Origin of the sequence: Terrabacter lapilli (assembly GCF_039531305.1) — a bacterium.
Taxonomy (GTDB): domain Bacteria; phylum Actinomycetota; class Actinomycetes; order Actinomycetales; family Dermatophilaceae; genus Terrabacter; species Terrabacter lapilli.
This window is the reverse complement of sequence record NZ_BAAAPU010000008.1, coordinates 92,217-140,314: the sequence shown is the minus strand read 5'-3', so window position 1 is coordinate 140,314 and position 48,098 is coordinate 92,217. Positions and strand designations below refer to the sequence as shown.

At 72.5% G+C, this 48,098-nt stretch carries 46 protein-coding genes and 1 pseudogene; 23 read left to right on the top strand and 24 right to left on the bottom strand.

What is annotated here, in order from left to right:
- Window positions 1–129: 129 nt before the first annotated feature.
- Both ABD241_RS14340 and icmF read right to left on the bottom strand, forming a co-directional pair.
- Window positions 130–894 carry a helical backbone metal receptor gene (locus tag ABD241_RS14340; protein ID WP_344063927.1) on the bottom strand — a complete coding sequence of 255 codons (765 nt, stop codon included), beginning with the start codon at window positions 892–894 and terminating at the stop codon, window positions 130–132.
- Window positions 895–976: 82 nt separating this feature from the next.
- Window positions 977–4,246 carry a fused isobutyryl-CoA mutase/GTPase IcmF gene (gene icmF, locus ABD241_RS14335; RefSeq protein WP_344063925.1) on the bottom strand — a complete coding sequence of 1,090 codons (3,270 nt, stop codon included), beginning with the start codon at window positions 4,244–4,246 and terminating at the stop codon, window positions 977–979.
- A 61-nt stretch (window positions 4,247–4,307) separates the two neighbouring features.
- Between icmF and ABD241_RS14330 the strand changes: the two genes are divergently transcribed.
- Together ABD241_RS14330 and ABD241_RS14325 are read left to right on the top strand one after the other, a co-directional pair.
- Window positions 4,308–4,874, top strand: a complete 567-nt coding sequence (locus ABD241_RS14330; protein WP_344063922.1) for a MarR family winged helix-turn-helix transcriptional regulator — start codon at window positions 4,308–4,310, stop codon at window positions 4,872–4,874.
- 60 nt (window positions 4,875–4,934) lie between these two features.
- On the top strand, window positions 4,935–6,206 hold the full coding sequence (locus ABD241_RS14325) for an AGE family epimerase/isomerase (protein WP_344063919.1): 1,272 nt from the start codon (window positions 4,935–4,937) through the stop codon (window positions 6,204–6,206).
- Here ABD241_RS14325 and ABD241_RS14320 read toward each other — a convergent pair.
- The 4 genes from ABD241_RS14320 to ABD241_RS14305 all read right to left on the bottom strand — a co-directional run bounded on the left by ABD241_RS14320 (window position 6,196) and on the right by ABD241_RS14305 (window position 8,625).
- Window positions 6,196–7,443, bottom strand: coding sequence for a D-arabinono-1,4-lactone oxidase (locus ABD241_RS14320; protein WP_344063916.1), 1,248 nt, complete (start codon window positions 7,441–7,443; stop codon window positions 6,196–6,198). The two genes, ABD241_RS14325 and ABD241_RS14320, sit on opposite strands and share 11 nt — an antisense overlap.
- Before the next feature lie 69 nt (window positions 7,444–7,512).
- Complete coding sequence (locus tag ABD241_RS14315) at window positions 7,513–7,836, bottom strand: hypothetical protein (protein ID WP_344063913.1); 324 nt, start codon at window positions 7,834–7,836, stop codon at window positions 7,513–7,515.
- Between the two features lie 167 nt (window positions 7,837–8,003).
- Window positions 8,004–8,327, bottom strand: coding sequence for a hypothetical protein (locus ABD241_RS14310; RefSeq protein ID WP_344063910.1), 324 nt, complete (start codon window positions 8,325–8,327; stop codon window positions 8,004–8,006).
- A 106-nt stretch (window positions 8,328–8,433) separates the two neighbouring features.
- Complete coding sequence (locus ABD241_RS14305; protein ID WP_344063907.1) at window positions 8,434–8,625, bottom strand: hypothetical protein; 192 nt, start codon at window positions 8,623–8,625, stop codon at window positions 8,434–8,436.
- Between the two features lie 76 nt (window positions 8,626–8,701).
- Here ABD241_RS14305 and ABD241_RS14300 point away from each other — a divergent pair, with 76 nt between their 5' ends.
- The 4 genes from ABD241_RS14300 (at window position 8,702) to ABD241_RS14285 (ending at window position 14,886) form a co-directional block, all read left to right on the top strand.
- Window positions 8,702–9,235, top strand: coding sequence for a MarR family winged helix-turn-helix transcriptional regulator (locus tag ABD241_RS14300; RefSeq protein WP_344063904.1), 534 nt, complete (start codon window positions 8,702–8,704; stop codon window positions 9,233–9,235).
- 119 nt (window positions 9,236–9,354) lie between these two features.
- Window positions 9,355–12,750, top strand: coding sequence for a bifunctional lysylphosphatidylglycerol synthetase/lysine--tRNA ligase LysX (gene lysX / locus ABD241_RS14295; protein WP_344063901.1), 3,396 nt, complete (start codon window positions 9,355–9,357; stop codon window positions 12,748–12,750).
- Window positions 12,741–13,856, top strand: a complete 1,116-nt coding sequence (locus tag ABD241_RS14290) for an alpha/beta hydrolase (RefSeq protein WP_344063898.1) — start codon at window positions 12,741–12,743, stop codon at window positions 13,854–13,856. Before lysX ends, ABD241_RS14290 begins: the two co-directional genes overlap by 10 nt.
- 109 nt (window positions 13,857–13,965) lie before the next feature.
- A complete protein-coding gene (locus tag ABD241_RS14285) occupies window positions 13,966–14,886 on the top strand; it encodes an SGNH/GDSL hydrolase family protein (RefSeq protein WP_344063894.1) in 921 nt (306 codons plus the stop codon).
- A gap of 13 nt (window positions 14,887–14,899) precedes the next feature.
- On the opposite strand, the gene ABD241_RS14280 is transcribed toward ABD241_RS14285, so the two are convergent.
- On the bottom strand, window positions 14,900–15,514 hold the full coding sequence (locus tag ABD241_RS14280; RefSeq protein ID WP_425580786.1) for a flavodoxin family protein: 615 nt from the start codon (window positions 15,512–15,514) through the stop codon (window positions 14,900–14,902).
- A gap of 194 nt (window positions 15,515–15,708) precedes the next feature.
- Between ABD241_RS14280 and ABD241_RS14275 the strand changes: the two genes are divergently transcribed.
- On the top strand, window positions 15,709–17,391 hold the full coding sequence (locus ABD241_RS14275; protein ID WP_344063891.1) for an alpha-amylase family protein: 1,683 nt from the start codon (window positions 15,709–15,711) through the stop codon (window positions 17,389–17,391).
- 20 nt (window positions 17,392–17,411) lie between these two features.
- On the opposite strand, the gene ABD241_RS14270 is transcribed toward ABD241_RS14275, so the two are convergent.
- Window positions 17,412–17,816, bottom strand: coding sequence for a VOC family protein (locus ABD241_RS14270; protein WP_344063888.1), 405 nt, complete (start codon window positions 17,814–17,816; stop codon window positions 17,412–17,414).
- Window positions 17,813–18,881, bottom strand: a pseudogene (locus ABD241_RS14265) (SDR family NAD(P)-dependent oxidoreductase). Before ABD241_RS14265 ends, ABD241_RS14270 begins: the two are co-directional and overlap by 4 nt.
- Before the next feature lie 50 nt (window positions 18,882–18,931).
- Between ABD241_RS14265 and ABD241_RS14260 the strand changes: the two are divergent.
- Entirely contained in the window at window positions 18,932–20,113 is a 1,182-nt protein-coding gene (locus tag ABD241_RS14260) for a zinc-dependent alcohol dehydrogenase (RefSeq protein ID WP_344063885.1), read from the top strand.
- Window positions 20,114–20,176: 63 nt separating this feature from the next.
- Window positions 20,177–20,548 carry a hypothetical protein gene (locus ABD241_RS14255; RefSeq protein WP_344063882.1) on the top strand — a complete coding sequence of 124 codons (372 nt, stop codon included), beginning with the start codon at window positions 20,177–20,179 and terminating at the stop codon, window positions 20,546–20,548.
- A 28-nt stretch (window positions 20,549–20,576) separates the two neighbouring features.
- Here ABD241_RS14255 and ABD241_RS14250 read toward each other — a convergent pair whose 3' ends face one another.
- From ABD241_RS14250 to ABD241_RS14240, 3 genes are all read right to left on the bottom strand, one after another.
- Complete coding sequence (locus ABD241_RS14250) at window positions 20,577–21,248, bottom strand: UdgX family uracil-DNA binding protein (RefSeq protein WP_344063879.1); 672 nt, start codon at window positions 21,246–21,248, stop codon at window positions 20,577–20,579.
- 3 nt (window positions 21,249–21,251) lie between these two features.
- Complete coding sequence (locus tag ABD241_RS14245; protein WP_344063877.1) at window positions 21,252–21,953, bottom strand: DUF6766 family protein; 702 nt, start codon at window positions 21,951–21,953, stop codon at window positions 21,252–21,254.
- Window positions 21,954–22,034: 81 nt separating this feature from the next.
- Window positions 22,035–22,439 carry a hypothetical protein gene (locus tag ABD241_RS14240; RefSeq protein WP_344063875.1) on the bottom strand — a complete coding sequence of 135 codons (405 nt, stop codon included), beginning with the start codon at window positions 22,437–22,439 and terminating at the stop codon, window positions 22,035–22,037.
- A gap of 165 nt (window positions 22,440–22,604) precedes the next feature.
- Here ABD241_RS14240 and ABD241_RS14235 point away from each other — a divergent pair, with 165 nt between their 5' ends.
- Both ABD241_RS14235 and ABD241_RS14230 read left to right on the top strand, forming a co-directional pair.
- Window positions 22,605–23,408 carry a sigma-70 family RNA polymerase sigma factor gene (locus tag ABD241_RS14235; RefSeq protein WP_344063873.1) on the top strand — a complete coding sequence of 268 codons (804 nt, stop codon included), beginning with the start codon at window positions 22,605–22,607 and terminating at the stop codon, window positions 23,406–23,408.
- Between the two features lie 138 nt (window positions 23,409–23,546).
- Entirely contained in the window at window positions 23,547–25,028 is a 1,482-nt protein-coding gene (locus ABD241_RS14230) for a cation:proton antiporter (RefSeq protein ID WP_344063871.1), read from the top strand.
- Between the two features lie 104 nt (window positions 25,029–25,132).
- Here the strand turns inward: ABD241_RS14230 and ABD241_RS14225 are convergent, their stop codons facing one another.
- Window positions 25,133–25,660, bottom strand: a complete 528-nt coding sequence (locus ABD241_RS14225; RefSeq protein WP_344063868.1) for a universal stress protein — start codon at window positions 25,658–25,660, stop codon at window positions 25,133–25,135.
- Window positions 25,661–25,840: 180 nt separating this feature from the next.
- Between ABD241_RS14225 and ABD241_RS14220 the strand changes: the two genes are divergently transcribed.
- From ABD241_RS14220 to ABD241_RS14195, 6 genes are all read left to right on the top strand, one after another.
- Window positions 25,841–26,494 carry a hypothetical protein gene (locus ABD241_RS14220; RefSeq protein ID WP_344063865.1) on the top strand — a complete coding sequence of 218 codons (654 nt, stop codon included), beginning with the start codon at window positions 25,841–25,843 and terminating at the stop codon, window positions 26,492–26,494.
- A 1-nt stretch (window position 26,495) separates the two neighbouring features.
- Window positions 26,496–26,999 (top strand): pyridoxamine 5'-phosphate oxidase family protein, encoded by a 504-nt coding sequence (locus tag ABD241_RS14215; protein WP_344063862.1) that lies wholly within the window; start codon window positions 26,496–26,498, stop codon window positions 26,997–26,999.
- Between the two features lie 135 nt (window positions 27,000–27,134).
- The gene (locus ABD241_RS14210; protein WP_344063859.1) at window positions 27,135–28,889 is read left to right on the top strand and encodes a sensor histidine kinase; all 1,755 of its coding nucleotides are present in this window, start codon (window positions 27,135–27,137) and stop codon (window positions 28,887–28,889) included.
- Window positions 28,886–29,578 carry a response regulator gene (locus ABD241_RS14205; RefSeq protein ID WP_344063856.1) on the top strand — a complete coding sequence of 231 codons (693 nt, stop codon included), beginning with the start codon at window positions 28,886–28,888 and terminating at the stop codon, window positions 29,576–29,578. The genes ABD241_RS14210 and ABD241_RS14205 overlap by 4 nt, the downstream gene beginning before the upstream one ends.
- A 325-nt stretch (window positions 29,579–29,903) precedes the next feature.
- Window positions 29,904–30,182: an ANTAR domain-containing protein gene (locus ABD241_RS14200; protein WP_344063852.1), complete on the top strand. Its 279-nt coding sequence runs from the start codon at window positions 29,904–29,906 to the stop codon at window positions 30,180–30,182.
- Window positions 30,183–30,196: 14 nt separating this feature from the next.
- Window positions 30,197–31,321 (top strand): ArsO family NAD(P)H-dependent flavin-containing monooxygenase, encoded by a 1,125-nt coding sequence (locus tag ABD241_RS14195; protein WP_344063850.1) that lies wholly within the window; start codon window positions 30,197–30,199, stop codon window positions 31,319–31,321.
- A gap of 39 nt (window positions 31,322–31,360) precedes the next feature.
- Here the strand turns inward: ABD241_RS14195 and ABD241_RS14190 are convergent, their stop codons facing one another.
- Window positions 31,361–32,200 (bottom strand): aldo/keto reductase, encoded by an 840-nt coding sequence (locus tag ABD241_RS14190; RefSeq protein WP_344063847.1) that lies wholly within the window; start codon window positions 32,198–32,200, stop codon window positions 31,361–31,363.
- A gap of 183 nt (window positions 32,201–32,383) precedes the next feature.
- Here ABD241_RS14190 and ABD241_RS14185 point away from each other — a divergent pair, with 183 nt between their 5' ends.
- The 3 genes from ABD241_RS14185 (at window position 32,384) to ABD241_RS14175 (ending at window position 34,204) form a co-directional block, all read left to right on the top strand.
- Window positions 32,384–33,352: an aldo/keto reductase gene (locus ABD241_RS14185; RefSeq protein ID WP_344063844.1), complete on the top strand. Its 969-nt coding sequence runs from the start codon at window positions 32,384–32,386 to the stop codon at window positions 33,350–33,352.
- Window positions 33,353–33,479: 127 nt separating this feature from the next.
- Window positions 33,480–33,848 (top strand): YidH family protein, encoded by a 369-nt coding sequence (locus tag ABD241_RS14180; protein ID WP_344063841.1) that lies wholly within the window; start codon window positions 33,480–33,482, stop codon window positions 33,846–33,848.
- Window positions 33,845–34,204, top strand: coding sequence for a DUF202 domain-containing protein (locus ABD241_RS14175; protein ID WP_344063839.1), 360 nt, complete (start codon window positions 33,845–33,847; stop codon window positions 34,202–34,204). The genes ABD241_RS14180 and ABD241_RS14175 overlap by 4 nt, the downstream gene beginning before the upstream one ends.
- Window positions 34,205–34,261: 57 nt before the next feature.
- Here ABD241_RS14175 and ABD241_RS14170 read toward each other — a convergent pair whose 3' ends face one another.
- A complete protein-coding gene (locus ABD241_RS14170) occupies window positions 34,262–36,466 on the bottom strand; it encodes an MMPL family transporter (protein WP_344063836.1) in 2,205 nt (734 codons plus the stop codon).
- Window positions 36,467–36,654: 188 nt separating this feature from the next.
- Here ABD241_RS14170 and ABD241_RS14165 point away from each other — a divergent pair, with 188 nt between their 5' ends.
- Complete coding sequence (locus ABD241_RS14165) at window positions 36,655–37,215, top strand: TetR/AcrR family transcriptional regulator (protein ID WP_344063833.1); 561 nt, start codon at window positions 36,655–36,657, stop codon at window positions 37,213–37,215.
- Between the two features lie 77 nt (window positions 37,216–37,292).
- On the opposite strand, the gene ABD241_RS14160 is transcribed toward ABD241_RS14165, so the two are convergent.
- The 6 genes from ABD241_RS14160 to ABD241_RS14135 form a co-directional block, all read right to left on the bottom strand.
- Window positions 37,293–39,269 carry an alpha/beta-hydrolase family protein gene (locus tag ABD241_RS14160; RefSeq protein ID WP_344063830.1) on the bottom strand — a complete coding sequence of 659 codons (1,977 nt, stop codon included), beginning with the start codon at window positions 39,267–39,269 and terminating at the stop codon, window positions 37,293–37,295.
- A gap of 177 nt (window positions 39,270–39,446) precedes the next feature.
- On the bottom strand, window positions 39,447–40,520 hold the full coding sequence (locus tag ABD241_RS14155) for an ABC transporter ATP-binding protein (protein WP_344064205.1): 1,074 nt from the start codon (window positions 40,518–40,520) through the stop codon (window positions 39,447–39,449).
- Between the two features lie 125 nt (window positions 40,521–40,645).
- Window positions 40,646–42,265 (bottom strand): ABC transporter permease, encoded by a 1,620-nt coding sequence (locus ABD241_RS14150; protein ID WP_344063827.1) that lies wholly within the window; start codon window positions 42,263–42,265, stop codon window positions 40,646–40,648.
- A gap of 7 nt (window positions 42,266–42,272) precedes the next feature.
- Complete coding sequence (locus tag ABD241_RS14145; RefSeq protein WP_344063824.1) at window positions 42,273–43,310, bottom strand: iron ABC transporter substrate-binding protein; 1,038 nt, start codon at window positions 43,308–43,310, stop codon at window positions 42,273–42,275.
- Between the two features lie 88 nt (window positions 43,311–43,398).
- Window positions 43,399–44,403: a YihY/virulence factor BrkB family protein gene (locus tag ABD241_RS14140; RefSeq protein WP_344063821.1), complete on the bottom strand. Its 1,005-nt coding sequence runs from the start codon at window positions 44,401–44,403 to the stop codon at window positions 43,399–43,401.
- Between the two features lie 5 nt (window positions 44,404–44,408).
- Complete coding sequence (locus tag ABD241_RS14135) at window positions 44,409–44,804, bottom strand: three-helix bundle dimerization domain-containing protein (protein WP_344063818.1); 396 nt, start codon at window positions 44,802–44,804, stop codon at window positions 44,409–44,411.
- A gap of 435 nt (window positions 44,805–45,239) precedes the next feature.
- On the opposite strand from ABD241_RS14135, the gene ABD241_RS14130 reads away from it, so the two are divergent.
- Together ABD241_RS14130 and ABD241_RS14125 are read left to right on the top strand one after the other, a co-directional pair.
- Complete coding sequence (locus ABD241_RS14130) at window positions 45,240–45,620, top strand: cupin domain-containing protein (protein WP_344063816.1); 381 nt, start codon at window positions 45,240–45,242, stop codon at window positions 45,618–45,620.
- 50 nt (window positions 45,621–45,670) lie between these two features.
- A complete protein-coding gene (locus ABD241_RS14125; RefSeq protein WP_344063814.1) occupies window positions 45,671–46,123 on the top strand; it encodes a MarR family winged helix-turn-helix transcriptional regulator in 453 nt (150 codons plus the stop codon).
- A 19-nt stretch (window positions 46,124–46,142) separates the two neighbouring features.
- Here the strand turns inward: ABD241_RS14125 and ABD241_RS14120 are convergent, their stop codons facing one another.
- The 3 genes from ABD241_RS14120 to ABD241_RS14110 all read right to left on the bottom strand — a co-directional run.
- Complete coding sequence (locus tag ABD241_RS14120) at window positions 46,143–46,934, bottom strand: amino acid ABC transporter ATP-binding protein (RefSeq protein WP_344063812.1); 792 nt, start codon at window positions 46,932–46,934, stop codon at window positions 46,143–46,145.
- A complete protein-coding gene (locus ABD241_RS14115; protein ID WP_142181311.1) occupies window positions 46,934–47,713 on the bottom strand; it encodes an ABC transporter permease subunit in 780 nt (259 codons plus the stop codon). Before ABD241_RS14115 ends, ABD241_RS14120 begins: the two co-directional genes overlap by 1 nt.
- Window positions 47,714–47,765: 52 nt before the next feature.
- The coding region (locus tag ABD241_RS14110; protein WP_344063807.1) for a type 2 periplasmic-binding domain-containing protein at window positions 47,766–48,098 on the bottom strand (333 nt) is incomplete at its 5' end.

Here is a 48,098-nt window from a genome sequence, read left to right as displayed (position 1 = left end):
GGTCCACAACGTCGAGGGGCCAGCTTTGGCCGGGTCCACAACGTCGAGGGGCCAGCTTTGGCCGGGTCCACGACGTCGAGAGGCCGGCTCTGGCCGGGGCGGGATCGTCGAGAGGCCCGACGCTGCCCGTCAGCCGGTAACCGCGGCGGAGAGTGCTGCGCGGGCGCCGACGAGCGACGGGCCGTACCACGTGAGGAGCCGGCCGCTCACGAGCGCCGTGCGGGCGCGGGTGAAGGCCTCCGGGCCGTCCTCGGGGCCGAAGACGTAGGGCTCGTCGGGGAGCAGGACCACAACCCCGTCGCGGTCGAGGTCGGCCAGCTCGACGTGCGGGTAGCGCTCCGACGAGCCGGCCAGGACGTTGCGCCAGCCGAGCCGCGCCACGACGTCGCCGGTGAAGGTGTCACGCCCGACGGCCATCCACGGGTCACGCCAGATCGCCACGGCGACATGGATGCTTGGCTCCGGCACCGGGCCACCCCACTCCGCCCGCGCGGACTCCAGCCATCCCGGAGTACCCAGCCGGAGGACCTCGGCGAACAGCCGCTCGAGCGAGTCGAGAGCAGCGGGCACCGTCTCGATGTCGGTCACCCAGACGGGTATGCCGCCGGCTCGCAGACGCCTGACGTCGAGCTCGCGGTTCTCCTCCTTGTTCGCGACGACGAGGTCGGGCTCCAGCGCCCGGATCGCGGCGAGGTCGGGGTTCTTCGTGCCCCGAACCCGTTGCACCTCAAGGTCGCTCGGATGCGTGCACCAGTCCGTCGCCCCGACCAGCCGTTCCGGACACGTGTCCGCCAGCGCCTCGGTGATCGACGGCACCAGCGACACGACGCGGCGAGGGGCGCTCGGGAAGGACACGGCATGCGCCAGGTCGTCAGCGAGCGTTACGGGCGGCAAGACTTGGCCTCTCGAGTGCGCACAGGCGACAACATGTGGCCTTTCGACGGTTGAGAGGCGACAAGACGTGGCCTCTCGACGTTCAGACGTTGCGGCGGTACTGGCCGCCGACCTCGAAGAAGGCCTCGGTGACCTGCTGCAGCGAGCACACCCGCGCCGCCCGCATGAGCACGTCGAAGACGTTGCCGCCCTCGATCGCCACCGCCTTGAGCTCCTCGAGGGCCGCCTTGGCCTCGACCTCGTGGGCTGCCCTGAAGGCGCGCACCCGCGAGAGCTGGCTCTGCTTCTCCTCCTCGGTGCCGCGCGCGAGGACGACCTTGCGCGGCGTCTCGCCCTCGTGGGGGTTGCGGAAGGTGTTGACGCCGATGATCGGCAGGCTGCCGTCGTGCTTGCGGTGCTCGTAGAGCATCGACTCGTCCTGGATGCGACCGCGCTGGTAGCCGGTCTCCATGGCGCCGAGCACGCCGCCGCGCTCGGTGATGCGGTCGAACTCCTTGAGCACCGCGGCCTCGACGAGGTCGGTCAGCTCGTCGATGACGAAGGACCCCTGCAGCGGGTTCTCGTTCATCGCCAGGCCCCACTCGCGGTTGATGATGAGCTGGATCGCGAGGGCCCGACGCACCGACTCCTCCGACGGCGTCGTGACGGCCTCGTCGAAAGCGTTGGTGTGCAGGGAGTTCGCGTTGTCGTAGATCGCGATGAGCGCCTGCAGCGTGGTGCGGATGTCGTTGAAGTCCATCTCCTGCGCGTGCAGGCTCCGGCCCGACGTCTGCACGTGGTACTTCAGCTTCTGGGACCGCTCCCCCGCGCCGTACTTCTCCTTCATCGCGACCGCCCAGATGCGGCGGGCGACGCGACCGAGGACGGAGTACTCGGGGTCCATGCCGTTGCTGAAGAAGAAGGACAGGTTGGGCGCGAAGTCGTCGACCGCCATGCCGCGCGCGAGGTAGCTCTCGACGTAGGTGAAGCCGTTGGCGAGCGTGAACGCGAGCTGGCTGATGGGGTTGGCCCCGGCCTCGGCGATGTGGTAGCCGGAGATCGACACGGAGTAGAAGTTGCGCACCGAGTGCTCGATGAACCACTCCTGGATGTCGGCCATCATCTTCAGGCTGAACTCGGTGCTGAAGATGCACGTGTTCTGGCCCTGGTCCTCCTTGAGGATGTCGGCCTGCACCGTGCCCCGCACGTTGGCGAGGGCGTATGCCGTCAGCTCGGCCCGCTCGTCGTCGGTGGGCTCCCTGCCCTCCCGCGCCGTGAAGGCGTCGACCTGCTGGTCGATGGCGGTGTTGAGGAAGAAGGCGAGGATCGTCGGCGCGGGTCCGTTGATCGTCATCGACACCGACGTGGTCGGCGACACGAGGTCGAAACCGTCGTAGAGCGCCTTCATGTCGTCGAGCGTCGCGATGGAGACGCCGGAGGTGCCCACCTTGCCGTAGACGTCGGGCCGCGGGTCGGGGTCGCGGCCGTAGAGCGTGACCGAGTCGAAGGCCGTCGACAGGCGCGTGGCCGGCTGTCCCTCGGAGAGCAGCTTGAAGCGGCGGTTGGTGCGGAAGGGGTCGCCTTCGCCGGCGAACATGCGGGCCGGGTCCTCACCCTCGCGCTTGAACGGGAAGACCCCCGCCGTGAACGGGTAGTAGCCGGGGAGGTTCTCGCGGCGCAGGAAGCTGACGAGCTCACCGTGGTCGCGGTAGCGGGGCAGTGCCACCCGAGGGATCTTGTTGCCGGACAACGACTCTCGCGTGAGGACGTTGCGGATCTCCTTGTCGCGGATGCGCACGACCTGCTCGTCGCCGGAGTAGGACTCGACGACGGAGGGCCAGGTCGTGAGAGCCCGGGAGACCTCGGCCGGCAGGTCGGTCCGGGCCTCATCGAGCAGCGCCTCGACGGCGTCGACGGCGCTGCCGGCGCTCCCGACCTCGTCGGCTGCGGCGGCGGCCGCCAGCTCCTCGCGCACGGACTCGAGCCGTTGCACGCGACTGGCCGCGGCGGCATACCGCTCGGTGGCCTCGTGGTAGCCGCGGACGGTGTCGCTGATCTCGGAGAGGTAGCGAACGCGCGAGGCGGGGACGATGGTCGCGATGCGCGTCGACTGCTTGGTGGCGACGCGTGGCAGCACACCCTCCTCGACGGGCATCCCCTTGTCGGAGAGGAGCTTTCGCAGCTCCTGGTAGAGGGCGGTCACGCCGTCGTCGTTGAAGGTCGCGGCCGAGGTGCCGAAGACCGGCATGTCGCCGGGGCCCTTGCCGAAGGCCTCGCGGTTGCGCACCATCTGGCGCCCGACGTCGCGCAGGGCGTCCTCGGCGCCGCGGCGCTCGAACTTGTTGATCGCCACCACGTCGGCCCGGTCGAGCATGTCGATCTTCTCGAGCTGGCTGCTCGCGCCGAACTCGGGCGTCATGACGTAGAGGGACACGTCGGCGTAGTCGACGATCGCGGCGTCGCCCTGGCCGATCCCGGGTGTCTCGAGGATGACGAGGTCGTAGCCTGCCGCCCTGACGACGGAGAGCACGTCGTCGAGGTGCGTCGGGACCTGGGAGCCGCCGCGCGTGGCGAGGCTGCGGAAGTAGACGCGGTCACCGTCGAGCGAGCTCATCCGGATGCGGTCGCCGAGCAGGGCGCCGCCGCCGCGGCTGCGGGTCGGGTCGACGGCGAGCACGGCGACGCGCAGCTTGTCCTGCTGGTCGAGGCGCAGGCGGCGGATGAGCTCGTCGGTGAGGCTCGACTTGCCCGAGCCGCCGGTGCCGGTGATGCCGAGCACGGGCACCTGGCGACGGGAGGCAGCCTGGCGGATGCCGCCGAGGGTCGCCTCGTCGAGGTCGCCCTCCTGGGCGCCCGTGATGGCGCGGGCCACGGCCGTGCGGTCTCCGGCGAGGAGCGCCTCTAGCGAGGGCGCCCCGATGTCCCACGGGTCGAAGTCGCAGTCGGCGATGACGGTGTTGACCATCCCCGCGAGACCGAGCCGCTGGCCGTCCTCGGGGCTGAAGATCGTGACCCCGGACTCGCGCAGCCGCGCGATCTCCTCGGGGACGATGACCCCGCCGCCGCCACCGACGACGCGGATGTGCCCGGCGCCGTTCTCCCTGAGCAGCTGCACGAGGTACTCGAAGTACTCGACGTGCCCGCCCTGGTAGGAGCTGACGGCGACACCCTGCACGTCCTCCTCGATCGCCGCGTCGACGACCTCCTGGACCGAGCGGTTGTGCCCGAGGTGGATGACCTCCGCCCCCTGCGTCTGCATGATCCGCCGCATGATGTTGATCGACGCGTCATGGCCGTCGAAGAGGCTGCTGGCCGTGACGAGACGGACATGGTGGGAGGGCCGGTGGTGCTCGCGCTGCGCTGCGTCGGACATGCGAAAATACTAGGACTTCCGAATAATGGACGTCAACGCGTTGCGCTCGTAGGATGACCGCATGACTGCGGGAACGAGCGCCCCGGCCAACGACGCCGGCCCCATCGGCAGCCCTGCGGGGAGCGGCGTCGGCTCCGGGCTCGGCTTCGATCCCATCGCCCGCGCCCGCGAGCAGTGGAGGGAGCAGGGCTGGGACGCCGCTGCCGACGGCATGGCGGCCATCACCTCGCTCATGCGCGCCCACCAGATCGTGCTGGCCCGCGTCGAGGCGACGCTCAAGCCCCTCGGGGTGACCTTCGCGCGCTACGAGGTGCTCATGCTCCTGTGGTTCAGCAAGCGGGGGTCGTTGCCGATGAAGGTCATCGGCTCGCGCCTGCAGGTGCACCCCACGAGCGTCACCAACGCCGTCGACCGCCTGGAGGACGCCGGGCTCGTCACGCGCTCGACGCACCCGGAGGACCGCCGCGCGATGCTCGTGGCGCTCACGCCGGCAGGCCGGGAGCTGGCCGAGCGCGCCACCAAGGCCCTCAACAGCGAGGTGTTCGAGCAGCCCGACCTCGGCCGCACGGACGTGCGCTCCCTCGTCGACGTGCTGACGCGGCTGCGCCGCAGCGCCGGCGACTTCTGACCGGCCGGACAGGTCCTGCCCAGCCGCCCGCCAGGGGCGAGGAATCGGCACACTGGAGGCGTGGCCGACCCGATCTCCGTCCCCCAGCGACCGCTCGACGAGCGGCAGCACCTCGTGCAGCTCGCCCGTGGACGGCGCCAGCTCCGCGCTCTCGTCGGCCGGGCCCGGCGTCCCGAGGGCGGGTTCGGGTGGCTCTCCGACGACGGGCACCTGGTGTCCGGACGCGGTGTCGACCTGTGGGTCTCGGCGCGGATGACCCATGTCGCGGCACTCGGCGTGCTCGAGGGCGACGAGGCGTGCGTCCGCCTCGTCGACCACGGCATCGCCGCCCTGCTGCCCGGCGGCCTGCTCCACGACCCGGAGCAGGACGGGTGGTTCGCCTCGGTGCACCCCGACGGCACGCCGGACGTGGCCGACAAGCGCGCCTACGAGCACGCCTTCGTCATCCTCGCCGCCTCGAGCGCGGTGGCCGCCCACCGCCCGGACGCCGACACCCTCCTCGACGAGGCGCTTCAGGTCTTCGAGCAGGGCTTCTGGCGCGAGTCGGACGGCCTCGCCGCCGACGTGTGGGACCGCACCTGGACGACGCTGGAGGACTACCGGGGCGCCAACGCCAACATGCACTGCGTGGAGGCGCTGCTCGCCGCCTGGGACGTCACGCGGGACCCCCGCTGGCTCGGCCACGCGCTGCGCATCGTCGAGCGGCTGGTCCACGGCGTCGCCCGGGGGTGGGCCTACCGCCTGCCCGAGCACTTCACCGCGGACTGGCAGCCGCGGCCGGACTACAACCGCGACCGACCGGCCGACCCCTTCCGTCCCTTCGGCGTCACCCCCGGCCACCTGCTGGAGTGGGCTCGCCTGTGCCTGCACCTGCGCCACGCGCTCGGCGCCGAGGCGCCCGCCTGGTTGCTCGACGACGCCAGGTCCCTCTTCGACGTCGGCGCGCACGAGGGCTGGGACGTCGACGGCCACGAGGGCTTCGTCTACACCACGGACTTCGACGGTCGCCCCGTCGTGCGCGACCGGCTGCACTGGGTCGTGGCCGAGGCCCTCTGCGCCGCCCGCACGTTGCAGCTCGCCACCGGGGACCCGACGTATGCCGCGTGGTACGACCGCTGGTGGCAGCACGCCCGCGACCGCTTCGTCGACGAGGACGGCTCGTGGCGCCACGAGCTGGCACCGGACCTCTCGCCGTCGAGCACGGTGTGGTCGGGGCGCCCCGACGTCTACCACGCGTACCAGGCCTCGCTCGTCGGAGCGCTCGGACAGCTCACCTCGTTCGCCGGCGCCCTCCGGGAGGGCAAGCCTTCGGCGCCGGACGTCAGCCGATGACGCGCTGCAGGAAGGCGTTGTCGAAGACGCGGTCGGGGTCCACCCGGTCGCGCAGCGCGCGGAAGTCGCCCATCCGCGGGTAGAGGCGCTCCAGCCGGTCACGGGTCGCCACGAAGCACTTGCCCCAGTGCGGACGGGCGCCGAGCGGCAGGAGCGCTTCCTCGAGCGCCGGCAGGACGGCATACACCCGCTCTGGGTCGCGGACCCACGTGAAGTGGGCGCCGACGACGTCCTCGCCGTACGCGCTGCTGAGCCAGTGCTCGTCGGCCGCCACCGTGCGCAGCTCGCTCACCTGGAGCAGCGGCGCGAGACGGTCGCCCAGGCGCCTGAGGCGCTCGACGGCCTCGAGCGCGTGGCGCCGCGGGAGGAGGTACTCGCTCTGGAGCTCCTCGCCGCGGCTGGGGGTGAAGCCCATCCGGAAGTGCGGCAGGCGGTCGAGCCACGGGCCGGGCACGCCTCGCTGCGGGGTCACCGCTTCGACGTCACCACCCTCGAGCATGTGCACCGTCGTGGTGGCCTGCCCCGCCCCGCAGAGCTCGTCGGGCACCCGGCCGTCCCGGCTCTTGACCCAGAGCTGCTCGACGCGGTCGGCCCAGCGGGTGAAGAGGCTGACGCTGTGGGCGCTCGACAGCACCCCGTCCAGGTCGTGTGCGACGGCGTCCCAGGTGAGCCCGGTGTAGACGGCCTGGCGCACGTCGTACGTCGGCTCGACGTCCAGGGTCACCGAGGTGACGACGCCGAGCGCCCCCAGCGAGACCACGCTGCCGTGGAAGTCGGCGTCGCCGCGGCGCACCGTGCGCAGCTCGCCGTCGGCACCCACGACCTCGAGTGCGGCGACGGCCGTGGCCAGGGAACCGTTGCGGACCCCCGAACCGTGCGTGGCCGTCGCGACGGCACCGGCCACCGAGATGTGGGGCAGGGAGGCGAGGTTGCCCAACGCCCAGCCCTGCTCCTGCAGCCGCGCACCGACGTGGCCGTATGCCGCCCACCCGCTCACGCGTGCCGTGCAGGTCGCCGGGTCGACCTCTACCGCCGCAGGCAGGTCGGCGAGCGAGACGAGGACGCCGTCGTCGGTGTCGGTGATGTCGGTGAGATCGGTGAAGCTGTGCCGCGACCCGAGTGCGCGAACGCGGCTCGCAGCGGCGACGACCTCCTGGAGGTGCTCGACCGAGTGCACCCGCTCGATGCGGGCACGGTAGGTGTGGGTGCCCGCCCAGTTCGTCTCCGCGCCCGCCATGCTGCTCAGTCTGCCGGGCGCGGCGCGCCTGCCGGCCGGCCGGCCCAGGTAGAGCCAGGCGGACGACCCTCAGTGGCGCCGCAGGTGACGGGGCTCCTCGTGCAGCTCGGGGTGGAGGTCCTCGGGCAGCTCGGGCTCGGCGCCCTCACCCGGGCGCGCCACGCCCCATCCGTCGGCACAGATGGTGTCGACCGGCGGGTTGCCCACCAGGTGCGAGCGCTCGGCGCCCTCCGGGTGGTCACGACGCCGCTGCTCGGTGTCGGGGATGTGGGGGTTGAGCGACTCGTTGGAGTCGTTGCCGCGCCACCGGTGTCGCGGGGCCACCACGAGGAGCCCGACGCCGAAGATGCCCACCACCAGCAACATGACGACCAGTCCGATGCGATCACCCATGACGCCACCTCCAGGGGTCCGATCCCCCGTCACTGCCGAGAGTACTCCGGGGCGGGAGGAAGCGGACCAGGACGAGAAGACGCCGGATCAGGCCCGGTGGGCGTCGGCTGAGCCAGGTGGCTCAGGCGGTGGCTCCGGTCGTGCCGCAGGACGTGTCTCAGGTGGTGTCAGGTCGTGTCGGGAGAGTGGCCCACGTCGTTCGGCGGGGCGCGCAGCGGGTCGCGGGCGTCGGGCGTCCAGCCACCTGCTCCGGCGCCTGCCACGGCACTGCCCTCGCCCGTCGCGTCGAGGACGTCCATGGGCGGGTTGCCCACCAGCCGGTCGGGATCCGGGGGTGGGACGGGGCCACCGTCCTCCGCCTCGACCTGCGGGTTGAGGGTCTCGTGCTCCACGTCGTTCTTGGTGCGTCGCCGCGGGATCATCACCCACAGGATGCTGCAGAGCACGATCACGACGGCCAGCATGACGAAAAGCCCTACGCGGTCACCCATGTCTCTCCCTTCGTCGCTGTTCCCCCGGGACGTACCCACATCACCCCGGGCGACGCGCGGCGGGGACGAAGAGGTCGAGAAGATGTCGGCGGACGGCGACCGCGGCTCAGCTGCGGTCGGAGGGCGACGCGGCCCTGGCGCGTGCGACGCGTGCCGCCCGCTCCCGCTTCAGGCGCGCCTTCGGGTCGTTGCCCTCGCCCAGCTGTGCGGGCCCGAAGAGGGTCAACCCGACCATCCGGATGCGGTAGCCGATGCGGTAGCCGATGGACAGCCCGCTCTTGGTCCTCGAACTCGACACGAGGGCTCCTCCGTTTTGTTAGTGCACGAACTGTTAGTGTACATCCGTCGTGACGCCGACCATGAAGGAGGACGAGATGCCCAGGGACAGCGGCGCGAGCGAAACCCCCGTGGACGCCCCACTGCTCTCCCACGACGGCGCGTCCGCACGCGAGCAGGCTGCCGAGGCCCTGTCTCCCGACGACCTGCTCAAGCTCGACCAGCAGGTGTGCTTCGCCCTCGCCGTCGCGACCCGCAACGTCATCGCGCTCTACCGGCCGATCCTCGAGCCGCTGGGACTGACGCACCCCCAGTACCTCGTCATGCTCGCCCTGTGGGAGCGGTCGCCGCTCACGCTGACGGAGGTGGGGCGCCTGCTCAGCCTCGAGCCGGCCACCCTCTCCCCGCTGGTCAAGCGCCTGGAGACCGCCGGGCTGGTGCACCGTCAGCGCCACCCCGACGACGACCGCGCGCTCGCCATCACCCTCACCGACCGGGGCCGCCGGCTGCGAGAGCGCGCCCTCGAGGTGCCACCACAGGTCGTGGAACGTCTCGGCGTCCCCGTGTCGGACCTGCAGGCGCTGCACGCCGCGCTCACCCGGGTCATCACCGCGACCACACCTCGAGGCTGACCGCCTCGGCAGCCACCGTCGCCACTGCCCCACGGCTGGGAGAAGGCTGCGCGACGGCTGGGAGCACCCATGCAGCGAACCTGCAGCGAGCATCCAGCGGCAGGGTGGAACCTGTGAACATGGCCACCTCATCGTCGCGAGCGCCGGCGTCCCACCGGCCGGCGCGCCTGCTCACGGCGCTCTACGCCCTTGCCACGGTCACCGCCCTCGTCCTGACCCTCGTCAGCCGCCGTCAGCTGCACCCGCTCCTTCCCGAGGGGCTCTTCGGGCTGCTCAACATCCCGGTGGCTCCGACGTTCGTCTCGGTGGTCGTCCTCGCCCTCGCCACGCGGGGCCTGCTCGGGCGCAAGCGGGTGGGGCTGTGGTTCGTGGCGGCCTTCCAGGTCTTCGGCATCTACGTCGGGTTGATGGCCCTCGTCCCGTCGGCTCGCGTGCCGCTGACGTACATGTGGGAGAGTCGCGGCGGCCTCGGTCGAGAGCTCGACGTCATCTCGATGCTCGTCGCGGCGCTGGCCCTGTGGTGGCTCTGGCGCATCCGGGACGAGTTCACGGGTCGTCTGCAGCGCGGCTCCTGGGGCCTGTCGCTCGCCGCCCTGCTCGGCGGCTCCGCCGTCACCCTCGCCGTCGCCTGGTTGCTCAGCGGGGCGGTGGGCGCCCCGCGCTCGCAGGTCGACCCGCTCGTCGACACGGTCCTCGAGGTCTTCGGCGGCTTCAGCCCACGCGCCGCGCTGCTCGTTCCGCCGTGGGTGGTGGACGTCGTCGCCGTCTGCGCCGGCCTGACCATCCTGGCGGCCGTCACGCTCTTCCTCGCCTCCGCGCGCCCCCGCAGCCGTTGGTCCGCCGACCGCGAGGTGGCGCTGCGCGGGCTGCTGGCGCAGCACGGGTCCGACGACTCACTGGGCTACTTCGCCACCCGTCGCGACAAGGGCTCGCTCTTCTCGCCGGACGGCCGCGCGGCGATCACCTACCGCGTCCTAGCCGGCGTGTCGCTGGCTTCCGGCGACCCCGTCGGGCACCCGGACAGCTGGCAGCCGGCGATCGAGGCCTGGCGCTCGGAGGCACGCGAGTTCGGGTGGGTCCCGGCCGTCCTCGGCGCGAGCGAGCGCGGTGCGCGCGCTTACGCCGCAGCGAGCGGCATGCGGGTGCTCCTCCTGGGCGACGAGGCGATCCTCGACCCCCGACGGTTCGACCTGCGCCGCACCTCACTGACCCCCCTGCGCCGGGCCGTCGCACACGCGACCCGAGCGGGCGTCACCGTGCAGGTGCGCCGACAGCGAGAGCTGCGCCCCGAGGAGCTCGCCGAGATCACCGACAGGGCGGAGGCCTGGCGCGGCGACGAGACCGACCGTGGGTTCTCGATGGCGCTGAACCGAGCCGGCGACCCCGCCGACGGCGAGATCCTCCACGTGCTGGCCCACACGTCCGACGGCTCCCTCGTCGGGCTCCTGTCACTGGTCCCCTGGGGGCGCTCGGGCGTCTCCCTGGACGTCATGCGTCGCTCGCCCGAGGCGCCCAACGGCGTCACCGAGCTGATGGTGACCGAGCTGCTGACGCGCGCCCCCGAGCTGGGGCTCTCGCGCGTGTCGCTCAACTTCTGCATGTTCCGGGCGGTCTTCGAGGACGCCGAGCGGATCGGCTCCGGATCGTTGACGCGGGTGAGCGCCTCGGTGCTGGGGTTCTTCGACCGCTTCTGGCAGCTGGAGCGGCTGTACCGGTCCAACGAGAAGTACGAGCCCACGTGGCAGCCGCGCTTCCTCTGCTACGACGACGCCGTCTCCCTGCCGCAGGTCGCCGTCGCGGCCGGTGCGGCGGAGGGCTTCATCCCCTACCCCGCCCTCGGCCACGCCAAGGGGCACCTGGACGCCGAGCACCTGGCTCTCGCCGCGGAGGCGTCCACACCGGTCGTCGACGTGCAGGCCCTGGGCCCTCGCCGCACCGACCAGTTCCGCCACCGCGCGGCCACCCTCGACCGTATGCGTGAGGCGGGCCTCGAGGCCTACCCCGTGGGCGCTGCGAGCACGCCCACCACACCGATCGCGGACCTCCGGGTCCCCTCGGACGACGAGCCGACGGAGGCCGGCGCGGAGGCCGGCGCGGAGGCCGGCGCCCCGGGCGGACACGCGTCGGTCGTGGGCCGGGTGCGCGAGCTGCGCGACCACGGGGGCGTCCTCTTCGCGACCCTCGTGGACGGCCACGCGAAGGTGCAGGTGCTGCTCGACGCGGCCCGGCTGGGTCGACCGTGCCTCGACCGCTTCACGGCGTTCGTCGACATCGGCGACCTCGTGCGGGTCGAGGGCCCGATGGGCCGCTCCCGGTCCGGCACCCCGAGCCTGCTCGTGCACCAGTGGCGCATGGAGGCCAAGTCGCTGCACCCGGTTCCCTTCCGGGCCTTCGACGACCCGGCGGCTCGCGCCCGGAACCGCTCCACCGACCTGCTCGTGCACCCGGACGACGTGGAGCTGCTCCGGCGCCGGTCCGCGGTCGTGGCCTCGATCCGCCGGATCCTCACCGACGAGGGCTTCCTCGAGGTCGAGACCCCGATGCTGCACACCGTCCACGGGGGCGCGAGCGCGCGCCCCTTCCGCACCTTCAGCAACGCGTACGGCGTGGACCTCTCGCTGCGGATCGCGCCGGAGCTGCACCTCAAACGGCTGCTCGTGGCCGGACTCGGGCGGGTCTTCGAGCTCGGTCGCAACTTCCGCAACGAGGGCGCGGACTCCACGCACAACCCGGAGTTCACCTCCCTCGAGGTGTACCAGCCGCACGCGGACTACACCACGATGCGCCGCCTGACCGAGCGCCTGGTCCGCGAGGCCGCCCGGGCCGTGCACGGCCGTGAGGTCATGCCGCTGCCGACCGGAGTGGCGGGGCGGCCCCCGCAGCCCGGCACGGCGCAGGACGGCGCGGTCGAGCTCGTCGACATCAGTGGTGAGTGGCCGGTGGTGCCGGTGCTCGAGGCCGTCTCGGAGGCGGTGGGGCGCCCGGTGGACCTCGACACCGACATGGACGTGCTGCTCGAGCTCGCGTCGACGCACGGCATCGCGGTGCGGCCGGAGATGCGCGCCGGCGCCGTCATCGAGCAGCTCTACGCCGAGCTCGTCGAGCCGACGACGGTGCTGCCGACGTTCTACACCGACTTCCCGGTCGAGACCTCCCCCCTCACCCGCCAGCACCGCACGACCCCGGGGCTCGTCGAGCGCTGGGACCTCGTCGTGGCCGGGATGGAGCTCGGCACGGCATACAGCGAGCTGACCGACCCGATCGACCAGCGGGCGCGGCTCACCGAGCAGTCCCTGAAGGCGGCCGCCGGCGACCCGGAGGCGATGGAGGTCGACGAGGACTTCCTCCACGCGCTGGAGCTCGGCATGCCACCGAGCGGTGGCCTCGGCATCGGCGTGGACCGGCTCGTCATGCTGCTGACCAGCACCTCGATCCGGTCGGTGCTCACCTTCCCGTTCGTGCGCCCGGTGGCAGGCGCGCCCGCCCAGCGAGAGGCGAGCCCCGCATGGAGCTGACGGACACCGGCCTCGTCGTCCTGCTCGCGCTCCTGGCCGTCGCCGTCTTCGCCCTCATCGTGGCGGGCCTCCCCCGGCGCGGGCGACCGTCGGCGCGGATGGCCGTGCGCGCCGTCGAGGTGGTGGCCCTCAACGTGTTCGTCGTCGCCCTGGCGGGGGCGGCGCTCAACGACCAGTACCTCTTCTACTCGAGCTGGAGCGACCTCTTCGGCGCACGCGCGGACTCGGTCCGGGTGCACCAGGGCGGCACCACCCCGGACGCCGCATCGGCCCGGGTCGCCGGGCCGGGCCTGACGGGAGTCGGAGTCCCTGCCGTGATGCCGCCCCTGCCCCACCCGGGATCCCGGCTCCAGACGTACACCGTCGCCGCCCGTCGCACGAACGCCGGGGGCGAGGTCTGGGTCTACCTCCCTGCGGGCTACGACCCGCGCTCGAACCGGACCTACCCGGTGATCGTCGCGCTCGCCGCCTTCCCGAGCGGACCGCAGCGGCTCCAGCACCTCGATGTCCTCGGCACGGTCGACACCCTGACGGCCCAGCACCGGCTGGCACCCTCGATCGTGGTGGTTCCCCGCGTCGACACGCCGTCGAGCCTCGACACCGAGTGCCTCGACGCCGCGCCGGGCGGGCCCCAGACCGACACGTGGCTCTCCCACGACCTGCCCGCGTGGACCACCCGGCACTTCCACGTCCGGCCCACCCGGCTCGCCTGGGCCGCCCTCGGCTACTCCGACGGCGGCTGGTGTGCGGCGTCGGTCACGATGCGCCACCCGGACGTGTTCGGGGCGGCCATCGTCCTCATGGGCTACTTCCGGCCCGACTTCAGCGCCACGTACGATTCTCCGAGCAGTGCCGCGGAGCGTGCACGGGACCTCGTCGCCCTCGCGCGAACCGCACCGCCACCCGTCTCGATGTGGGTGCTCACCTCCCGGGAGGACTCGTTGTCGTACCCCTCCAGCGCCAAGCTGCTCAGCGTCGCGCGGCCCCCGCTCGACGTCACCGGGACGGTGCTGGCCCACGGCGCCCACGGTGACGAGGTGTCCGCCCGGTACGTCCTCGCCGCCCTCTCGTGGCTGGCGCAGACCCTGCCGGGCTTCCGTGGCTGAGGGCAGGGGGCGTAGGCCGCAGGGCCGGCAGCCGCAGGGCGGCGCCCGACCGGGAGCGCGCCGTGCGAACCGGCGGCCGGTGCCCGCGGGCGGGCCGCGCCCGAAGCACGTGCTCGCCGCCGTCCTCGGCCTCGTCGTCCTCGCGGCGCTGGGCATCAGCGGCGTGGTGCCCGGGCTCGGCCCTGCGACCGTGTCCGCCGGCGCCGGCACGACGGCGTCCACCGACGCCGCTTCGGGGCCGTCGAGGTCCCCGGCACCGCCGCCCGCGTCGTCAGGGCCCTCGAGCCCCGGCTCGACACGGTCGACGACGACGTCCGTGCCGTCCGGCCCCCTGACGCTCGTGGGTCTCGGTGACTCCGTGCCCTCGGCGGAGACCTGCAACTGCACGGGCTACGTCGAGCAGGTCGGCAGCCGGCTACAACAGCTGACCCATCGCCCGTGGACCGTCCACAACGACGCCCAAGGGGGATGGACCACGGCCGACGTCGAGAACGACGTCAACGCCTCGCCGACCCGCGACCACCTGGCCAGCGCCGACCTCGTCGTCATCGAGGTCGGTGCCAACGACTTCGACCTCGACCGGGTCGACGACCAGGGCTGCTTCCCGGCAGCCGGGTCCGCGTGCTGGGCCTCGACCGTGGCCGGGGTCCGGGACGGCCTGACCCGGATCATCGCGGCCATCCACCGGGTCGACCAGCGACCCGACCTGCGGATCGCACTGCTCGGCTACTGGAACGTGACCCGCGACGGCGCCGTGGGCCAGGCCCTCGGCGAAGCCTTCGTCAACGGCAGTGACTCGCTCACCCGGCTGGTGAACGACGCGGTGCAGCAGGTGGCCGGGTCCACCGGCGCCGTCTACGTCGACGCCTACAGCCCGCTCAAGGGCCCGGACGGCTCGCGCGACCCCACCGCCGACCTGCTCGACGACGGCGACCACCCCAACGCGATCGGGCACTCCCTGCTGGCCGGGGCCGTCCTGGACCAGCTCGGGTCCGCCGGAGCCCTGGCCGCTTGGCAGGCGTCCCCCTGACGGCCCCTCGCCCTCAGCCCTCCTCGGACGGAGGGTAGGGGCTGCCTGCGAGCAACCCCGCGAGGTGGGCGGCGTTGGCCGCAAGCGTACGCGTCGTGCTCGCCACGGTGTCGGGTGTCGAGTCGAGGTCCTTGTAGTCGGTGCCGTGCATGGCCTCGCCGTTCCAGTACGTCACCCCGCCGGCCGGGATCGTGAACCCGACGTCGTTCAGCGACTGGAAGAGGATCGCGCTGATGTGGTGGGCCCCGTCCTCGTTGCCCACGACCACGGCCACCGCCACCTTGCCGTAGGTCTGCAGCCGCCCCTCGTCGTCCTTCTCGGAGAGCTCGGCGTCGAGCCGCTCGAGGACGCGCTGGCACACGCTGCTGTGCTGGCCGACCCAGGTGGGCGTGGCCAGGACGAGGATGTCGCTGTCGATGACCTGCCGGCGGATGGAGGGCCAGGCGTCGCCGTCGCCCATGTCGAGCTCCACACCCGGGCGCACGTCGTGGTCGACGACCCGGACCATGGACCCGGACACCCCGTGCTCGGCCAGGGCGTCGAGCACCTGCTGGGCCAGCAGCTGCGTGCTCGACTCGGCCGGTGAGGGGCTGAGGGTGCAGTTGAGGGCGAGGGCGGTCAGGGGCACGGTTCCTCCAGGTCGTCGAGCGTCGCTTCCACGTCGGTCCGGCTGTCCATACCCGATGAGGGACGACCGACGGGTGGGTGTGCGGCAAGGGTCACCATTGACGCCGGTGTGCCGGTTGCGGTTGCGTGGCAGCGCATGAGCGCCATCGACCTGTCCTGCCCGGTCAGACACCAGGACCGGCTAGAGGTCTCGCCATGAGGATGAGCGACACTGGCGACGTCTGGTGGAAGAACGCCGTCGTCTACTGCGCCGACGTCCAGACCTTCCAGGACTCCGACGGGGACGGCATCGGTGACCTGCGCGGCATGACCGACCGGGTCGAGTACCTCGCCGACCTGGGGGTCACCTGCCTCTGGCTCATGCCCTTCTACCCGACCGCCCGCCAGGACGACGGCTACGACATCACGGACTTCTTCGGTGTGGACCCGCAGCTCGGCACGCTCGGCGACTTCGTCGAGCTCGTCCGCACCGCCCGGGCCCACGGCATCCGGGTCATCGTCGACTTCGTCATGAACCACACCTCCGACCAGCACCCGTGGTTCCGGTCGGCCCGGCGCAGCCGCGAGGACCCCTACCGCGACTACTACGTGTGGAGCCGCACCAGGCCGAGGTCCAGCAAGAAGGACGTCGTCTTCCCGGACGAGGAGGACAGCATCTGGCAGCGCGACGAGAAGACCGGCGACTACTACCTGCACCACTTCCTCAAGCACCAGCCCGACCTCAACGTCGCGAACCCCGCTGTGCAGGAGGAGATCGCGCGCACCCTCGGCTTCTGGCTGGAGCTGGGCGTCTCGGGGTTCCGGGTCGACGCCGTGCCCTTCCTCTTCGCCCGCGACGGGGTGCCGGGCGTGGACGACGACGAGGCGTTCAACCCCGACCGCTACCTCGGCGACGTCCGCTCGTTCGTCACCCGTCGCGTCGGCGACGCGGTGCTCCTCGGCGAGGTGAACCTGCCGTATCCCGAGCAGCGGCGCTTCTTCGGGGGCGACGACGGCGACGGCCTCAACATGCAGTTCGACTTCAACGCGATGCAGCGCTTCTACCTGTCGCTCGCACGCGGCGACGCCGGGCCGCTGGCCGAGGCGCTGCGCGAGCGGCCGTCCCTGGACGTGACCAGCCAGTGGGCGAACTTCGTGCGCAACCACGACGAGCTGACCCTCGACAAGCTGACGGACGAGGAGCGCCAGGAGGTCTTCGCGGCCTTCGGGCCCGACCCCGGGATGCAGCTCTACGGGCGTGGCCTACGACGCCGCCTGCCAACGATGGTCAGCGGCGACGAGCGGCGGGTGCGGCTCGCCTACTCCCTCGCCTTCTCGCTGCCCGGCACACCCGTGCTCTTCTACGGCGAGGAGATCGGCATGGGCGAGAACCTCGATGTCCCGGGACGGCTCGCCGTGCGCACTCCCATGCAGTGGACGGCGACCCCGAGCGGCGGATTCTCCTCCGCGCCACCTCGGCGACTGACACGGCCGGTGCCCGACGGGCTGTGGGGTCCGGAGCACGTCAACGTCGCGGCGCAGCGGCACGACCCCGGCTCCCTCTGGTGGTTCGTCAGGCACCTCGCGAGGCGCTACCGCCAGCTGCCGCAGAGCGGCTGGGGCACCGTCGAGGTCCTCGACCACCCGGTCGGCGCGGTCCTCGCGCACGTCAACCGGTGCGACGACTGGGCGATGCTCGCGGTGCACAACTTCGGCGAGGAGGGCGCCATCGTGCCGCTGGCCGTCGCCGACCTGCCCGAGGGCGCGCGGCTGGTCGACGTGCTGGCCGACCGGCCCGACGTGCTGCCGGGTCCAGACGGCGAGATCGAGCTGGCCCTCGACCCGTACGGTTTCCGCTGGCTCCTCGTCGTCCGGGAGGGTGAGACCCCGCCCCTCTGACTGCCCGTCCGGGTCGGCGCCTACCGCGAGGTGTCGAAGCCGATCCGGGGGTCGTCGACCGGGGCGCTCCCGTGGACGAGGCAGAACGGGTGGCCCACCGGGTCGAGGAAGACGCGGTAGCCGACCTCCGGTGACCCCGGCGCGCGCCGCGCACCGAGGGAGAGCGCCAGTGCCTCGACCGCGTCGACGTCGTCCACCCGGATGTCGAGGTGCATCTGCTGCGGCTGGTCGGGGTCCGGCCACGTGGGCGGCACCCACGGCTCCACGCGCTGGAACGCCAGCTCGCGCATACCCTCCTTCCGCCCGAGCACGACCCAGTCCGGGGCGTTCTCGAGGACCCGCAGGCGCAGCAGGCGCGCGTAGAAGGCCGCCAGGCCTCGGGGATCCGGGCAGTCGATGACGGGCTTCTCGAGCTCGGCCCTCACCTCGGCTCCGGACCGTCACCGGTCGCCTCGGCCGGGGGTCGCTGGCCCTGCAGTCGCCGCGCGGCACGGTCGCCGAGGGTGGCGAGCCGGTCGACGAGTGGCGAGGCCAGCCGGCGTCTCGCCTCGGCCCCCTCCACGGTGCGTGCTCCCTCGCGCGGAGGCGGCCCGGGCAGCAGCCGCGAGGCCAGGCCCATCAGCCGCGTGGTGGTCGTCGGCGCCAGCCCGCGGACCCGGATGCCCACCCAGGCCAGTGGCGTCAGCACCACCATCGTGCGACCGGCGAGCACCGCGTCGACGATGCGCCGGGCCGCGCGCTCGGCGTCGACGGACAGCAGCGGCAGCGAGGCCGCCGGAGCGAACCACGCGTACTCCGCCGGCGCGTCGCCGCCGAAGCGGGCATGCACGTGACCGCCGGTGCGCATCAGCCCGGGCACCACCGTCGTGGCAGTGACCCCCGTGCCGCTCAGGGCTGCGGCCAGCCCGTCGGAGAAGCCGACGGCCGCGAACTTCGCGGTGGCGTAGGGCAGCAGGTGCGGCGGGGACACCATGCCGCCGATCGAGGTGATGGTGCCGATCCGGCCGTGCCCGCGGCGACGCATGTGCGGCAGCGGTCAACGCCGCGTGGATGGGGCCCCACGCCATCGTGTCGATGGCGTCCTCGAAGTCGTGCAGCGCCAGCGACTCCGACGGGGCCGCCTGGATCACCCCGGCGACGGTCATGAGGACCTCGATGGGGCCGACGGTGTGCTCCACCTTGCCGACCAGCTCACCGACCTGGTGGCGGTCGCGGACGTCGCACGTCTCGATCGTGAGCGGGCCCAGGCCTTCGAGGGCTCCCCCGGCCTCGAGGAGCTCGTCCTCGTCCCGGGCCGCGAGGACCACGCGGTGCCCGCGTCGGAGCAGCTCCCCCGCGATGAGGAACCCGAGTCCGCGGGACCCACCGAGCACGAGCGCGACGGGACTGTCGGCGGCCGGGGCAGGGCCGTCGACCGCCGCCTCGGCCGCCGCCACGGACGACTCCGGGTCGTCGTGATCACGTGAGTCGGTGGCTTCGAGCGGGGCCATGCTGCCTCCTGCAGGTTTTTCGGCGGACAGGCGTGGGTACGAGCCCCGGCATGAAGGCTCTGACCTGGCACGGCATCGAGGACGTCCGTGTGACCGACGTACCCGACCCCGTCATCGCTCACACCACCGACGCCATCGTCCGCGTCACCTCCACCGCCATCTGCGGCTCCGACCTGCACCTCTACCGGGTGCTCGCTCCCTACCTGCAGCCGGGCGACGTGCTCGGCCACGAGTTCATGGGCGTCGTCGAGGAGGTCGGACCCGGAGTCGCGACCCTCGCAGTCGGCGACCGCGTCGTCGTGCCGTTCAACATCTCCTGCGGCCGGTGCTGGATGTGCCAGCGCGGCCTCTTCGCCCAGTGCGAGACGACCCAGAACACCGAGTCCGGCAAGGGGGCGAGCCTCTTCGGCTACACCAGCCTCTACGGGTCGGTGCCCGGCGGACAGGCCGAGTACGTCCGCGTGCCGCACGCGGACTTCGGTCCGATCGTCATCCCGGACGAGATGCCCGACGAGCGCTTCCTCTACCTCTCCGACATCCTCCCGACCGCCTGGCAGGCGGTCGAGTACGCCGACGTCAACGGCAACGACACCTTGGCCGTCCTGGGCCTCGGCCCGGTCGGGCAGCTCGCGGTGCGCTCGGCGCTGCACCGGGGCGTGGGGCGGGTCATCGGCGTCGACCTCGTGCCCGACCGCATCGAGCTGGCCCGCGCCCACGGCGCAGAGGTCATCGACGCCAGGGACACCGACGTGGCGCAGGCCCTGATCGACATGACCGACGGTCGTGGCCCCGACGCCGTCATCGACGCCGTCGGCATGGAGGCCCACGGAAACCCCGTGTCCGAGAAGGTGATCGGGGCAGCGAGCCGACTGCCGAAGCCGGTCGCCCGGGAGGCGATCGAGCGCTTCGGCATCGACCGCCTCGCCGCCCTGCACACCGCCGTCGCGGCCGTGCGCCGTGGCGGCACCCTCTCGATCAGCGGGGTCTACGGCGGCATGGCCGACCCCATGCCGATGATGGAGCTCTTCGACAAGGGCCTGACCATCCGCATGGGCCAGTGCCACGTGCGCCGGTGGAGCGACGAGCTGCTCGACATCGTCCGGGCCGACGACGACGTCCTCGGTCTCGAGGGCCTCGCCACCCACCACGCCCGGCTCGAGGAGGCCCCTGAGCTCTACCGCATCTTCCAGGAGAAGCAGGAGGAGTGCCTCAAGGTGGTCCTCAGGCCCTAGGAGGGGCGGCGCGCCCTGCACCCCGCCCCGCGGACACCACGACGACGACGAAGGAGACCACCCATGAGCGTCACGAGCTTCCAGGACCTCCCCCTCGCGGACCGCGACCGCCACTGGGACGGTGCGGCAGCGGAGAAGCGGGTCCGCACGTGGGCCGGTGCCACCGACGAGCCGAACGAGAGGTACCGCGACGCCCACGTCTGGTACGACGCGGACAACAAGACGAACTTCACGGCATACAAGCTCCTGGTCGCCGACGTGGTCGACGGGCACCTCGTGGCGGTGCCGCGCGGCGTCATGGCCGCCGCGGCCGTCATGCAGGGCTCGCGCGGCGGCGTCGACCTGCCCGACAAGGACCGCGACCGCGTGAAGAGCCACCTCGCGAAGTACTACGCGAAGATGGGCGAAGAGGCACCCTGGGAGCGCGACGACTGAGCGACCGCCGCGCCTCGGACACGCGTCCTCATGCCAGCAGCTGCCGCACCACGGCCAGGTCGGCCACGAGCGCGGCGAAGTCCGTGTCGCGCTGCCTCGACCTCAGCACCGCCGACGGGTGCGTGGTCGCCAGGAGCCACTGCGGCGGACGGGTGACCGCGAACCGGTCGGCCGGCCAGTCCAACCGGGCTCCTCGCGACGCGCCCACCCGGAAGGACGGGCCGAGCACGGCCTGGCCCGCCGTGGCCCCGAGCACGACGACGCCCACGGGGCTCACCGCCTCGAGCTCGCCCAGGAGCCACGGTTCGCAGGCGGCGACGTGCCACCGCGACGGCGACTTGTGGATCCGCTTGCCAGCCCCTCGCTCGTAACGGAAGTGCTTGACGACGTTGGTGCGGTAGGCCGGCACGTCAGCGAGCCCCGCGGCGGCGAGCGCGTCGTCGAGCAGCCGACCGGCAGGGCCGACGAAGGGCAGACCCTCGCGGTCCTCACGGTCGCCCGGCTGCTCACCGAGCAGCATGAGGCGCGCGCCTGCGGGCCCGTCCCCCATGACCGCCTGCGTGGCGTCCCGGTAGAGCTCGCACCCACGACACTCCTGGACCGCGGCCTTGAGGGCCGGCACCGTGGGGCGGGACGGCACCCAGGGCGCGGCACCCTCGTTCTCGGACGGCCCGCTGCTGGAGAAGCGCTCTCCACCCATGGGTCAGTCGTCCGAGGTCGTCACGTCGTGGGGCATGCCGACGGGCTTGGACTCGGGTGAGCCGCGCTCGCGCAGGTAGATCGCGAAGACGGCCATCGAGCCGATGGCGAGCATCTCCGACTGCCAGTTCTGCAGCGTGCGGGACCAGAAGTCCGGGCTCACGACGTAGTCGGCGAGGCCGACGGGATCGAGCCGGTCGCGCAGCCGCTGGTCGTTCTCGGCGACCCGGCCGGTGACGGCCTGGGCGAACCACGAGAGCAGGAAGACCACGGCCATGACGAGCACGAGAGAGTGCGAGTAGACGCTGCGCCGCCACCCCGAGCGCCTGGCCCAGGCGGGCGAGTCGCTGCGGGCGAACGGACCCACGAGCTGCTGCTCGTCGGACTGCCGCCCCTCCTCGCCGGCCTTCTTGGACTCGGACGAGCCCCGTTGGACGAGCCAGATGGTCAGGAGGATGTAGAGGGTGAACTGGAGGTACTCGGACTGCCAGTTCTCGAGGAGGTCGACGGCAAAGGAGGACGAGGTCACGTAGCGCAGGAACGAAAGCTGTTGCAGCCCATCGGTTCTCGCGGTCTCGTTGTACTCGGCCAGGCCCGAGACCGCCTGGCCGACGACGAAGGCCAGCAGCAGCAGGCCGAAGACGATCGTCAGGCTGTTGGTGCGCCAGAAGGAGCGCGCGCCGCCGGCGGGTCGGGTGGGCCTCATCGGCCGATCACCCCGACGGTGAAGGCCAGGGCGAAACCAGCCGCGATGACGAGGCAGTAGAGGACGAACATCGCCTTCACGTCAGCTCCCTTCGACGGCGCACCGGTAGGGCACCGCGTCGTCCGCGGACTCGCGTCTGCAGCCCGCGGCGGTCACGCGCCAGCCGGAGTCGAAGCGCGCGAGGAAGACCGCCTGGTCGGGCATCACGACCTGCGCCGAGTTGATCGCGACGGTCACGCTGCTGACCGTGCCGGCGCGGGGCGGCTGCGCGGCCTGCAGGCCCTTGGGACAGCTGCCTCCGTCGTCCTGCAGGTGCTGGGCGGTCTGCGGCGCGAGGAGGGCGCACGCGGCCGTCGGGTCGGACTGCGCCAGGGTCAGGAAGCGCTGCGCCACGGCGCTGGCCCCTGGCTCGTCGACGGACGAGCATCCTGCGAGACCGGCTGCGCCGAGCACGGCGAGGAGGGAAACCGGGAGAACAGGTCGCACGCCTGTCTTGTACCCGAGACAGCAGCGAGGGAAACCGGCGGCCGCCGAGTACCTGTCATTGCGCAATCGTCTGGATCGTGGCACTGTCGAAGTGTCTGAGCGGTCCAATCACAGCGCCGACTCTTTCGTCCGAACGATCGGAGATGAGTCATGGCGCCTCATTCTGTGCACCCTCGACTTTCCTTTGCCGAGCGCGACCACGAGACCGCGGAGCTGTTCGAGAAGCTGCAGCATTCCAGCTCCACCGAGGAGTCCGAGCAGGTCGTCGAGCACATCGTGCACCTCTACCTCGACCTCTGCACCACCATGGCCGGCCGCTACGAGGGCCGGGGCATCGAGCACGACGACCTCGTCCAGGTCGCCCGCCTCGCGCTCGTCAAGGCCGTCCGGCGCTACGAGCCGGGCCACGCGCCCTCCTTCGCGGCGTATGCCGTCCCCACCATCTCGGGCGAGCTCAAGCGCTGGTTCCGTGACCGCGGCTGGGTGGTCCGTCCGCCCCGGCGCCTGCAGGAGCTTCGGGTCAACCTCCAGTCGATCCGCGCCCAGCTCGAGCAGGAGCTCGGTGCCACGCCCAGCGACACCGAGCTCGCTGCCGCCGTCGGCGTCTCGGTCGAGGACGTGCGCGAGGTGGCCTCGGCAGCGACCGGCTTCCGCCCCCTCTCGCTCGACTGCAGCCCGGCGGACGACGAGCGGCCCGGCCTGTCTGCCTTCCTCGCCGCCGACGACGAGGAGATGGAGGCCGCCGACGACCGCGTCTGCCTGTCCGAGGCCCTCACCGAGCTGGACGACGACGAGCGGGAGCTGCTGCTCATGCGTTACGTCGAGGGCATGACCCAGCGTGAGATCGGCGAGGCACGCGGCGTCAGCCAGATGCAGGTCTCGCGGACGCTCCGGCGCATCACGGTGCGCCTGCACGACCAGCTCGTCGAGCACCGGGACATGGGCGAGCGGATGAGCACCGCGTCCTGAGCGAGGCGTCCCGTGCACGCCCGACTGGAACGTCCCGGGCGTGACGCGTGGTCCGCGGCGCCACCGCGCCGCGGATCGCGCGGGCCCTCAGTCGGGTAGGTGACAGGAGGCCCAACCGAGGAGCAACCCCATGTCGCCATGTCCATCGACCTGATCTACCTCATCGCCGGCGTGGCCATGTTCCTCGCAGCGGTGCTGCCGAGCGTCCTGGAGCGGTATGCCGTCTCGGCGGCGATGGTGCTGCTCGTCCTCGGCATGGGCATCGGCCTGCTGCCCCTGCCGGAGGGGATGCGCCTGGACCCTGTGGCCATCCGTCCCCAGGTGGAGCGGGTGACGGAGTTCGCGATCCTCGTGGCCCTCATGGGTGTGGGGCTCGCCATCGACCGGTCCTTCGACTGGCGCAGCCGCGCGTCCTGGGCGTCGTGGTCTCCGACGTGGCGGCTGCTCGCCGTCGCGATGCCGCTGTCGATCGGCGCGATCGCCCTGCTCGGCTGGGGGCTCGGCGTGGCGCCGGCCGCCGCGCTGCTGCTCGGCGCGGCACTGGCGCCCACGGACCCGGTGCTCGCCAGCGACGTCCAGGTCGGCGGCCCGCGGGTCGGTGAGGACCAGGTGAGTCCGGAGGACGACTCCGAGCACGACTCCGATGGTCGCTCCGACGACCACTCCGCCCACTCGCCGGCCCTCTCCCCCGAGCGCTCCGACGAAGTCGGCGACCCCGGTCGGGACGAGGCCGGCGACCGGGACGACGGCGACGACGGGGACGAGCCCGTCGACGAGAAGGACGACGTACGCTTCGCCCTCACCTCCGAGGCAGGCCTCAACGACGGCCTGGCGTTCCCGTTCGTGACGGCCGCTCTGCTCCTCGCCTCGGCAGGCAGCGTCGCGTCGTGGGGACTGCAGTGGCTGGCCTGGGACCTCGTCGGCAAGGTCGTCCTCGGCGTCGCAGCCGGTGCCGCCGTGGGCTGGGTGCTGGCCCGCATCGCCTTCCGCTCCTCCAGCCCGTCGCTGCGCCTGGCCGAGCAGGGCGAGCCGCTGCTCGCCCTCGCCGCCCTCGTCATGACCTACGGCGCGAGCCAGCTGGTCGGCGGCTACGGCTTCGTGTCGGTCTTCGTCTGCGGGATGACCCTGCGCGCCGCCGAGCGCAACCACCACTACCACCGGTCGATGCACGAGGTGGTGCAGCGCCTCGAGCGGCTGCTCACCCTGATCATCCTGCTGCTGCTCGGCATGAGCATGACCAAGGGTGTGCTCGACGAGCTGGACTGGCGAGGTGTCGCGATCGCCCTCGCCCTCGTCTTCGTCGTGCGCCCCACGGCCGGCTGGCTCAGCCTCCGGCTCGCTGCTCGCCGGGCCGATCTCCCGGGAGGGCTCGGACGGAGGGAGACGCTGGCGACCGCCTTCTTCGGCGTGCGCGGTGTCGGCTCCCTCTACTACCTGGCCTTCGCGGCGGGCGAGCACGCCTTCTCCGACGAGCGGTGGATGTGGTCGACCGTCGCCTTCACGATCCTGCTCTCGGTGATGGTGCACGGCACCTTCGCCACCCCGGTCATGCGCCACCTCGAGCGCCGCCGGGAGCGGGCCGCGCGGGCGACACGCACCGCCGAGGCCTCCGGGTTCTGAGACCGGTCAGTCGGGTCAGGCAGACCGGGTCGGGCAGACCGGGTCGGGCAGACCGGGTCGGGCAGACCGCGTCGAAGACTGGTCAGCGCGCCACGACAGACAGGTCAGCGCGCCACGACGACGGTGCACAGGGCGTGCTCGAGGACGGCGCGGGCCACGGACCCGAGCCTCATGCCGACGAAGCCGCCGCTGCCGGTCGCCCCGAGGACGAGAACGTCGGCCTCGGAGGAGAGCGCGATGAGCTGCTCTGCCGCGTGCCCCGAGATCACCCGCTGCTCGACCCTGACGTCGGGGAAGTCGGCGGAGACCTCGTCCACGACCTCCCCGAGGAAGGCGCGCGTGGCCTCCTCGGGGTCGGCCGTGAACCACCACGGTGACGCCCCGACTCGCTCGGGAGGCGCCAACGGGTAGAGGTGCCAGATCGAGACCGCGAGGACTGCGCACCCCCGGACGCGCGCCTCGGAGCAGGCCCATCGCAGCGCGATCCGGCTCTCCTTCGAGCCGTCCACCCCCACCACGATGAGTCCCGTCTGCCCAGCGGAGCCGGCACTCCCTCCTGCCGCCGTCCGCTGTGGCGCGCGTGACGGCTCGGATGCCGTCGGGTTGGCGTCCGGTCGCGTCGTCTCGTCCATGGAACTCACCTCACCTCACAGACTCGCCCACCCGGAAGGTCCGGGTCAGGTGCATTGGTCCTGTCCGATCCGGGACCTTGGTCCCGGCGGTCGACGACCTTCGGCCGTGATCCACGCCCCGGCCGTGAGCGCAGGATCGACGCAGTGCCGCACCAGGCGGCTGTCGACCACGGAGAGCCCATGTGCACGGTCCTCATCACGTATCCCACGCCCCCGCCGCCGACGGAGGAGCCCCCGCTCCAGCCCGCAGACGGTGACCTGTCCAGCGCTCGCGTCGATCGCAGCACATCGGTCGCCTCGACGACGGCGGGCATCGACGAGGGCATCGCGGCGACCATCGCCGACGAGCTGAGCAGCGTCGGGCACCAGGTGACGTGCAGGCCGTGCGTGGCGACACCCGTGACCGGCGGCTTCGACCTCGTCGTCGACGTCGAGCGCCTGCGGGTGACCCATCGCGGCACGCCGGCCCAGCGCGCGCCTCGGCAGCGACGCAGCCTGCTTCCCGACCCTGCGCCCTCGGACGAGCGCAACCACGGCGGCGAGTCGACGATCCCGATGACGTGGAGCGCCGACTGGCGGGCCGTCGACGCCTGGGCGCGCACCATCGGCGACAGCCTGGCCCGCTACCTCGAGCTGCGCAGCGAGCTGACCCGGGTGCGCACCGAGCTCGACCACTGCCGCGAGCTGCTGCACGCGGCCACCGCCCCGCCCGCGCCGCCCGCGCCGCCCGCGCCGCCCGTCGTCGAGGCCCCGCACCTGACGGGCGCCGACACGTCCCGCGGCCGACACCGTCACCGCCGGCTGTCACCAGCCGGTTCAGCCAGGGAGCCCTGACATGACCGTCTCCAAGTCGCCGGCCGGCCCTCGGGCCCAGTCGGTGCCCCAGCCGCACCGCTTCAGCCGCCGGCTCAACTACACCGATCTCACCCTGACCGAGTGCCAGGAGCTGCTCGAGGCGCGTGACATCGGCCGCATCGCCTGGAACGCGGGCGGCGGTCCACAGATCCTGCCGGTGAGCTACGCGTGTGTCGGCGACCTCGTGGTCTTCCGCACCTCCCCGTTCGGCGTGCTCTCCGAGCTCGTCCGCCCGTCGCAGGTGGTCCTCGAGGTCGACGACCTCGACACCACGCGGCACACGGGGTGGAGCGTCATCGTGCACGGCCGCGCCCAGGCGATCGCCTCACCCGCCCTGCTCACGCACCTCTGGACGGTCGACGGCGCCGAGCCCTGGGCAGGAGGGGTGCGCAACGTGTTCATCGGGATCACGCCGGAGAGGATCACCGGCCGCGCCTTCGGCCCGACGGGACTGTCCCACGATGTCCGGAAGGTCCCGAGCTGAGCCGGAGCACGCTACCCCGGAACAGCCCCGCAGGCCGCCCGGTCCGAACTAGCCTTGAGGTGTGACCGGGACGGGTACGACCTGCGCGAATTTCCGCCGTGTCTCCGCCCTGCGGACGGGACCGGGACGCCCCTGATGAGCGGACGGGCCCGTGCGGCGGCGGGTTCCTCAGGCTCTTCCGAGGACCGGCTCCGCACCCTGCTGGCCGCCAACCGCTCCGTCGTCTCCGAGCTGACCCTGCCTGCGGTCCTGCGGCGCATCGTCGAGGCCGCGCGCGACGTCGCCGGCGCCCGGTTCGCCGCTCTGGGGGTGGTCGGTCCCGACGGCCACCTGGAGCAGTTCATCCACTCCGGAATGGACGAGGCGGCCGTGGAGCGCGTCGGGTCCCTGCCCACCGGTGGGGGCATCCTCGGTGTCCTCATCGAGGAGCCGCTTCCCATCCGCCTGCACCGGATCGCGGACGACGCTCGGTCGGTCGGCTTCCCGGAGGGCCACCCCACGATGCAGGGCTTCCTCGGGGTGCCGGTCCGCTGCCGCGGCGAGGTCTTCGGCAACCTCTACCTCGCCGACCGGGTCGACGGCTCGGACTTCACCGACGACGACGAGGACCTCGTGGTCGCGCTGGCGGCCAACGCCGGCGTCGCGATCGAGAACGCCCGACTCTACGAGGAGTCACGCCGTCGTCAGGAGTGGCTGCGCGCCTCGGCGGACATCACTCGGGACCTGTTGCGCCCCGGCCTCGGCAGCGACGTGCTCGTCCGCATCGCGGACGCCGTGCTGCGCCTCGCCGACGCAGACGTCGTCACCCTCGACTTCCCCGAGATCGGCACCACCGGTGGTGGCGCGAACGTGGCCGGCGACGCCGCCGGGGACGGCACCGACCTGTATGCCGTCCGGCTCGTCGTGGAGGTCGCCCGCGGTCCCGGGGCCGACGACTTCATCGGGACGGCCTACGCCGCCGACGGGTCGCTCGCGGGTGTGGCGATGCGCGAGCGACGCGCCGTGGTCACCGGCCCCTCCCCCGACGGCACCGCCTCGCTGACCGCGGTGGCCGGCCGCGGGCCCTGCGGGCCGGCCATGGCCTGCCCCCTCGCCGGGGAGGCGGGCGTGCGCGGCGCCGTCGTCATGGCCCGGCAGGCCGGCGGTCCGGCGTTCACCAGGGCCGAGGTGGAGATGGCCGAGCAGCTGGCCAACCACGCAGCAGTGGCCCTGGAGCTGGCCGACGGACGCGCCGACGAGGAGCGCATCGCCGTGCTGGAGGACCGCCAGCGCATCGCCCGGGACCTGCACGACCACGTCATCCAGCGGATCTTCGCCACCGGGCTGTCCCTCGAGGCCGTGCGAGGCAGGGCCATCGAGCCGACGGTCCAGGAGACCCTGAGCCGCGCGGTCGACGACCTGGACGGCACGATCCGACGGATCAGGTCGGCGATCTTCGAGCTGCAGGTCCACCCGGCCTCCCGGGACGCGCGCGCCGTGCTGCTGGAGGTCGTGGCGTCCGCCTCGGCCGCGCTCGGCTTCGAGCCTGCCCTGAGGCTGCAGGGTCCCGTCGCCACGGCGCTGGAGCCCGCACTGCTCCACGACGTCACAGCCGTGCTGCGTGAGGCACTGACGAACGTCGTCAAGCACTCGAAGTGCTCAGCCGTCGACATCCGCGTGACGGTGTCCGCCGACCTCGTCACGGTGCAGGTCAGCGACGACGGTCCACAGGCCGATCCGGACACCTCACGTCGTCGGCGGACGTCCCCGACGATCGTGGGCGGCCAGAGCGGCCTGGCCAACCTCGCCAGTCGCGCCCGCGCGAGGCACGGCGACTGCACCCTCACCACCAACGAGACGTCGACGGTACTCACGTGGACCGCACGGCTGAGCGACGGGACCAACCGATGAACGGCGACGCGACCGACCAGGTGACGATCTTCCTGCTCGACGACCACGAGATCGTCCGCAGGGGCCTGGTCGACCTGCTCGAGGCGCATGACGGGTTCCGGGTCGTCGGCGAGGCGGGGACGGCCGCCGAGGCCCGACGGCGCATCCCGACCCTCGCCCCTCGGGTCGCGCTGCTCGACGCCCGACTGCCCGACGGCAGCGGCATCGACGTGTGCCGGGACGTCCAGGTCAGCAGCCCCGGCACCCGGTGCCTGATCCTCACCTCCTACGACGACGACGACGCCCTCTTCGCCGCGGTCATGGCCGGAGCCTCGGGCTACCTGCTCAAGCAGATCCGCGGACCCTCGCTGACGGAGGCGGTCGAGCACGTGGCGGCCGGCCACTCGCTCATCGACCCGGCCCTCGTCGAGCGCCTGCTCCAGCGGCTGCGCAGCCCGGAGACCGACGCCGGGCAAGGGGCCGCCGGCCGCCCCGACGGGCTCACGGAGCGCGAGCAGGAGATCCTCGGCCTCATCGCCGAGGGGCTGACCAACCGGCAGATCGGGGCGCGGCTGCACCTGGCCGAGAAGACCGTCAAGAACTACGTCTCGGGGCTGCTGGCCAAGCTCGGCTTCGAGCGGCGTACCCAGGCCGCGGTCTACGGGGCCCAGCACGCCGCCGAGGGCGAGCCGACGCACGAACATCCGTGACGGCATACGGCATACGGCATACGGCATACGCCAGACGACAGACGGCACGTGGCTCGGGGCGGGGGCCGCCTGTAACGCATCGGCGGTACCGGCGATGGTGTGGGTGAGGCGGCACCCGATCCCCCGAGCGGGTGCCGTCTCGCACGTCCGCCACACGAGCCGGGCGCTCCCCGGATGCTGCTGTCGGCGGCCTCGCCTAGGGTGGGAAGCTCACCGGTCGAGGTCGAGACAAGGCCCGCCGACCGGGTCGCATGAGGAGCGGTCCATGGAGCCAGAGGCCCCCGCGGGCAGATCACCATCGGAAGGAGTCGACGCGGCTTTCGGAGTGACAGGAGACCGGCCGGGAGAGCTGACGGCCGTCGAGTGCTACCTGCTGGACGCCCTCGAGCGTCTCGACGCGGCCGAGTGCCGGGCGATCCAGCTCGAGGCGGCCCTCGCCCACAGCAGGGACATCGGGGCCGCCATCGGCATCCTCATGGGCCTGTCCCGCCTGACGCGCGAGCAGGCCTTCCAGGAGCTGCGCCGCGCCAGCATGTCGCGCAACGTCAAGCTGCACGCGCTCGCCACCCAGGTCGTCGAGACCGGGTCGCTCGAGCTGTTCTGACGGCACCCGGGAGCGTGCACGACTCGAGCGCCGCGCGCGACGTGGAGGTCCTCGTCGTCGGCGCCGGCCAGGCCGGGCTCTCCGTCGGCTACCACCTGCGTCGGGCCGGTCTCGCAGCCCACACCGACTACGTCCTGCTCGACGCCGACGAGAGCCCGGGCGGGGCCTGGCAGCACGCCTGGCCCTCGCTGCGCCTCTTCTCCCCGCCGGGCTTCTCCTCGCTCCCCGGCTGGCTCATGCCGGCAACGGAGGAGGACTACCCGCCCGCCCGTCACGTCGTCGACTACCTCACCCGCTACGAGCAGCGCTATGCCCTGCCGGTCCGGCACGGCACCCGGGTCCTCTCCGTGGAGCGCGGACGAGGACCCGACGCCGCGCGCCTCGTCGTCCGGGCCCGCACGAGAGGCGCCCCCGCGACCTGGCGCGCCCGTGCGGTCGTCAGTGCCACCGGCACGTGGGGTCGCCCCTTCGTGCCGCGCTACCCCGGAGCCGAGGTGTTCGCCGGTGAGCAGCTGCACAGCGCCGCCTACCGCACCGCCGAGCCGTATGCCGGCAGGCGGGTCGTCGTGGTCGGCGGGGGCAACACCGCGGCGCAGCTGCTCGCGGAGGTGTCCCTCGTCGCCGACACCACCTGGGTCACACTGCGCCCACCGCGCCTGCTGCCCGACGACGTCGACGGCCGGGTGCTCTTCGAGGTGGCCACGGCCCGGCGCAAGGCCCTCGACAGCGGACGCAGCGACCCGGGCGGCGTGGCCGGGCTGGGCGACGTCGTCATGGTCCCCTCGGTGCGGGCGGCCCGCGACCGCGGCGTCCTCGTGGCGCGGCCGATGTTCGAACGCCTCACGGCCACCGGTGTCCGGTGGCCCGACGGCACGGCGCAGGAGGCCGACGTCGTGCTGTGGTGCACCGGTTTCCGGCCGGACCTGCAGCACCTGGCGCCGCTCCGCCTCCCCCGCGACGGCGCCCACCCCGCGGTCGTCGGGACCCGAGCGGTCGACGAGCCGCGTCTGCACCTCGTGGGCTACGGCGACTGGACCGGCCCGGCGTCGGCGACCCTCATCGGCGTCGGACGCACCGCGCGCGAGGCGGTGCGTGAGATCGTCCCTGCCCTCGACCGGCCGGACCTCGTCGCCCGGTGACGCGGACCGGTTGGCTTGGCCCGTGACCGAGCGCCGCCCTCACATCTCCTCGTGGGTGTCGGGGTCGCCGCCGAAGAGCCGCCCGTCCTCGCGCGCCAGCCCGCTGATCGCGGCCACCTCCTCCGGGCGCAGCTCGAAACCGAAGACGTCGAGGTTGGTCCGCTGGCGCTCGGCGTCGGCGGACTTGGGCAGGGGCACGACGCCGAGCTGCACCTGCCAGCGCAGGATCACCTGGGCCGGCGTGACACCGTGCTCCCGGGCCGCGGTCGCGACCGGGTCGGCGGCGAAGGGTGCGCTGCGCTTGCCGAGCGGGCTCCACGCCTCCGTCAGGATCCCGAGCCGCTCGTGTGCGGCGCGGAGCCGCTCCTGCGGGAAGAGCGGGTGCAGCTCCACCTGGTTGAGCACCGGCGTCACACCCGTGGCGTCCACGACGTCTGCCAGGTGCTGCTCAGTGAAGTTGCTGACCCCGACCGAGCGCACGAGCCCGCGCTCCCGGCACTCGACGAGCGCGCGGAACGCGTCGACGTAGAGCCCGACGCTCGGGTTGGGCCAGTGGATGAGGGCCACGTCCACCTGCTCGAGGCCGAGCCGCTCCAGCGACCCCTCCATCGAGGCGACGGCCCTGTCGTACGCGTGGTCGCGCCCGGGCACCTTCGTCTGGACGACGATCTCCTCGCGCGGGACGCCCGACCTGCGGATCGCCTCGCCGACCTCCCGCTCGTTGCCGTAGTTGACCGCCGTGTCGAGCAGCCGGTAGCCGGCGTTCAGCGCCGACTCGACGGCGCGTATGCCGTCCTCCCCCGTCAGCGGGTAGGTGCCGAAGCCGATGGCGGGCAGCGTGGTGCCGTCGGAGAGCGTGCGGGTCGGGACCGTCACCATGGACTCCAACCTAGGCGGCAGGTCCGCAGCGCGCGAGAGCGTGCCAGAGCGCCAGAGCGCGCCAAGGCGGACAGCGCGCCAAGGCGGACAGCGGCGTCCGACGCCACGCGGGGGACGACGGGGTATGGATCCGTCGCGCCGCCGACGCGCACGCGCGCGACCGAACCCTTGGAAGGACACCCCATGGAGTACACCCGCCTCGGACAGTCAGGCCTGCAGGTCAGCCGGATCGCGCTGGGCTGCATGAGCTTCGGCGACAGCGACCGCGGCAACCACGCCTGGTCGCTGGGCGAGACGGAGAGCGAGCCGCTCTTCCGCCAGGCGGTCGAGCTCGGCATCACCTTCTGGGACACCGCCAACGTCTACAGCGCCGGCTCGTCCGAGGAGATCGTCGGCCGGGCCATCAAGACCTACACGCGTCGCGAGGACGTCGTGCTCGCCACCAAGGTCCACGGGCGGATGCACGACGGTCCCGGCGGGGCAGGCCTGTCGCGCAAGGCGATCCTCGAGCAGATCGACGCCTCGCTCTCGCGTCTCGGGACCGACTACGTCGACCTCTACCAGATCCACCGTTTCGACCCCGACGTGCCGGTCGAGGAGACGATGGAGGCCCTGCACGACGTCGTCAAGGCGGGCAAGGCGCGCTACATCGGCGCCTCCTCGATGTGGGCATGGCAGTTCGCCACGATGCAGCACGCGGCCGACCTCGGCGGGTGGACGCGGTTCGTCTCGATGCAGGACCAGTACTCCCTCATGCAACGGGAGGAGGAGCGCGAGATGTTCGGGCTGCTCGCCGCCCAGGGCGTCGGGGCCATCCCCTGGAGCCCCCTGGCCCGTGGCCGCCTCGCCCGCCCGTGGGGCACCGAGACGAAGCGCACGGGCAGCGACGCGTTCGGCCAGACTCTCTTCTCCGACCGGGACAAGCCCATCGCCGACGCGGTGGAGCAGGTGGCGGGCGCCCGTGGCGTCCCGATGGCCCAGGTGGCCCTCGCGTGGGTCCTGCGCCATCCGGTGGTGAGCGCGCCGATCGTCGGTCCCACCAAGGAGCACCACCTCGCGGACGCCGTCGCCGCGCTGGACGTGCACCTCACCGACGACGAGGTGGCGACGCTCGAGGGCGCCTACACTCCGCGCGAGCCCACCGGCTTCTGACCTGCCCGGCGTCGTGCCGGGCGTGGCCGACCGCACCGCGAGGTGGGTCCCGGCGAACCGAGTCGGCGCGTGCGAGATGATCGAGGCGTCGCACGCCGTGCGACGGGCTCGGAGGAGGGAGGACACCGTGGCGACCGATGACCGTGGACGCTTCCCTCGGTCGGTGTTCGACGCGGGCGAGGACCCCGACCCGCGCTTCAGCCTGGCCAACGAGCGAACCTTCCTGGCCTGGATCCGCACCGGGCTGGCCTTCGTCGCGGCGGGCCTCGCCCTGGAGGCACTCCAGGTCGCGCTGGTCCCGTGGCTGCGGGTGACGATCGCGGTCGTCCTCGTGCTGGCGGGGCTGGCCGCGACGGCCCAGGCATGGCTGTCGTGGATGCGCACCGAGCGCGCCATGCGGCACCTGACACCGCTGCCGTCGTCGGGCCTCAAGCTGCCCATCACCCTGATGCTGGGCCTCGTCGCCGTCGCGGTGCTGGTGGCCGTGCTGCTGTGAGGCCATCCGCGCACGCCGGGCTCCAGCCGGAGCGCACCGCCCTGGCCTGGCGACGCACCGCCCTGTCCGTCACCGTGGGCTCGCTCGTCGGGCTGCGAGTGCTCCCGCCGCAGCTGGGTGCGCTGGGGTATGCCGTCTCGGCCCTCGGGCTGCTCTGGGGCCTCGACCTGGTCCTGACCGCCCGACGCCGCTACCGCGACGGGGCGCGGATGCTGCGAGCCGGCGCGGACCGCACCCCCCAGGGCCCCACCGCGGGGCCCACCACCGCGGGGGCCGCTCTCGCTCGGACCGCGGTCATCTCCGGACTCGTCGGGCTGACGGCCCTCGTGGCCATCGTCCTGCTCTCGACCCGCTGACGTCCCGACCCCGCATGTCGTGCCCCCTCTCGCACACGGCATACGGGGTCGGTCGGGTCAGCGGGCCGGCTGCACCTCGGCGCGCGTGGCGTCGGCGGGAGCGGTGGGTCGCAGGCTCTCCCCCTCGATGTCGACGTTCGGCATCGCGCGGTCGAGCCAGCGCGGCAGCCACCACGCCCGGTCGCCGAGGAACGACATGACGGCAGGCACGAGCGACAGGCGTACGACGAAGGCGTCGACCGCGACGCCGAAGGCCAGGGCGAAGCCCATCGACTTGATGATCGGGTCCTCGACGAGGACGAAGCCCGCGAAGACCGACATCATGATCAGCGCCGCGGCGACGACGACCCGAGCGCCGTGCCCGACACCGGAGACCACGGCCGCTCGCGACGTCTCGCCGTGGACGAAGTCCTCCCGCATCCGCGAGACGAGGAAGACCTCGTAGTCCATCGCGAGACCGAAGAGGATGCCGATGAGCAGGATCGGCAGGAAGCTCACGAGCGGCCCTGCGGTGTCGAGGCCGACGACCGAGCGCAGCCAGCCCCACTGGAAGATCGCGACCGTCGCGCCGAACGCCGCGCCGATCGTCAGCAGGAAGCCGAGCGTGGCCTTGAGCGGCACGAGCAGCGAGCGGAACATCAGCATGAGCAGCACGAAGCCGAGGCCCACCACGACGAGCAGGTAGACGGGCAGGGCTGCCGCGAGCTTGTCCGAGACGTCGACTCCCACGGCCGTCACACCGGTCACCGAGATCTCGGTGCCGGTCGAGGCGGCCGTGCCGGCCAAGGCCGACCTGAGGTCGCGCACGAGGTCGAAGGTGGCGTCAGCGGTCGGGCCCGACCTGGGGATCACCGCGAGCAGCGTCGTGCGCCCGTCGGCGCTGGTCTGCCCGGGGGCGACGGCCAGGACGTCGCTCAGGCCGGTGGCGGCCTTGGCGGCACCGGCCGTCGCCTGCTGCACCTGCTCCTTCGCGGCGCCGTGGACGACCATGACGAGCCGGCCGTTGAAGCCCTCGCCGAAGCCCTCGGAGATGAGGTCGTACGCGACGCGCTTGCTGCTCGTGGCCGGCGCGGTGCCGTCGTCGGGCAGTGCCAGCCGCATGTCGGCGGCAGGCAGCGCGACCGCCCCGAGGACGACCACGCCGGCGAGCAGCACCGGGACGCGGTGGCGCACGGTGAAGCGCCCCCATGCGAAGCCGCGGTTGCCGGCCTGCTCGTCGAGGTCGGCGCCACCGCCCCCGTCCCGGTCGGCTCGACGCTGACTGCGCGAGAGCACGCGGTCGCCGGCGAAGCCCAGCAGCGCCGGCAGCAACGTGACCGCGACCAGGACGGCGACGAGGACGGTGCCGGCTGCGGCGAAGCCCATGGCCGTCAGGAACGGGATGCCGACGACGGAGAGGCCGGCCAGGGCGATGAAGACGGTGAGGCCGGCGAAGACGACGGCCGTCCCGGCGGTCCCCACGGCCCGGCCCGCCGCCTCCTGCCGCTCGAGGCCGAGGGCGAGGTTGTGCCGGTAGCGGGAGGTGATGAAGAGCGAGTAGTCGATGCCGACGGCGAGGCCGAGCATCAGGGCGAGGACGGGCGTGACGCTCGAGAGCTGGACGGCATGTCCGACGATGAGCAGGCCCACCATGCCGACGCCCACGCCGACGAGCGCGTTGACCATCGTCATGCCGGCGGCCACGAGCGAGCCGAAGGTGAGCACGAGGACGACGAGCGCGACGAGGACGCCGATGCCCTCGGTCGAGCCGATCTCGGGGGTGGCCAGGAGCGGCTCGCCACCGGCCGCGACGGCCCAGCCCGAGGGCGCCCCGCTGCCGAGGGCCTCATAGGCCGAGCGCTGGTCCGCCGTGAGCTCGTCGGCGGTCTTGGCGAACTGCACCGTCACGAGGCCGTAGCGACCGTCCTGGCTGATCGCCTTGGTCTGCAGCGGGCTGAGCGCGGCGACGACACCCGGGACCTTCGTGGCGCGCGCGACGATGTCGTCGAGCACCGCCTTGGAGCTCGGCGCGACGACCGTCTGGCCGGCGGGGGCGCGCACGACGACGGTGCCGGAGGCCCCGCTGGCCTGCGGGAACTCCTTGGCGAGGGCTTCGAGCGCGCGCTGCGACTCGGTGCCGGGGATCGTGATGCTCGAGGTCGGCGCGGCGCCGAGGGTGAGCAGGACACCGGCGAGCGCGGCGAGGAGGACGAGCCATGCGGACGCGACGACGCCGCGCCGGCCGAAGGCGAAGCGTCCGATGCGGTAGAGCAGGGTGGCCATCGGGTGACTCCAGGGTCGGCAGGGTGGTGCCCGAGCGGCTCGGGCGACGGAGCAGTGACCGGGCACCGTCGGCCGGCGTCCCAAAGTTATCCGATCGGCTAAGTACGGACAAGCGGCAGCCGGTGCCCGGCCGCTACGCTGGCGCCGGTCCGCCAGGGCCGACCGCGGCAGGACGGGAGGGAACCGGGATGGCTCGACCCCAGTCGCCCCGTGGGCAGGGCCGCAGGCGCGTCATCGACGCGGCCGTCGAGCTGTTCGCCGAGCACGGTGTGCGGGGCACCTCGCTGCAGATGATCGCCGAGCACCTCGGCGTCACCAAGGCGGCGGTCTACTACCAGTTCCACGCCAAGGAGGACATCGTCCTGGCCGTGCTCGAGGAGGCGCTCGAGGACATGGCGGCCTTCGTCAGCGCCGCCGAGGCGGAGCCGTCGCCCGACGCCGCCGCCACCGCGGCCCTGCGCGGGCTGGTGGACCTCATGGTCGGCCACCGCAAGGCCGTCGCAGCCCTCATGCGCGACCCGGAGGTGGAGCGCATCATGGCCGCGCACGCCGACCTCGACTCGCTCGTCGGCCGGCTGACCGCCCTGCTGCTCGGCCCCTCCCCCACCGTGCGGCGGCGCATCGCCGTCTCCGTCGTCGGCGCCGGCGTGGCCCAGGCCGGCATCGACCCGATGCTCGCCGACGTCGACGACGAGACGCTGCGCGCGCAGCTGCTCGAGCTCGGCCCGACGATGCTCGCCCGCGGCTGACACCCGGTCCTCGGGCCCAGGGCACGAGGTCGCACGGTCACGGCGTCAAGGAATCACACCGTCACGGCGTCACACGGTCAGGAGAAGGCCTCCTCGCGGTAGGCCTCCCGCCGGCGCACCGCGTCCTGGATCGCGGCCATCTGCTCGTCGGTGCACTTGAGGCCGTAGACGTCGCGGATGAACTCGGGCAGGTCGGCGCGGTAGTCGTGGGCCCAGGCCCGGAAGGACCCCGGGATCTGCGCGTTCTTCATGTCGACGAGGGTCTGGACGAACGTCGTGATGGGTCGCCACCGCATACCGGCCGGTATGCCGCGAGGCGACCGTCCCGGGATGTCCTCGCGCCGTGGACGGTCGGGTCCCAGCCAGGCGGGCCGGCGGTTGAGCAGGTCGGGACCGAACTTGGTGACGCCGTCGTTGTCGTGGCTGAGCAGCACGTAGCGCACCCGCGAGCGCGCCTCCTCGCCGAGGGCGAGGAACTGCTCGTAGTCGTTGACGACGGTCACGAGCGACGGGTCGACGTCGGGCCGCGGGGGCCCGGTGACCTCGTGCATCCACTTGCTGCCTCCCGGGGTGCCGATCCACAGGGCGCGGTCGATGCCGAGCGCCTGCGGGCCGAGGGTCCCCCAGCCGAGCAGGACGTCCTGGCTGGTGTGGGCGCCGAGCGACTCGCCGAAGAGCACCACCTCGGGCCGCTTGTCCGGTGGCATGTCGCGGACGCGCTGGAGGATCCGCAGCCACAGCAGGCGGTTCTGCTCGCGCGCGTCGCGGACCTTGCCGAGCGAGAGCGGCGACGGGCGCTTGGAGTACTGCATCGTCACGCTGGCGACGTCGCCGCGCGTGAGGTACTGCGCGACGGCCATCGCCACGTAGTTGACGTAGCCGGTGCCGGTCGGCGACACGAGCATCAGCAGCGAGCGGGACCAGGCGTCGGTGCGGTCGAGCTCCGCGATCGCCAGCTCCACCCGCTCCGTCGGTGTGGCGGCGCTCTCGAGGCCGACGAAGACCTGCACGGGGTGGGCGCGTGCCGGCTCACCCATGACCGTCTGGATCGACATGTCCGTCGGCACCGTCCCGTCGGGCAGCGGCGGCGGTGAGGCGACCCGCTCGGGCCTCACGAAGGAGACGGCGTGACGTCGGCCCTCGCGGCCGAGGGAGTCCCACGAGACGAGGCTCGCCGGGTCACCGCTCACCAGCGGGTCGGTCCACACGCCGGGGGCGGCGCGCATCCACGGGTCGACCGTGGTGGTGACCGACTCGATCCGTTGCATGGCCCGCGTCCAGAGCGCGTTGAAGACGGCTCCTCCGGCGGCGACGAACGCGGCGTGCGAGAAGAGCTGCCAGGCCAGGCTGTCGCCCGGGGACGCCCCGGGAGCGAGCCGGCGCACCTGTTGGGCGGTCCACCGCTCGGCCCACGCCGCGCCGTAGAGGATCGCGAGGACGCCTGCCCCGGCCGCCAGCCCCTTGGCGGTGGGCACCTCGTCGACCGGTTCGACGGCGCTCCCGGTCTCGGCCCGCTGGAACCGGTCGATGACGGCCGCCGCGGCCAGGCCCACCGGGATCGACAGGGGCAGGGCGGCGAGGCGTCCGCCGGCGCCGAGCGCCCGGTCCAGCCGCCGCACCCCGGCGGTGGCGCCGATGAGCACCGTGCCGCTGAGCGCCGTGGCCCCCATCCGCCAGGCCAGCTGCCGTTCCAGTCCCTGCCCGGCCGTGCGGACTCCGCGCCGGTCGAGGTATGCCGTGAGGCCGAGTCCCACGGGGACCATGCCGACCTCGCAGCCGAGGGCCGCCGCCGCGTTGCGACGTTCGTCAGGCCAGTCCTGCGGGAAGAGGCCCCACGTGGTCGCCGCACCGGCCGCGGCCCGTGCGATGACGTCGATGACGTCCTGCGAGGTCAGGGCGACGAGGTAGTGCCCGCCGGTGGACAGGCCGGTGATGAGGCCTTGGTCCTGCCAGGACCGCTTCGACAGCGAGGGAGCGAGGGTCGAGGGCGTCACGACGGACGCCATGACGAGGCCCACCTTCTGCCCCGTCTGCACGAAGTCCGACTGCTTCATGAACGCCTCCTCGCACCGGTCGCGTGCGAACCTCGTGCCGCACGCGCTCCCTGCCTCGAGCATCTCCGCCGGGGCGTCTGCGTCACTCACCCGTTGCGGATGAATCTGCCAGGTCCGCAGCAGCGCCCACAGGGCGTCGTGGCCGGCGCGAGGACTGGTGCCAGGCGGCGGCCCGGCTCAGGCGTCCGGCTGGAAGGCGATGGCCTCCCCCTCGATGCGCAGCCGCAGCTCGGTCCCGCGCGGCGCGATGAAGGCACTCGAGTGGCGGATGATGATGACCTGCCCCTCGCGGGCGAGCGTCGAGGTCTCGCAGCCGGGCTCGCGACCGGGCCGGAGCTCGAGCCGCACGGTGCTCTCGGGGCCGAAGTAGTCGGTGTCCAGCACGACGCCCCGGATCGGGCCGTGCTCGTCGACGCGGATCTGCTCGGGCCGCAGCATGAGCTGCACGCGTCCACGGTGCGCCGTCGGTGCGAGACGGACGGTGCCGAGCGAGCAGGTGGCGGTGTCGCCGTCGGCCCACGCCTCGAGCATGACCGCGTCGCCGAGGAACTCGGCGGTGGCCCGGTCGACGGGGCGGGTGTAGACCTCGAGCGGGCTGTCGACCTGGGCGAGGCGGCCGTCACGCATGACGGCGACCTGGTCGGCGAAGGAGAGCGCCTCCGCCTGGTCGTGCGTGACGAGGACCGTCGTGATGCCGGCGTCACGCAGCACCCCACCGACGGTGCGCCGGGTCGCCACGCGCAGGCCGGCGTCGAGGGCCGAGAAGGACTCGTCGAGGAGCATGAGCTCGGGCTCGCGGGCCAGGGCACGGGCGAGCGCGACGCGCTGCTGCTGGCCACCGGACACCTCGTGCGGGCGGCGGTCGGCCAGGGCTGGGTCGAGCGAGACCATCTCGAGCAGCTCGCCGACCCTCGCGCGGGTGGCGCGGCGACCGGCGCGCCCGGCCGCGCGCTCCATCCCGAAGGCGATGTTCTGGCCGACGGTCAGGTGTGGGAAGAGGGCGCCGTCCTGGGCCACGTAGCCGACGTCACGGTGGTGCGCGGGGACCCAGAGGTCTCCGGCGGCCAGGTCCCGACCGCTCAGCACCACGGTGCCGGCATCGGCGCGCTCGAACCCGGCGATGAGCCGCAGCAGCGTCGTCTTGCCCGAGCCCGACGGCCCGACGATCGCCGTGGTGCTGCCGGGCTCGACCGACAGGGTCACGCCGCGCAGCACCTGCTGGGCCCCGAAGCGCTTGGCGAGGTCGGCCACCTCGAGGCGGCCACGTTCGGCGGCATACGGCTGCTCGGACGCTGTCCTGGACGCTGCGCTGGTCGCGGTGCCGGTGGCCTGCGCGCTCGCGGGGTCGCTCGGCGCGGTGCGCCTGGCTGTGGGGGTCACTGTCCGGCCGCTTTCTTGGACTGCTGGAAGAGGAGGTAGGTCATCGGTGCCGAGAGCACGACCATGAGCAGGGCGTAGGGCGCGGCGCCGGCGTAGTCGATCTCGCTGCTCTTGGCCCAGAACTCGGTGGCGAGGGTCGTGGTGCCGTTGGGTGAGAGGAGCAGCGTCGCCGTCAGCTCGTTGACGATGGCGAGGAACACGAGGGCAGCCCCGCCTGCGGCGGCCGGGGCCGCGAGCCGCAGGGTGACGCGGACGAAGGCTGCGAAGGGACGCACCCCGAGGGCCTGCGCGGCCTCCTCGAGCTCCCTGGGGGCCTGCGCCAGTCCCGAGCGCAGGCTGACCAGGGCGCGGGGCAGGAAGAGCAGGACGTATGCCGCCACGAGCACGAACGCCGTCTGGTAGACGGAGGGAAACAGCCGGATGCTGACCGTGACGAAGGCCAGGCCCACGACAATGCCCGGCATCGAGCTGGTCACGTAGTTGGACAGCTCGAGCGAGCGCGTGAACCAGCTCGGGCGGCGCACCGCGAGGAAGGCCATGGGGAAGGCGACGGCCGTCGTCACGGCCGCCCCGGCCAGGCCGTAGAGCAGGGTCTGCACCAGGGCCGGCACGAGCTCGTCCGGCACCCAGATGGCCGAGCCGCCGAGCACGACCCAGCGCACGACGAACCACATCGGGACGCCGACGGCCAGCACGACGAGGAGCAGCAGTGCGAGCTGCGCGGGCACGTGGAGCCGGCCGAGCGGCATACGGCCGGGGGCCGCCTGCCCGCCCGATCCGACCCGGGCGTAGCGGGCGGTGCCGCGGCTGCGGACCTCCGCCACGAGCAGCAGCAGGCACAGGACCACGAGCACACTGGCGAGCATGTTGCCGGCCGCGCCGTTGAAGGTGGACTGGTACTGGACCATGATCGCGGTCGTGAAGGTGTCGAAGCGGATCATCGCAAAGGCGCCGTACTCGGCCAGCAGGTGAAGGCCCACCAGCAGCGCGCCGCCCGTCATGGCCAGGCGCAGCTGCGGCAGCACGACGCGCCGGAAGACCTGCCAGGGGCCGAGCCCCACCGAGGCCGCCGACTCCTCGAGGGCCGGGTCGAGGCGGCTCAGCGTCGCGGCCGCGGGAATGTAGACGAGCGGGAAGTACGACAGCACCGAGATGAGCACGCCGGACCACAGGCCGGCGAGCGAGGGCACCGCCGACACCCAGCCGTAGCTGTTGACGAACGCCGGGATGGCGAGCGGCGCGGCGAGCGCCAGCGCCCAGAAGCGATTGCCGCGCAAGCGAGTTCGCTCGACGAGCCACGCGCCGCCGACGCCGAGCACGACGCACAGCGGCACCGAGACGAGCATGAGCAGGATCGTGTTGAGCAGCAGCTCGCCGACCCTGGCGCGGAAGATCAGCTTGGCCGCGGTGTCCCAGCCGGTCGCGACCGTCATCACGACGACGTAGCCGAGCGGCATGAGCGAGAACAGCGCGATGAGCACGGCGATGACCGCGAGAGCCGATGGCCGGCGACGGCTGCGCGCCGGGCCCGGGAGGGTGCCCGGGCCCGGCGTGGCGTCGGCGTCCGCACCGGGTGCCCGGCGGGCACCCGGTGCGGTCGTCAGGTCGGTGGTCACCCGACTACTACAGCAGACCCGCCTTGGTCATCAGATCGGTGACCGTGGCGGAGTTCAGCTTGGCGGGGTCGACGCTCGGCGCCTGCAGGTCCTTCAGCGGCACGAGGGCCGGGTTGGACGGCACGTCCGAGCCCACGGCGTACTCGAAGGACGTGCCCTTCTGGAGCACCTCCTGGCCGGCCTTGCCGGTGATGAACTTCAGCAGCGACTGGGCGGCCGCTGAGTTCTTCGACGACTTGAGCACTCCCCCGCCCGAGACCGAGACGAAGGCACCGGGGTCCTGGTTCTTGAAGTAGTGCGTGCCGAGGTTGGCGGAGTTCTCGCCGGTCTTGGCCTGGTCGCCGTAGTAGTAGTAGTGGTAGATGAGGGCGGTCTCGACCTCGCCGGAGTTGACGGCCTTCATGGCGGTGCTGTTGCCCTTGTAGACCTTGGCGTTGGTCTTCATCGCGGTCAGCCAGTCGTTCGTGACGGCCTCGCCCTTGAGCTCGAGCAGGGCCGAGACGATGGCCTGGAAGTCGGCACCGGAAGGGGATGCTGCCCAGCGGCCCTTCCACTCCGGCTTGGCCAGGTCGAGCATCGAGGCCGGGAGCTGGTTCTGCTGGACCTTGCGCTTGTCGTAGACGAGGACCGTCGAGCGCGCGGCGATCCCGACCCACTTGCCCGTCGAGGGACGGTACTGCTCGGGCACCTGGGCCAGGGTGGCCTTGTCGACGTCGGCGAAGAGGCCGGCGTTCTCGACCTGCGTCATGGCGGGGCTGTTCTCGGTGAGGAAGACGTCGGCCGGCGACGCCGCGCCCTCCTGCATGATCTGGTTGGACAGCTCGGTGTCGGAGCCGTTGCGCACGGTGACCTTGATGCCGGTCTGCTTCGTGAACGCGTCGACCCACTCCTTGGTCAGGCTCTCGTGCTGGGCGTTGTAGAGGGTGATGGAGCCCGTGCCGGCGCTGGAGCCGCCGCCGGCGGCGCCGGAGCCGCAGGCGCTGAGGAGCAGAGCACCGACCGCGGTGACGGCGACGCCCAGGGAGGCGTGGAGGCGAGAGGTCATGGGTGAGTGGCCTTCGTCGTGTGGGGAGGGAGGCAGGCCGGCGCGGCCTGCTGGACGGGATAGGTAAGGCTTACCTTACACACGCCCATCAGCGAGACCGGACGCCCCCCTCCCCCTGCACCCGCTGGCGTATGCCGCTCGCCTGGGTCTCGGCCAGCGCTGCCGTCAGCGAGGCCACTGCATAGAGGGCACAGGCCTGCAGGTACAGGACGAAGAGGATCCCGATGGGTGCCGCGAACGCTCCGTACTGCGGCCGTCGTACGACGAAGCCCACCAGCAGCGCCATCGTCTGCTTGAGCACTTCCATGACCAGCGCCCCGACTGCGGCTCCGCTGACCAGCGCGTGGCGAGGAGGGCGGATCCCTCCGAGCCGGCCGAGCACCCAGTACACCGCGACGAAGTTGCAGAGCAGCGCGGCAGCGAGTGCGGTGGCGCCGAGGAGTGAGGTGGGTCCGTCCCAGTGCAGGCCGAGGGCACCGAGAATCCGGCCGAGCACGTCGGTGGTCACGCTCGCGCTCACGAAGGACAGCAGCACCACCGGGGCGAGGACGAGGAACCAGCCGAAGGCCCAGACCCGCACCTGGAGCACGTTGCGCGTGTTGACCGGGGCGCCGTAGATGGCGTGCACCGAGCGACTGCCGGCCATCACGGCGCCTGTCGCGCCGTAGACGAGGCCGATGGCGCTGACCACAGAGGTCACCTGCCCGACGCTGTGCAGCACGCCGGGGTCCAGCCCGGACGCACCCACCAAGCCGGGAAAGGCGGCGGACACCGCCTCGGTGATGTACGCGGACATCCGCTCGGCGCCCAGTGCGGCGCTCAAGCCGTATCCGAGCGTGAGGGTCGAGAAGAGCGCGAGGAACAGGTAGTACGTCGTGCCCGCCGCCAGCAGGGTGGCCCGGGAGCCGATGAAGCGACCTCCGGCTCGCAGGACGAGCCGAACCCCCTCTCCGACCCCGTCGCTCCGGGCCCCGAGCTTGCGAACACGCCTCGGCAGCTTCGGTGCCGGTGGGTCGAGCCCCCTCCCCGGGATGGCGCGGAGCGGCGTGGCGTCCCAGCCACTGCTGTCGTGTCGCGGGTCGGACGGAGTCATGGGCCTCAGGCCGACGGCTGCTGCAGGTCCGAGGCCCCGCCGACGAGGCGGTCAAGCCGGTCGCGAGCGCCTCGCTCGACCAGAAGTGGCACGTAGGCGCGGACCGGACCGGTCAGCTCCCCGTAGGCCAGGCGAACCGCGGCCTCGACCACGACGGCGTCGACGGTCGGGAACCGTCGTCGCAACGCCCGTTCGACGTCCGTGAGCGCCTGCCGCTCGCGGGCAGTGTGAACGGAGGCCATCGCCGGGCCTGCCTGGAGCACGGGCCCGAGCTCGGCGTCCGAGTCGGCTGCCTGGTCAGCCTCGGGAAGACCCGTGCCCGCGCGACTCGCGGCCGGGACACCGGCTTGCAGGACGGCGTGGCCGACGGTGACCCCTCCGACGACGGCACCGTGGTTCACGGCCCGGAGGAGCGATCGGCACGCGCTCGTGAGCCTGCCAGCCGACCCCACGATCGCGGCCGTGACCAGCGGGACAACCCGGAGCTCCACCCCTGCTCGCCCCCTTCGTCGTCCCCGTGGCTGACCCCACCGTCCTCCACCCCCGCTCCTCGCGCTTCAACCTCCGGGGATGAGGGTCACCGGCACGCCCCAGCCAGGACCTGCTGGAGCAGGTCGGTGTCTTGTCACTGGGCCGTGGCGTCCGCGACCGACTCGACCAACGCCCCTCGCAGCGGGACGGGTGCGGGCATGGACAACACTGTTGTCTAATCCACGGCGCTCGCGTACGCTGCTCGACATAGACAACGTTGTTGTCTATGTCGGATACGAGCCCCGGTCCACAGAAACCACGCCGGAGCATCACGACAGCAACGGCTCAGACCAAGGAGAACCACCATGTCCCTGCACATCCCCCTCGACACGGCCCGCACCGTCACCACGGCGGCCGCGACCATGCGCACGCTGGTCTCGCCCAGCACGTCACCGGCCATGGAGGTCGCCGTCTGGCGAACCGAGCTGCCTGCGGGTGCCGCCGGCCCCCGGCACACCATCGACGGCGACCAGCTGGTGGTCGTCGTCAGCGGCGCGGTCGCCGTGGACGTCGACGACACGGCATACGAGGTCGGCGCCGGCGACGCCTTCCTGCTGCCCGGCGGCTCCCCCCGCGTGCTCGCGACGGCCGGTGGGGAGCCGGCGACCACGATCACGGTCGGCCGACCCGGTGCACGCGCCGCCGTCGGGGACGGCGAGCCCGTCCCGGTGCCGTGGACCGCCTGAGCCCGGTGTCCAGCCGCCCTTCCGGTCCCAGGCTCACTACCCTCGGCGGGGTGCGTGACATCCCGCTGGTCCGGCTGCTGTCGATGGCCGTGACCGTCGCCCTCGACGAGCTCCACCAGGAGCTCAACTCCGGCGGCCACCCCACGCTCCGCCCGGTCCACGGTTACGCGCTCAACGCCGTGCTCAACGGCAACGACACCGCCAGCGCCGTGGCGCCGCTCCTTGCGATGACCAAGCAAGGGGCGGCGCGTGTCATCCAGCACCTGCTCAACGAGGGCTACCTCGAGTACGGCACGGCCGACGGCGATGCGCGCAGCAAGCCACTCGTGCTCACCTCCCGCGGCCACGACGTCATCGCCCTCTCCGTCAGCGTCCAGGAACGCATCGAGGAGCAGTGGGCCGACGTCGTCGGGCCACGTCAGATGGCCGGCGCCCGGCGCGCCCTCGAGCAGGCCGTACGCCACGGCCGCGACGAGCTCCCCGCCATCCGTCTCGGCTGGTGAGCCGTCCACCCCACGCGGGTCAGAGGACCTGGGAGAGGAAGCGCTGGAGGCGCTCGGTGCGCGGGGCCTCGAAGACTGCGTCGGGCTCGCCGGACTCGACGACCCGGCCGCCGTCCATGAAGAGCACCTGCTGCGCGACCGACCGGGCGAAGCCCATCTCGTGCGTCACGACGAGCATCGTCATGCCCTCGGCCGCAAGGTCGGCCATGGTCGCGAGGACGCCCTTGACGAGCTCGGGGTCGAGCGCCGAGGTCGCCTCGTCGAAGAGCATCACCTCCGGCTCCATCGCGAGCGCGCGGGCGATGGCCACGCGCTGCTGCTGGCCGCCGGAGAGGCTGCCGGGGCGCACGTCGGCCTTGTGCGCGAGGCCCACGCGGTCGAGGTGGTGGTGAGCCAGCTCCGCCGCATCGTCCTTGGACAGGCCCTTCAGGTGCACGAGGCCGAGCGTGACGTTCTGGCGAACCGTCTTGTGCGGGAACAGGTTGAAGTGCTGGAAGACCATCCCGACGCGCTGGCGCAGGGCGTCGGGGTTGTCGGCCAGGACGCTGCGGCCGTCGAGGAGCACGTCACCCTGGTCGGGTTCGAGCAGGCGGTTGACGACGCGCAGCAGCGTCGACTTGCCGGACCCGGAGGGACCGATCACGCAGGCCGTGGTGGCCGCCTCGACGTCGAGGTCGACGCCCCGCAGCACCCGGTTGGAACCGAAGGCGAGGTGGAGGTCGCGGGTGGCCACGGCGACCCCCGCTGCGGCGCCGGCCTCGGCGCGCGACCCTGCAGCGGGCACTCTGGTGGACGGGGTGACTGCACTCATCAAACCTCCTGGGGCACGGACACGGTCGCGGGCAGTGAGTCGTCGGGCTCGTCGTCACCGTGCGCGCCGTCGGCTCGCCGGCCCTCCCGAAGGCGTCGGTCGACGGCGTTGACGACGTGCGTCAACGGCACGGTGATCACCAGGTAGAACAGGCCCGCGAGCAGCAGCGCCGACTGGTTGCCCGAGTTCGCCGCGGCGTCCTGGCCGATGCGGAACAGGTCGCGCTGGCTGGCGAGCAGCCCGAGGAAGTAGACGAGCGAGGACTCCTTGACCAGCGCGATGAACTGGTTGACCAGGGCCGGGAGGACCCGCCGCACGCCCTGGGGGATGACGACCAGCCGCATGCCGGAGGTGCGGCTGAAGCCGAGCGCGCGAGCGGCCTCGAGCTGGCCGCGGTCGATGCTCTGGATGCCGGAACGGAAGATCTCGCCGATGTACGCACTGGCGATGAGCGAGAGCGCGAGGATCCCGAGCGGGTAGGGGTTCGGTCCCCAGATCTTCAGGCCGACCGGCGCCAGGCCCACACCGATGAGCAGGATCGTCACCGCCGCGGGCAGGCCCCGGAAGATGTCGGTGTAGACCCGGGCCGGCCACCGCAGCCAGCGCCGCGACGAGAGGCCCGCCACGGCCAGGAGCATGCCGAGCACCGTGCCGATGACGGCCGAGGACAGGGCCAGGATCAGCGTGTTGACCAGCCCCACGCGAAGCAGGTCGGGCAGGGCTGCCCGCATGGCACCCCAGTCGAGGAACGTCTCGCGCAGCGTGTTCAGGACGTCCATGCGGCCCCTCTCCGGTCGTCGGCGTGCAGTCTCGGGTCGTTGTCGGCGTGCGTTACTTCGCGGCCCCGGCGCTGCCGGGCTTGAAGTCGGCGGGGATGGCGCGGCCGGGGTAGTACTGCTTCTGCAGCTTGGCCCACGTGCCGTCGGCGATGACCTCGTCGATCCCCTTGTCGAGCGCGGCCCGCAGCTTGTCGTTGCCCGGCGCGACGGCATACGCCATGCCGCCGGGGTCGAGCTGCTTGGCGACGGACACGATCTTGCCGCCGGAGTCGGCGGCGGTCTTCTCGCCGATCTCGGCGGGGGTGATCCACGCGTCGGCGGTGCCGGAGCGCAGCTGGTTGAGGGCCGCGTTGTAGTCCGGGACGCGAACGGGGTTGAGGCCCTT

What these genes read in the sequence shown, in the direction of transcription:
- icmF (WP_344063925.1), bottom strand. Translation starts at nt 4,246, where the DNA reads ATGTCCGACGCAGCGCAGCGCGAGCACCACCGGCCCTCCCACCATGTC.
- ABD241_RS14330 (WP_344063922.1), top strand. Translation starts at nt 4,308, where the DNA reads ATGACTGCGGGAACGAGCGCCCCGGCCAACGACGCCGGCCCCATCGGC.
- ABD241_RS14320 (WP_344063916.1), bottom strand. Translation starts at nt 7,443, where the DNA reads ATGGCGGGCGCGGAGACGAACTGGGCGGGCACCCACACCTACCGTGCC.
- ABD241_RS14315 (WP_344063913.1), bottom strand. Translation starts at nt 7,836, where the DNA reads ATGGGTGATCGCATCGGACTGGTCGTCATGTTGCTGGTGGTGGGCATC.
- ABD241_RS14310 (WP_344063910.1), bottom strand. Translation starts at nt 8,327, where the DNA reads ATGGGTGACCGCGTAGGGCTTTTCGTCATGCTGGCCGTCGTGATCGTG.
- ABD241_RS14300 (WP_344063904.1), top strand. Translation starts at nt 8,702, where the DNA reads ATGCCCAGGGACAGCGGCGCGAGCGAAACCCCCGTGGACGCCCCACTG.
- lysX (WP_344063901.1), top strand. Translation starts at nt 9,355, where the DNA reads ATGGCCACCTCATCGTCGCGAGCGCCGGCGTCCCACCGGCCGGCGCGC.
- ABD241_RS14290 (WP_344063898.1), top strand. Translation starts at nt 12,741, where the DNA reads ATGGAGCTGACGGACACCGGCCTCGTCGTCCTGCTCGCGCTCCTGGCC.
- ABD241_RS14275 (WP_344063891.1), top strand. Translation starts at nt 15,709, where the DNA reads ATGAGGATGAGCGACACTGGCGACGTCTGGTGGAAGAACGCCGTCGTC.
- ABD241_RS14260 (WP_344063885.1), top strand. Translation starts at nt 18,932, where the DNA reads ATGAAGGCTCTGACCTGGCACGGCATCGAGGACGTCCGTGTGACCGAC.
- ABD241_RS14255 (WP_344063882.1), top strand. Translation starts at nt 20,177, where the DNA reads ATGAGCGTCACGAGCTTCCAGGACCTCCCCCTCGCGGACCGCGACCGC.
- ABD241_RS14250 (WP_344063879.1), bottom strand. Translation starts at nt 21,248, where the DNA reads ATGGGTGGAGAGCGCTTCTCCAGCAGCGGGCCGTCCGAGAACGAGGGT.
- ABD241_RS14245 (WP_344063877.1), bottom strand. Translation starts at nt 21,953, where the DNA reads ATGAGGCCCACCCGACCCGCCGGCGGCGCGCGCTCCTTCTGGCGCACC.
- ABD241_RS14230 (WP_344063871.1), top strand. Translation starts at nt 23,547, where the DNA reads ATGTCCATCGACCTGATCTACCTCATCGCCGGCGTGGCCATGTTCCTC.
- ABD241_RS14225 (WP_344063868.1), bottom strand. Translation starts at nt 25,660, where the DNA reads ATGGACGAGACGACGCGACCGGACGCCAACCCGACGGCATCCGAGCCG.
- ABD241_RS14220 (WP_344063865.1), top strand. Translation starts at nt 25,841, where the DNA reads ATGTGCACGGTCCTCATCACGTATCCCACGCCCCCGCCGCCGACGGAG.
- ABD241_RS14215 (WP_344063862.1), top strand. Translation starts at nt 26,496, where the DNA reads ATGACCGTCTCCAAGTCGCCGGCCGGCCCTCGGGCCCAGTCGGTGCCC.
- ABD241_RS14210 (WP_344063859.1), top strand. Translation starts at nt 27,135, where the DNA reads ATGAGCGGACGGGCCCGTGCGGCGGCGGGTTCCTCAGGCTCTTCCGAG.
- ABD241_RS14205 (WP_344063856.1), top strand. Translation starts at nt 28,886, where the DNA reads ATGAACGGCGACGCGACCGACCAGGTGACGATCTTCCTGCTCGACGAC.
- ABD241_RS14190 (WP_344063847.1), bottom strand. Translation starts at nt 32,200, where the DNA reads ATGGTGACGGTCCCGACCCGCACGCTCTCCGACGGCACCACGCTGCCC.
- ABD241_RS14185 (WP_344063844.1), top strand. Translation starts at nt 32,384, where the DNA reads ATGGAGTACACCCGCCTCGGACAGTCAGGCCTGCAGGTCAGCCGGATC.
- ABD241_RS14170 (WP_344063836.1), bottom strand. Translation starts at nt 36,466, where the DNA reads ATGGCCACCCTGCTCTACCGCATCGGACGCTTCGCCTTCGGCCGGCGC.
- ABD241_RS14165 (WP_344063833.1), top strand. Translation starts at nt 36,655, where the DNA reads ATGGCTCGACCCCAGTCGCCCCGTGGGCAGGGCCGCAGGCGCGTCATC.
- ABD241_RS14160 (WP_344063830.1), bottom strand. Translation starts at nt 39,269, where the DNA reads ATGAAGCAGTCGGACTTCGTGCAGACGGGGCAGAAGGTGGGCCTCGTC.
- ABD241_RS14145 (WP_344063824.1), bottom strand. Translation starts at nt 43,310, where the DNA reads ATGACCTCTCGCCTCCACGCCTCCCTGGGCGTCGCCGTCACCGCGGTC.
- ABD241_RS14140 (WP_344063821.1), bottom strand. Translation starts at nt 44,403, where the DNA reads ATGACTCCGTCCGACCCGCGACACGACAGCAGTGGCTGGGACGCCACG.
- ABD241_RS14130 (WP_344063816.1), top strand. Translation starts at nt 45,240, where the DNA reads ATGTCCCTGCACATCCCCCTCGACACGGCCCGCACCGTCACCACGGCG.
- ABD241_RS14120 (WP_344063812.1), bottom strand. Translation starts at nt 46,934, where the DNA reads ATGAGTGCAGTCACCCCGTCCACCAGAGTGCCCGCTGCAGGGTCGCGC.
- ABD241_RS14115 (WP_142181311.1), bottom strand. Translation starts at nt 47,713, where the DNA reads ATGGACGTCCTGAACACGCTGCGCGAGACGTTCCTCGACTGGGGTGCC.